This is a genomic window from Streptomyces sp. CNH189 (assembly GCF_000527195.1).
In genome coordinates, this window is the sequence record NZ_AZUS01000018.1 from 114893 (window position 1) to 171316 (window position 56424).

Sequence of the window (56424 nt, forward strand, 5' to 3'; positions counted from 1 at the left end):
GGACCTGCTCCACTACGCGCGCGGACATCTCGACGACGACATCGCCGCCCTCGCCGTGCGCCGCCTGTACGCCCCGCTTCCTGACCGGTGACAGCCACGCCCTCGTCGGACCCCGGCGCACCGCCGGGCGGCTCGCGCACCTGCGTCGGCGCGAGCCGCCCGGCGAGAGCGAGGCCGGTGCGAGGGAGGCCGGTGCGAGGGAGGCCGGTCAGGCGGGTGCGGGGCGGGTCCCGCCGGAGGCGGGTTCGAGCCGGACGACGATGCCCTTCGACGTCGGCTGGTTGCTGATGTCGGCGACGCTGTCCAGCGGGACCAGGACGTTCGTCTCCGGGTAGTAGGCCGCGGCCGAGCCCTTCGCGGCCGGGTAGGGCACCACCTGGAAGTTCTCGGCCCGGCGCTCGGTGCCGTCCGCCCAGATACTCACCAGGTCGACGCGGTCGCCCTGGGACAGCCCCAGTTCACTCAGGTCGGCCGGGTTGACCAGCACGACGTGACGGCTGCCGTGGATGCCGCGGTAGCGGTCGTTGTTCGTGTACGGGACGGTGTTCCACTGGTCGTGCGAACGCAGCGTCTGCAGCAGCAGGTGACCCTCGGGCGCCCGGGGGACGACGGGCTCGTTGCGGGTGAACAGGGCCTTGCCGACCGCGTTGTTGAAGACCCCCTCGTTGACCGGGTTGGGCAGCTGGAAGCCCCCGGGACGGGTCACCCGCGCGTTGAACTCGTGGAAGCCCGGCACGACGCGGGAGATGCGGTCACGGATGGTGTTGTAGTCGCCCTCGAAGTTCTCCCAGGGGATGTCCGGCTTGCCGTCCAGGGTGAGGCGGGCCAGCCGGCACAGGATCGCCACTTCGCTGAGCAGCAGCGGGGACGCCGGTTCGAGCCGCCCCTGCGAGGTGTGCACCTCGCTCATGGAGTTCTCGACGGTGACGAACTGCTCGCCGTCGGCCTGGACGTCCCGCTCGGTCCGCCCCAGGGTCGGAAGGATCAGCGCCGTGTCGCCGCACACGGTGTGCGAGCGGTTGAGCTTGGTGGAGATGTGGGCCGTCAGCCGGCACGAACGCATCGCGTCCTCGGTGACCTCGCTGTCCGGGGCGGCACGGACGAAGTTCCCGGCGAGCGCGAGGAAGACCTTGACCTGGCCCTCACGCATCGCCTTGATCGATTTCACCGAGTCCAGCCCGTGCGCGCGCGGCGGGTCGAAGCCGAACTCCTCCCGCAGGGCGTCGAGGAAGGAGTCGGGCATCTGCTCCCAGATGCCCATCGTCCGGTCGCCCTGCACGTTGCTGTGGCCGCGCACCGGGCACGCGCCGGTGCCGGCGCGCCCCAGGTTGCCGCGCAGCATCAGGAAGTTGACGATCTCCCGGATGGTGGGTACGCCGTGCTTGTGCTGGGTGATGCCCATCGCCCAGCACACGACGACCCGTTCGCTCCGCAGCACCTCGTCGCGGACGGCCTCGATCTCCTGGCGGGTCAGTCCGGTCGCCGCGTGCACGTCGTCCCAGTCGACGGTGCGGGCGTGCCGGGCGAACTCCTCGAAGCCGGTGGTGTGGGCGTCGATGAAGGCGTGGTCCAGCACGGTGCCGGGGCGGGCGTCCTCGGCCTCCAGGAGCAGACGGTTGAGGGCCTGGAACAGGGCGAGGTCGCCGCCGGGCTTGATGTGCAGGAAACGGTCGGCGATCTGCGTGCCGCGGCCTACGACACCGCTCGGCTTCTGCGGGTTCTTGAAGCGCCGCAGTCCGGCTTCCGGCAGCGGGTTGACCGCCACGATCCGGCCGCCGCGCCGCTTGGCCTCCTCCAGCGCGGACAGCTGGCGCGGATGGTTCGTGCCCGGGTTCTGCCCGACCAGGAAGATCAGATCGGCGTGGTGGAGGTCGTCGAGACTGACGGTGCCCTTGCCGGTGCCGAGGGTCTCGCTCAGGGCGAAGCCGCTCGACTCGTGGCACATGTTGCTGCAGTCCGGCAGGTTGTTGGTGCCGAAGGCGCGGGCGAAGAGCTGCAGGACGAACGCGGCCTCGTTGCCGGCGCGGCCGGAGGTGTAGAAGACGGCCTCGTCGGGGGAGGCCAGCTCCCGCAGCTCCCGCGCGAGGACGCCGAGGGCCTCGTTCCAGTCGACGGGCTCGTAGTGGTCGGAGCCGGGCCGCTTGATCATCGGCTCGGTGAGCCGTCCCTGCTGGTTGAGCCACAGGTCGGAACGGGCGGCGAGGTCGGAGACACTGTGCTCACGGAAGAAGTCGGCGGTGATCCGGCGCGTGGTGGCCTCGTCGTTGATGTGCTTGGCGCCGTTCTCGCAGTACTCGTTGCGATGACGCCGGCCCGGGGCCGGATCCGCCCACGCGCAGCCGGGACAGTCGACGCCCCCCACCTGGTTCATCGTCAGCAGGTCCACCCCCGTCTTGCGCGGGGACGTCTGCTCCAGCGAGTACTCCAGGGCGTGCACGACCGCCGGGACACCGGCCGCCCACTTCTTCGGCGGTGTCACGGAGAGGGTGGTCTCCGGCTCCTCGCCGGGCGCGTTCTGCATCGGTTCGCCTTTCTCTTGCCGTGTCCGGTACGCGGTCAGCCGACGGGCCACTGGGCGACGCGGCTCCTGGGCGGTTCCGGGCGGTCGTGCTGCACACGGCCGTTGCGGATCGTGCCGCGCCAGGCCCCGCCCTCCTGACCCAGTCCCTCGATGAACCGCTTGAAGTTGACCAGCTCTCCGCGCACCAGCCGGGCGGCCATGTCGGTGGCCCGGGACGAGCGGGTCAGGATCCCCGCCACTCCCCTCGGTTCCAGGAGCATCCGGACGGTGATCGTGGTGCCCCCTGAGCCGTTCGGCCTGAACTCGACCTCGCCCTCGTGGGAGGGGTGCTGTTCGAGTCCGCGCCAGGCCAGGTAGGCGTCGGGGTCCTGCTCCACGATCTCGACCGCGAAACGGTGGCGCAGCGGCCCGCGGCCGAGGGTCCAGGCCGTCACGGTCGGCCTGACCTGCTCGACGCCGCGCACCAGGCCCGAGAAGCGCGGGAAGGTCTTGAACTGCGTCCACTGGTTGTACGCCGTCCGGACCGGCACCGCGACGTCGACGGTCTCCTCGACGTGCCGCCTGCGCAGCGGCCGGCGGCGCGTGACGCCGTCCCCGTCCGTACGCATCCCCGGCGTGTTCGGCACGGCCCGCTGGGTGTCGTCTTCGTGCGCCATCGTGGAATCTCCTCCGGTGAGGGTGCCGGCCGGGCGGGTACTCGGCGTCACCCCCTGTGTCGTGACTCCTGTTCCGGTTCCCGCATCGCGCGTTTCGAGTCACCCGGAACCATCCGTGTCCCGCGCGGTTTCCGACACGCCCTGGCCATGTGCCTCACCGGGCCGCCAGGCTCATGGCCGAAAGCGGTCGGGTGGGGCGACGGGCGGTGGGCCACGGCCGTCGCTGATTGAAACCGTTCAATCGGCTCGGGCCTGCGCCGTGACGGAATCACCGGCTGCGCCTCTTGGCTCGCGCTCAGAGGACTCACCCATGAACGCCCTTATCCATCCACGCGGGTACTTCGTGGCCTCACTCTTCACGCCTTTTTACGCGCACTCCTCATTGACCCCTCGCGCCCACGCCTCTACGGTGGCCAAGCTCACCCCATGTGAAACGATTCAGTCCTACCGTGCGAGGTGGCGTAGTGATCAGTCGCAGAAATGTCCTGGCGAGCACGGCGGCCGCGGTGGCCGCCGCGGCCGCCGGAGCCGTGCCGGCCCAGGCCGCGCCCACGCCCTCCACCACCGCCCGAGCGGGCGGCCGATCCGCACCCGTGAAGATCACCGCCCCCACCGTCGAGTACGCCCGGCATCCGCTGGGCCTCGACCATCCCCGCCCGCGGTTCAGCTGGCCCATGGACTCGGACGAGCCGGGGTTCCGGCAGAGCGCCTACCAGCTGCGGGTGGCCACCAGCGCCGCCGCCCTGACCCACCCGGACGTCTGGGACAGCGGACCGGTGACGTCGGACGAGTCGGCCCTCGTCCCGTACGGGGGCCCCGAACTACGGCCGAGGACACGGTACTTCTGGACCGTGCGGGTCTGGGACGGCCGGGGCAGGGTCTCCGGGTGGAGCGAACCGGACTGGTGGGAGACCGGCCTGCTCGGTGCCGATCAGTGGTCCGCGCGGTGGATCTCCGCCCCCGCGGAGCTGACCGACGCGCCGTCCTTCGAGGGCGGCCACTGGATCTGGTTCCCCGAGGGCGACCCGGCGAGCAGCGCCCCGGCCGAGACCCGCTGGTTCCGCCGCACCGCGGACCTCCCCGAGGCCATCACCTCGGCCACACTGGTGATCACCGCGGACAACGCCTACTCGGCGTCCGTCAACGGCCACGAGGTGGCCCGCACCGACCTGGCCACGGACGACCAGGACTGGCGCAAGCCCGCCGTCGTGGACGTCCTCGACCAGGCGAGGCCCGGCGCCAACGTGATCGCGGTCGAGGCGGTCAACGCCACCGAGGGGCCCGCCGGCCTGCTCGCCGTCCTCGTCGTACGCACGGCCCCCGGCGAGCAGCGGATCGTGACGGACGCCGCCTGGAAGGTCACCGACGAGGAGCCCGCCGGGGACTGGCGCGGCGCCGGTTTCGACGACGCCGCATGGGCGGCCGCCCGCGAGGCGGCACCATGGGGAGGCGGCCCGTGGGGGGCGGTCACGCCCGTCACGCACGCCGTCACCCGGCTGCGCCGTGAGTTCTCCCTGCGGCGCGGGAAGGTGCGGCGGGCGCGGCTGTACGTCACCGCGCTCGGCCTGTACGAGGCGCACCTCAACGGCGCCCGGGTCGGCCGCGACCAGCTCGCCCCCGGATGGACGGACTACCGCACGCGCGTGCAGTACCAGACCTACGACGTCACGGAGGTGGTCCGTAGCGGCGGCAACGCCCTCGGGGTCCATCTCGCGCCGGGCTGGTACGCGGGCGACGTCGGCATGTTCGGTCCGCACCAGTACGGTGAACACCCCGCGCTGCTCGCCCAGTTGGAGGTCGACTACGCCGACGGGACCACCCAGCGCGTCACCTCCGACACGGACTGGTCCGCGTCGACGGGGCCGATCGTCGCCGCCGACCTGCTGGACGGCGAGACGTACGACGCCCGCAAGGAGACTCCCGGCTGGACCTCACCGGGCTTCGACGACGGGGGATGGCCGCGCGCCGGTGAGGCGGACGGCGAACTTCCCGAGCGTGTCGTGGCCCAGGCCGACGCCCCGGTACGGGTCACCCAGGAGCTGACACCGGTCGGTGTCACCGAGCCCCGGCCCGGGGTGTTCGTCTTCGACCTGGGCCGCAACATGGTCGGTTCGGTACGGCTGCGGGTCAAGGGCGAGGCGGGCACCGTGGTGCGCCTGCGGCACGCCGAGGTCCTCAACGCGGACGGCACCGTCTACACGGCGAACCTCCGCACCGCGAAGGCGACCGACACGTACGTCCTCAAGGGCGGCGGCACCGAGACGTACGAACCCCGCTTCACCTTCCACGGCTTCCGCTACGTCGAGGTCACCGGCTTCCCCGGCACCCCGACCGCGCGAGCGGTCACCGGACGCGTCATGCACACCGACGCGCCGGCCACGCTCACCTTCGAAACCGACTCGCCGATGCTCGACCAGCTGCACAGCAACATCACCTGGGGACAGCGGGGGAACTTCCTCTCCGTCCCGACCGACACCCCGGCCCGGGACGAACGTCTCGGCTGGACCGGCGACATCAACGTGTTCGCACCCACCGCCGCCTACACCATGGAGTCGGCGCGCTTCCTGACGAAGTGGCTGACGGACCTGCGCGACGCGCAGACGGCGGAAGGCTCCTTCACGCACGTGGCACCCGACGTCGGGCGCCTCGGCGACGGAGCCGCGGGCTGGGGCGACGCCGGCGTCACCGTCCCGTGGGCCCTGTACCAGGCGTACGGGGACCTGCGCGTCGTCGAGGACGCCTGGCCGTCCGTGGTGGCCTGGCTGGGCTACCTGGAGAAGCACAGCGACGGCCTGCTGCGGCCGGCGGACGGGTTCGGCGACTGGCTGAACGTCGACGACGAGACACCGAAGGACGTCATCGCCACCGCCTACTTCGCACACGTCGCGGACCTCGCGGCGAGGATGGCACGCGAGCTCGGCCGGGACCCGGCGCCCTACGACGACCTGTTCGGGCGGGTGCGGGAAGCGTTCCAGCGGGCTTACGTCGACGCCGCGGGCAGGGTGAAGGGTGACACGCAGACCGCGTACGTCCTCGCCCTGTCCATGCGGCTGGTGCCGGACGCGTCGCGGGACGCGGCGGCCGACCGCCTCGTGGCCCTCATCGCGGCCCGCGACTGGCACCTGTCGACCGGGTTCCTCGGCACGCCCCGGCTGCTGCCCGTCCTCACCGACACCGGACACACCGACGTCGCCTACCGGCTGCTCACCCGGCGCACCTTCCCGAGCTGGGGCTACCAGATCGACCAGGGCGCGACCACGATGTGGGAGCGCTGGGACTCCCTCCGTCCCGACGGGACCTTCCAGGACCCGGGCATGAACTCCTTCAACCACTACGCCTACGGCTCGGTGGGGGAGTGGATGTACACCCACATCGCGGGCATCTCCCCGGGCCGGCCGGGCTACCGCGAGGTCGTCGTCCGTCCCCGTCCCGGCGGTGGCGTCGATGAGGCCCGGGCGACGCTGAGGTCGGTGCGCGGCCCGATCTCCACGTGGTGGCGGCGCCGGCGCGGCCGCTTCGAGCTGACGTGCTCCGTGCCCGCGAACACCACGGCGCAGGTGTGGGTCCCGGCGTCGGCCACGGACCGGGTCACGCACACGGGCGCGACACCGCTGCGCCACGAGGACGGCTGCCAGGTGTTCCGGGTCGGCTCGGGCACCCACCGGTTCACCGTCTGACCGCCGACGGGCCGCGCGGGCGGTACGGTCCGCCCGCGCGGCCCGTACGGCCGCCTGGGCGTCCGCCTGGTCGGCGCACCGGACGAGGACGCCGGGGCGGGCGGACACGGCGCCGTTCCGGATCCTCCGGCCGGCGTCGTAGTCCGGCCCGGTGGAGGCCCCGTGGCCCTCGCCGCCCGACGCGGGGCGCGCCGGCATCCGGTCCGTGGTCGACCATGCGAGCGCGGGGGGGCGCCCCCTCGTCCGTGCCGAGCCGCACCCTGCGGGCCCGGGAAGGCCGGCCTGGTCGTGAACGCGGCGTGCGGCGCGAGGCGCAGACCTCCGGCGCCGGTCATGTGCGGGACCAATGCCGTCTTCAGGCCTGCCTCGGCAGTCCGTTGATGCACGGCCAAGTCCGCCTGCCTGGCGCGCGGACAGCGACGTTCTCGAACGGTCCGCCGATCGCGGGCGGTTCGTCGACGGGGCCGGCCGACGCGCCCGTGCTACAGCCAACTGGTAGATCATTCAAGTGCTTACATTTCCGATCCCAGGGTGGTCGGATGCAGTCGATCACTGACTCTGGACCAAGCTGACGGTCGAAGCACACTCCACGCCGGAGTACTTGTACGACCTGGCCGACTATCACCAGGGCGGAGTCCCCGCCGACCCGTCCGCCGCGACGGACCCCGGCAGCCTGGCGCGCATCGAGAACACCTTCGCGCCGCCGCCCGGCAAGCAGATCATCGAGAGCCGTGAGGACAGCCCGACCTACGAGCGCATGCCCGCCGCCTACCCCGACGCGGTCTTCGGAGCGACGCGCGTTCCCCCGTTCCCGAAGGAGCCGGTCGCCCCGGGCCACCGTACCGACTGGGTATCCGCCGGCAACGATGTCAGATGGCAGCAGTACGGGTCGATCGACGGTTGGTCGACCTTCACCGGCATCACCGGCTACCGGCCGCGCAGCGTGCAGAGCGAACACTGGTTCGGCCCGATCACGCGGCCGCGCATGCTCACCTTCGAGGTCCCGCACCGGGTCGACAACGCGATGGGCGGGCAGATCGCGGCCTTCGGCGACGGAGGATCCGCGCACAGCGGTGACACGCGCCGGATGTCCCGGAGCTTCGCGCTCTACCAGGGCGACAGACTGCTGGTGCGGAACGGGCCGCACCCCGACTTCGGTGTGGGCGACCTCTCCCCGCAGCGGCTGCCGTACCGACTGGTCACCACCACGAAGAGCAACGCCGAACTCACCCCGTACTCCACCACCACGCACACCGAGTGGACCTTCATGTCCGGCCAGGCCGAGAACGAGGTCATCCCGCTGGCCCAGTTGGACTACGACACGGATCTGGACCTCGCCGGGCGCGCCACACGCTCGTCGGTCCTGTCGGTGAAGCCCGCTGTCGTCGGCGGCGACGCCGCCGAGGACGCCGTCACCTCGGTCGCACTGGAGGTCTCCTACGACGACGGCGCGACGTGGCGGCCGCAGGTCCTGAAGAAGGCGGACGGCGCCTGGCAGGCCCGGCTCCACGCGCCCGTCCGGGCCGACCACGTGTCCTTCCGGGTCACCGCCAAGCAGCGCAACGGCGGCGGTGTCACGCAGACCATCAGCCGGGCCTTCGGGCTGAAGGAGCCGCGCAGTGGCCGGAGCCCGCGCGAGGTGCCCGGCTCCGGCCACCGCAGCTCACGACCTGCGTCAAGAGGGCGAAGAAGCGACCGCGGGCGAGTCGAGCATCACTCGCCCTCGCCGGCGGCGTGCAGGGTGAAGGGCTTCGTTACAACACCCGAAATCGATCAAAATCAATCAGGGTCGACCAGGTAAAGATCTGCTCATGATCCAACAGGGCCCTTCGCGACGGCTGTTCCGCCTGTAACGATCACTCCGCTGCAACCCGCACCTGGAGGCATCACGGCCTCCAGCACCCGCATCGGCGGCCGTCACCATCCGTGGACAGCCGAACAGAAGGACCCGGAATTGAATCCCTTCATCAACAGGGCGGTGTCCCCACAGGGTTCACACCGCCTCAGACGCCGCCTGGCCGCGACCGTGGTGATCACCGCCGCGGCCCTGGCGGTCTCCTCGCTGCCCGCCTCGGCCGGCGCCGCGTCCCTTGACGACACACCGGGGACCCCCCGGTCGGTGGGAGCGCTCCCTCAGATCGACGCCACGGCCAAGCCGGGAGCCAGGGCTGTCCCCCTGCCGCCCGATCGACGCCAGGAGTTGCTCGACCGGGCGGCCGACGCGGCGCCGGACACGGCCCGTGCACTGGGCCTCGGCAGCCACGAGACACTGATCCCGAAGAACGTCGTCGAAGACGCCGACGGGACGGTGCACACCCGCTACGACCGCACGTACGCCGGACTGCCTGTGCTCGGCGGTGACCTGGTGGTCCATCAGCGGGGCGGGTCCCGGACCGTCACCTACGCCGCCCAGGGCAAGCTGACCCTGGGGACGACCACGGCCGAGGTGCCGGCGGCCACGGCGAGGAAGTCGGCCCTGAGCGAGGCCTCGGCGGAGGGCACCGGCAAGGCGGACGCGCACGACGCCCCCCGCCGGGTCGTCTGGATGATGGACGGCCGCCCGAAGCTGGCCTGGGAGACGGTCGTCACCGGCGTGCAGCAGGACGGCTCCCCCAGCGAGCGCCACGTCGTGACGGACGCCGCGAGGGGTACCGTCCTGGCGAACGCCGAACACGTGAAGTCCGCCCAGGGCAACAGCCTCCACAGCGGGCGCGTCACGATCGGCTCCACCCCTCAGGCCGACGGCACCTACGCCCTGATCGACCCCGAGCGCGGTGGCCACCGCACGCTCGACTCGAGCGTCGACTCACGCGGGATCCTGTTCACCGACGACGACGACGTGTGGGGCGACGGCACACCGTCGGACCCCCAGACCGCGGCGGTCGACGCGGCGTACGGCGCGCGGATGACGTGGGACTTCTTCAAGGACCGCTTCGGCCGCAACGGCATAGCCGACGACGGCCGCGGCAGCACCTCCAGGGTGCACTACGAGCAGTCACGAGGGGTCCCTCTCGCCAACGCCAACTGGCAGGACGGCTGCTTCTGTATGAGCTACGGCGACGGAGCGGACGGGCAGCACCCGGTGACGTCCCTGGACATCGCCGCCCACGAGATGACGCACGGAGTCACCTCCGCCACGGCCGGGCTGGGCGACTTCGGTGAATCACCGGGCCTCAACGAGGCGATCAGCGACATGATGGCCGCCGCCGTCGAGTTCTACGCCGACAACCCCCGGGACGTGCCCGACTACATGGTGGCCGAGCTGGACGACCTGCACGGCGACGGCAAGCCCATCCGCTACATGGACCGTCCCTCGAAGGCCGGCGTCAGCGCCGTCGGCTACGCGCCCCTGGATTACTGGACGCCGGAAGCCAGGCGGAAAGAAGCGCACATGGTGGCCGGGATAGGTGACCACTTCTTCTACCTGCTCGCCGAGGGCAGCGGGCAGAAGACCATCAACGGTGTGGACTACGACAGCCCGACCTACGACAAGCTGCCCGTCGCGGGCATCGGACGGAGCGACGCCGCCGATGTGGTGTACCGCGCCCTCACGGTCTACATGACCAGCACCACCGACTACGCGGGCGCCCGCACCGCGACGCTCCAGGCCGCGGCCGACCTGTACGGCTCGCAGAGCGATGCCTACGAGGCCGTCGCCAACGCCTGGGCGGGTGTCAACGTCGGCAACCGGTTCGTCAACCACATCGCCGCGGATCCGCTGCCGACCGGGCCGGTGGCCACCGGCCAGCCGGTCAGCCGCCAGATCAGGGCGTCCAGCACACGTCCCGGCCCGCTGACCTACTCCGCCCGAAAGCTGCCTTCGGGCCTGTCGATCGACCGCACCACCGGCTTGATCACCGGCACCCCCCGCAAGGCCGGCGACGTCCCCTCGTCCATCGTCGTCGCGGATGCGGCCGGGGACACCCGGACGTTCGCCTTCACCTGGACCGCTCTCGAGTCCGGAGGCCACTTCTTCGTCAACCCCACCACGTATGTGATCCCCCAGTGGGGGGTGGCCGAGTCTCCGCTGGTCTACAAGGGGAAGCCGGGCAAGGCGCCGAGCGACCTCAAGGTCACGGTCGACCTCGACCACGAGTTCAGCAACGCCATGGTGATCGACCTGATCGCCCCGGACGGCACCGTCATCCAGGTCAAACCCTGGGGACCCTATGTCTTCACGCCCGAACTGCACGAGACGTACACGGTCGACGCCTCCGCCGTCACGAAGTCCGGTACCTGGACACTTCGGGTCACCGACGCCACACCGGGGCTGTACGACCTGGACCCGGGTCATCTCCAGCGCTGGAGCCTGACCTTCTGAGCCCGTCCGGTGCCTCTGCCTCCCGGCCCGGCTGAGGAGGCGCATGGCCCGTACGACCATGTCCGGCGGGAGGCGCCCGACGTCACGTCGGCGTCTTCCCCGGTGACCACCTGCGCGAGGTCACGGATCCGATGCTCCGCGAGCCGGGGTCTGTGACCTCGCCGGTCACCGGCGCCCCGGAGCTCACCTGCGGCGCATGCGGCACATTCCGGAGACCTCTAGACTGAACGGGTGATTCAGACGCCTTGAAGGACCCGAGCGGAGGCGGCCCGATGGCAAAGGTCCTGTTCGTAGTGAGTGGTGCGGCGTACTGGGTGCTGAAGGACGGCACGCGATATGCCACGGGCTATTGGGCGGAAGAGTTCGCCAAACCGTACAAAGCGGTGACGGCCGCCGGGCATGACGTGGTCGTGGCGACACCGGGCGGCGCGATCCCGAGTGTCGACATGATGAGCCTCCGCCCGTCGATGGCGGGTGGTGAGCAGGGGGCCTTGGAACTTGAGGCCGTCATTCGTGACGCCGAGGTGCTGCGTCGCCCGCTGAAGCTCTCGGACGTGCGTCTGGAGGACTACGACGCGGTGTATCTGCCGGGTGGTCATGGCCCCATGTCCGATCTGGCCTTCGACGCGGACGCGGGCCGACTGCTGACCGATCAACTCGCTTCAGGTGCACCGTTGTTCATCGTGTGCCATGCCCCCGCCGCGATGCTGGCGACCCGGATCCACGGAGTGTCGCCGTTCAAGGGCTACAAGGTCACCGGCTTCTCCGACGAGGAGGAGGAAGGCGTGGGGCTGGCTTCCCGGGCCACCTGGCTGCTGGAGACGGACCTGAAGGAAAAGGTCGGTGTGGAGTACAGCCGCGGGCCCGTTTGGGAGCCGTACATGGTCGAGGACCGGAACCTGGTCACAGGGCAGAACCCGGCATCCGCCGAGGTCCTCGCCGAGCGGCTGTTGAAGATCCTCGCCTGAGTGCTCGGAGGGTGGGGGAGGGGCACGCGGCCCGCGTGTGGCCGTTCGCCTCGCGACATCGTCGAATCGACCGCGCGGGGTCGCGGCGCCCGCCGCTGTCGGGCGGTGGTCATGCCGCCGGCCTGGTCGACGTTGCCGCCCTGTCCGCGCCACCTGCGGAGCCGCACGTAACACTTCCTGTGCGATCCGAGACGTATCGTCTTGTCAGATCGCCCCGCGTCCCGTAGTGTCCTGCCCATGGGGTCCCTGTGAGTTGACCGGTGCCGACCGCGTAGAGCAGTGCTCCGCCGTCGCCGCGCCCCGCCGTGCAGACGTCCACCCCGATCCGGCCCGGGCCGCAGCCCGTTGCGCCAGGAGGGATCTCCATCTTGCACACCCCACAACTCACTCTTCGCCATGTCACCAAGGGCTACCCCGGCCGCACCGTTCTCGACGACGTCTCCTTCACCTTAAAGCCGGGTGAGAAGGCCGGACTGATCGGCGACAACGGCGCGGGCAAGTCCACGCTTCTCAGAATCGCCGCAGGTCAGGAGCGCCCGGACAGGGGAGAGGTGACCGTGGCCGCCGCCGGCGGTGTCGGTCACCTGCCCCAGACCCTCCCCCTGCCCCCGACCGCCACCGTCCAGGACGCCGTCGATCTGGCCCTCGCGGACCTGCGGGCCCTGGAGGCCGAGCTGCACCGGGCCGGGCAGGCGCTTCAGGACGTCGAGGACCCGGCGGCACTCGCCGCGTACGACGCGCTCCTCCGCCGTTACGAGGCCCGGGAGGGCTACGACGCCGACCACCGGGTGGACATCGCGCTGCACCACCTCGGCCTGCCGGCGCTCCGCCGCGATCGCCGGCTCGGCACCCTCTCCGGCGGTGAGCGCTCCCGTCTCGCCCTGGCCGGGGTCCTGGCCGGCCGTCCGGAGCTGCTGCTCCTGGACGAGCCGACCAACGACCTGGACGACCGGGCGGTCGAATGGCTGGAGGCCCAACTGCGGGCCCACCGCGGCACGGTGCTCGCCGTCACCCATGACCGCGTGTTCCTGGAGCGCCTGACCACCACGGTCCTGGAGGCCGAGGCGGGGAAGGTCACCCGCTACGGTGACGGCTGGGCCGGCTACCGGACGGCGAAGGCGGCGGAGCGCCGCCGACGGCTGCGGGAGTACGAGGAATGGCGCTCCGAGCTGGCCCGCAACGAGCGGCTGGTCACCGGCCACGCCGCCCGGCTCGGCGTCATCCCCCGCAAAGCACCGCTGGCCAACTTCGGCCACGGCGGTTTCCGGGCGCGCGGCCGGGCGCACGGCGCGATGGCCCGCATCCGCAACGCCCGTGAGCGGGTCGAGCGGCTGACCGCCCACCCCGTCACCCCACCGCCCGACCCGCTGGCCTTCACGCCACGCATGGCAGTGCCGGGGGAGGGGCCGGGAGGGGACACGGGAAGCGCGGTGGCGGAAGCGCCCGCCGTCCAGCTGTCGGACGTACGCGTGGGTGACCGCCTGCGTCTCGAGTCCCTCACCCTCGGCCGCAACGGCAGGCTCCTCGTCACCGGCCCCAACGGCGCGGGGAAAACGACCCTGTTGAAGCTGCTCGCCGGTGAGCTGCGACCGGACGAGGGCACGGTGCGGGTGCCCGGCAGGGTGGGCCACCTGCGCCAGGACGAGACGCCCTGGCCACCGGATCTGACGGTGACCGAGGCGTTCGGGACGGGACGCGCGGGCACCGCCGACGAACACGCCGACGCCCTGCTCGCCCTCGGCCTCTTCCGCCTCGCGGAACTCGGCTCGCGCATGGGCGAGTTGTCGTACGGCCAGCGCCGCCGCGTGGACCTGGCGCGCCTGGTCGCGGAACCCGCCGGTCTCCTGCTGCTCGACGAGCCGACGAACCACCTGTCACCGGCGCTGGTCGAGCAACTGGAGGAGGCACTGACCGGCTACCCGGGGGCGATCGTCCTGGTCACCCACGACCGCTCACTCCGGTCACGGTTCCAAGGCGAGCATCTGCAACTGCCGCAGGCAACGGAGGTGCGGGTGGGGTGACAACCGGTGCCGGGAGGCGCATCACCGGGCTGCCCCCACCCGAACTCCCGCGCCGCGATCGAGTCGTCGACGCGCGCCCTAGGCCGGGGCCACCCGGCCTACGAGGCGCCGTCGAGGACCTCCCGCAGCCGACGCGCGAACTCGTCCGGCTTCCCCGGATAGCCGAACTCCCCGTCGCAGAAGCCACCGTGATGGCTCGGGAACACGGCCACCTTCTGCCCGAGCAGTTCGGCCATCGCGACGGAGGTGCGTGCCGTCAGCAGGTTCGCGGACTCCTCACCCACCGCGATCACCACGCGGGTCGGCGCGGCGGTGATCGCTTGGGCATCCGGCCGGTAGCCGCTGACCGCCCACGACCGGTCGGACAGCAGCGGATCGTCACGGGAGCCGTCGTCCTCGGTGGGCATGCCGAATGCCGCGGGATCGGCCTCGGGCTGCGCGAAGTACGCGTCCGTGAACTCACCCTGCCACGAGGTCATGGCCACGAACGCGGCCATCCCGGCCCCCCATCCCCGCTTCTCGTACGCGTCCCGGACCGCCGCCCGCGCCCGCACGGCCGCGGGGCCGTCCGGGGTGAGGGTGAGGAGCGGCGGCTCGTGCGCGACCAGCGTGGTCACGTCGGAGGGATACCTCTCCACCAGTGCGAGCGCGGTGATCGCCCCGCCGCTGCTGGCGAACACCTCGACCGGCCCGGCCCCGAGCGCCTCGATGACGGCGTGCACGTCCTCGGCCTGTGTCTCCGGCGTGTGGTCGACCCGCCCGTCCTTGCGGACACTGCGGCCGAGGCCGCGCGGGTCGTAGGTGATCACGGTCCGCTCGGGGAAGCGCGCGGCGAGCGCGGCGAAGCCGGAGGCGTCCATGGGCTGCCCGACCATCAGCAAGGGCGGCCGTCCGTCACCGGCCGGCAGCGGCCCCCGCACGTCGTGGACGAGGTCGGCGCCGGCTGTCTCAAGCGTGTGAGTCTTCATGCCCGTGCAGACCGGTCCCGCCGAGAAAACTCATCGGTGCGGCAGCCGATCGATGCCAGCCGGCAGCGCGGTGCGACCTCTTGCATGCCCTCGCCGAGGCCGTCGCTGGGGTTCATCCACGCCCTCGCCGAGGCCGTCGCCGTCGCCGCAGCGCGCGGATCACCTTGGGCAGCGCGTTCGCGAGGACTACCGCCGACAGTGGCAGGGCGACATCGCGCCAGGGAGCGCGGACGGGCTTGTAGGCCGCGGCGCCGTCACGGATCTCGATGTAGCCGAGGGGTCTGGCGCCCACGGCTCCGCCCCCTCCGCCGCCGTCGGCGGTCCTGGCGGCGCCGACCTCCCGTCCCGCACCGCCCCCGAAGCCAAAACCGACCGCCGCGACCGGGATGACGGTCACGCCGCCGACGGTGACGGGCTGACCGTAGACGGCGGTCACGGCGGCACGTCCCCCGAGCCGGTCGGCCAGGCGCTCCAGCAGCCTCACGGAGACGTGCGCGGCCGACAGGTCGGAGTCCGGCGCGGCATCGGCTGCGCTGTCGTGCTCTCCGTCGGTCATGGCGTGACTCCGGGTGTGGGGGGGGTTCGGCGGTACCGAGCGTGTGGACGGCGAGGGTGGGGAGCGATGACACCCGCCGCCCTCGGGGGCGAAAGGACGCTCCTGACGACACTGCATGCGCCCCCTCGGCGGGGCACCACGGACGGTGCGGACGAGTGAGGACGGGGTCGGCGAGACGCGGAGCGGGTCGAAACCGACCTCGGCGCGGGCCCGTTCGCTCCGGTGTGCACGGCGCGTTGCGCCCCGCCCTGATCACTCAACGGGCACTCTGTGCGCCCTTTCGGCTGCGAAGGGTGACGGAAATGATGAGTGCGCCAGACAAGGACCAGGCGATCCGCGGCCCCCGTCCATGGACGGGCCGGACCCGCGGCGAAGGAGGCCAGGTGTTGCTTCTCATCTCCCCGGACGGTGTCGAGGAAGCGCTCGACTGCGCCAAGGCGGCGGAGCACCTCGACATCGTCGACGTCAAGAAGCCCGACGAGGGCTCTCTCGGCGCGAACTTCCCCTGGGTCATCAGGGAGATCCGCGAGGCGGTCCCGGAGGACAAGCCGGTGTCCGCGACCGTGGGAGATGTCCCGTACAAGCCCGGCACGGTGGCCCAGGCCGCACTCGGCGCGGTCGTCTCCGGAGCCACTTACATCAAGGTCGGTCTCTACGGATGCACGACCCCTGACCAGGGCATCGAGGTCATGCGCGCCGTCGTACGGGCGGTGAAGGAGCACAACCCGGACGCGCTCGTCGTCGCCTCGGGCTATGCCGACGCCCACCGCATCGGCTGCGTCAATCCGCTCGCGGTGCCCGACATCGCGACCCGCTCCGGCGCCGACGCGGCCATGCTGGACACCGCCGTGAAGGACGGGACGCGGCTGTTCGACCACGTTCCGCCGGACGTCTGCGCCGAGTTCGTCCAGCTGAGCCACGCGTCGGGCCGGCTCGCGGCCCTCGCCGGCAGTGTCCGCCAGGACGACCTCGCGGAACTGACCCGCATCGGCACGGACATCGTGGGGGTCAGGGGAGCCGTCTGCGAGGGCGGTGACCGCAACGCCGGCAGGATCCAGCCGCACCTGGTGGCCGCCTTCCGGGCGGAGATGGACCGGCACGAGCGGGAGCAGACCGTCAGCCTCCCCGCCGCGCGCTGACCGCCGACATGCCGATCCCCGAGACCGAGCCCGCGCGCGCCCCCGGACCCGGGGCCGGCTGTTTCGCGGTCGTCGACCCGGCCACCGGGGAAGCGTTCGACGAGGCTGCCGACACGCGCCCGGACGACCTGGACGCCGTGATCGGCCGGGCCCACCGGGCCTGGAGCGGCTGGCGGGCCGACCCCGTCGCGCGCAGCACCGCGTTGCGCGCGGCGGCCGACGCGGTGGAGGCGGCCGGCGACGACCTCGCCCGCCTGCTCACCAGGGAACAGGGCAAGCCCTTGTCCGAGTCGTCAGCGGAGGTGGCCCGCACGGCGGCCCGCCTCCGCTACTTCGCGGACCTCACTCCCAGAACCCGGCCGATCGACGACGGCCGGCCGGTCCGCAGCGAGGTCCGGTGGCGGTCGCTCGGGCCCGTCGCCGCGATCGTGCCGTGGAACTTCCCCCTCCAACTGGCGGCGGCGAAGTTCGCGCCCGCTCTGGCGGCCGGGAACACGGTGGTCGTCAAACCCTCCCCGCACACCCCGCTGGCCACCAGGATGCTCGGTTCCCTCCTCGCCGCCGTCCTGCCCGAGGACGTCCTGACCGTCGTCACCGGCCGCGAACCCCTCGGCGGACATCTCGCGTCCCATCCGGGCATCCGCCATGTCACCTTCACCGGTTCGGTGTCCACCGGGCGGGAGGTCGCCCGGGCGGCGGCGGCCTCCCTCGCCCGGGTCACGCTGGAGCTGGGCGGCAACGACGCCGCGGTTCTCCTGGACGACGTCGACGTGGAGGGGATCGCCGACCGGCTGTTCTGGGCGGCGTTCCGCAACTGCGGACAGGTCTGTATGGCAGTCAAACGCCTCTACGTCCCCGCCCGGCTGCACACCGACGTCGTCGAAGCCCTCGCCCAGCGGGCGAAGACTGTCGCCGTCGGTCCCGGCCTCGACCCGGCGACCCAGCTGGGCCCGGTCAACAACGCGGCCCAACTGGCCCGCGTCGAACAACTCACCCGGCAGGCCCTGGCGGACGGCGCCCGGGCCGCGGCCGGCGGCCACCGGCAGGACGGCCCGGGCTACTTCTTCGCTCCCACCGTCCTCGTAGACGTGCCACCCGACAGCCCGGTCGTCACCGGCGAGCAGTTCGGACCGGTCCTTCCGGTGCTGCCGTACCGGAACCTCGACGAAGCCGTCGACGCGGCCAACGGCACCGGCTTCGGACTGGGCGGCTCCGTGTGGGGCACCGACCTCGACCGGGCCGAGGCGGTGGCCGAGCGGCTCGAATGCGGCACCGCCTGGGTCAACCACCACGCCGAGCTGTCCCTGGCCCAGCCCTTCGCAGGCGTCAAGGACAGCGGCGTCGGCGTCGCGGGCGGGCCGTGGGGGCTGTACGGCAACCTCCAGCCGTTCGTCGTCCACCGTCCGCGGGAGGCGTGACGCATGAGGTTCCAGGCAGCCGTACTGCGGTCCTACGACGCCCCGTTCACGATGGAGGAGGTGGTGCTGCGCACGGAGCCCGCCGTCGGCGAGCTCCTGGTCGAGATCGCGGGCACCGGGATGTGCCGGACCGATCTCGCCGTCCGGCGGTCCGCCGGCCGGAGCCCGGTGCCCGCCGTCCTCGGCCACGAGGGCGCCGGGGTCGTGGTCCGTACGGGGGACGGCCCGGACACGGGGATCGGCGTCGGAGACCACGTCGTGCTGAGCTTCGACTCCTGCGGACACTGCCCGACCTGCCGCAGCGCGGCCCCCGCCTACTGCGACTCCTTCGCGTCCCTCAACCTCTTCGGGGGACGCGAGGAGAAGCCGGCGCGGATCACCGACGCGTCAGGCAACGCACTGGCGCCCCGCTGGTTCGGGCAGTCCTCGTTCGCCGAGTACGCCCTCGTTCCGGCCCGTAACGCCGTACGGGTCGACCCCGCACTGCCGCTCGAACTGCTCGGCCCCCTCGGCTGCGGCTCCCTCACCGGTGCCGGAGCCGTGCTGAACACCTTCGAGGCGGGGCCTGGCGACACCCTCGTCGTCCTCGGCGCGGGAGCCGTGGGCCTGACCGCGGTGATGGCGGCCACCGCCGCGGGCGCACTGACTGTGGCCGTCGACCGGCACCCCGAACGGCTCACGGCGGCCGAGCGGTTCGGCGCGATCGCACTGCCCGCCGCCTCACCCGGCCTGCCGGAGCGGATCCGGCGACTGACCGACGGCGGCGCCCGGTACGCGCTGGACACCACGGCCTCACCCCCACTCATCAACCAGGCGCTGCACGCACTGCGTCCCACCGGCAGCCTCGGCCTGGTGGCACGCCTTCACACCCCCCTCACCCTCGAACCCGGCGCCCTCGACCGCGGCCGCAGCGTGCGCCACATCTGCGAAGGCGACGCCGTACCCGCCCTGTTGATCCCACGGCTGATCGGACTGTGGCGGGCCGGGCGCTTCCCCTTCGACCAGCTGATCCGCACCTACCCCTTGTCCGGCATCAACGAGGCCGAACGCGACTGCGACGCCGGCCGGGTGGTCAAACCCGTCCTGCTCCCGGACCAGGCGAGCGGGTGACCGCGGCACACTCACCCGGCCCTCGATCTCTCCCCCCATCCCCCCGCCGACGGAGGCAGCATGGAAGGCACGGCACCCCAGCACACGGACGTGGAAGGTGTGGACGGAGGAGTGGGTCTGACCGCACTCCTGGTCGCCGCGTCACGGGCCATCGAAACCCACCGTGACGACACTCTGGCCCAGGACGCCTTCGCCGAACACTTCGTGCGCGCGGCCCCTGCCTGCACGCACTGGCCGGTGCGCATCGAGGAGGTCGCGGACGGGGACGACAACCCGCTGTGGGGAAGGTTCGCCCGCTACTTCGGCCTGCGGACGAGGGTGCTGGACGACTTCGTCCTCGGGTCGGTCGGTGCGGGCCCACGCCAGGTGGTGCTGCTGGGTGCGGGGTTGGACACCCGCGCCTTCCGCCTGGACCTGCCGTCCGACTCCGTCGTGTTCGAGATCGACAGGGCGGGGGTGCTGGCGTTCAAGGAAAGGGTGCTCACGGACCTGTCGGCGGCCCCGAAGGTGAAGCGCGTCCCCGTGCCGGTCGACCTGCGGGAGGACTGGGCCGGTGCGCTCACCACGGCCGGGTTCGACCCGGCCGCGCCGAGCGTCTGGCTGGCCGAAGGGCTTCTCTTCTACCTGCCCGGCCCGGCCGAGACGTACCTCGTCGACACGGTGGACCGGCTGGCCGCCGGAGGCAGTGCGCTGGCCTTCGAGGCCAAGCTGGAGAAGGACCTCCTGGCGTACCGGGACAGCCCGACGTACACGGCGACGCGGGACCTCATCGGCATCGACCTGCTCCACCTCTTCGACAAGGGGCCACGGCCCGACTCCGCGGGCGCCCTGACGGCGAAGGGCTGGTCCACCTCGACGCACACGCCTTTCGAGTTCACCCGCCGGCACGGACGCGGTCCCCTCCCCGAGCCCAACGACGCGCTGGAGGGGAACCGTTGGGTGTTCACCCACAAACTCGCGCCATGACGCCCGGTTTCCGGCCGTCGTGCGGACGGCTGCGGCAACACGCCGGGAATCGCCTTGAACGGTGGCCCCGTGCGGGCGACGCTGACCGCACCAGGGGCCCGCCCAAAGGCTCCCGGGACTCGACAGGGGGAATCAGAAGATGCGCAGGACGAGTGCACGCCCGCTGACCATGACGGTGATCGCGGCGGCGGTGGGCGTGATGGCCGCCGCGGGTATGACGGCCCCGGCCGCCGCGGCGGAAGCGTCGCAGACCGACCGGACGAACGTGAGTGCCGCGTTCGAGACGGTCACCACCTGGGTCCAGGGCAACGTGCGGATCGGGCCGTCGACGGGGTACCGCGTCGCCTACACCGTCGCGGCGAACCAGAACCTCACCGCCGTGTGCTGGCTCGAGGGCGGCACGGTCTCCGCCAACGGCTACACCCACAACAAGTGGGTGTACCTCTCGGACGACAGGTACATCTGGGGCGGGCTGCTCAAGGGCAACGAGGTGGGCAACGTCAGCTCGCACTGCTGGTGACCCGCCGGCCGTTCCCACACCCGGGGCGGGAGCGGCCGTCCGCGGCGCGGGGCTGCTGCCGGCAGCACCACCTGTGCCCCCCGTGACATCGGGGGTCAGCGTCCGGGTGCGTCCTCGCGCGGCAGAGGGCCGACGTCCGCGTGGCGGCCGGGGCGAAGGGCGGCGTGCCGCTGTCCGGGGCCGGGGCCGCCACGCGCGGCCAGGGCGTCGGCGACGGCACCGGTGACGAACGCGTAGACGGCCTTGTGCAGGACGTCCACCGCGAGTTCCCGGCGGGGCCAGGTCTGCGGCGGCGCGCCCACACCGGTCGCGTTCTCCAGGATCTGGTCGTTGGTCAGGCGAACGACGGTGAACTTGGCGGAGGCGACCGGTCCGCGCAGTCCGGCCTGGGCCATGACCGACCGCAGCACGCCGAGGAGGGCGGCCTGACCGAAGTGCATGGCCCAGTTGACCTTGAGCGGCTGGGTGCCGGGCCGCTCCGGCAGGCCGGTCAGGCGCTGCAGGACACGGGCCGGCACATGGGAGTCCGGCCGGCCCGTGACGGCCTGCTCCAGCTTCTCGCCGAGCGTCATCACGACGGCACCGGCGACCAGCCCCTGCCACAGTGCGTGCTTCATCATGCCGGGGCGGGTACCCGTTCCGCCGACCAGGTCACGCGCCGGCCGCCGGCTACCAGGGCGGCTTGCGGCCGTGAACGCTTGGACGCCCGTGATGCGGTCCGGTCAGACGGTCCGGGCCGTCACCAGCCGGTCACCCGGAATCCCCGCCATGTCCGGCGCGTAGTACTCCTCGATGCCGGCGGCCCACGCTGACACGGTGACGCGGTCGTCGGCGTCCGGGCCGAAGGCGTCGAAGAGGGCGTGGATGTTCGCCTCCTCGAAGCCGATCGCCCTCATCAGCGACACGAACAGGGGGCGCTCGATCAGACCGTCCCCGTCGGGATCGCCGAGCGCGGAGAGAGCCTCGGCGAACTCGGTGATCGTGGGGCCGAAACGCTCGGGGTCGAGCACGAAGGGACGGAACTCGTCCACGGAGATGACGCCGTCGCCGTTGGCGTCCAGTTCCGTGGACAGCGTCGTCCAGTAGCGGCGGAACGCGGCTCGGATGGCGTCCTTGGCGCCGTCGTCCGAAGCGGTCGCCGCTTCCAGGACACGGCCCGTCATCAGGTCGAAGTCGTCGGAGTCGAGGACTCCGTTGCCGTTGGCGTCGAAGAGGGAGAAGACCAGCTCGACCCGCTTGGCGGCCTCATCTCGCATGTGCGTCACCTGTCTTCCACGACCCGACGATTTCGGGCCTGATCCGTGATCCATGGAACCGTCAGGGACGAGCCGCAGGCCCTCGATCTTCGTTATTGGTGTCCGCGGAACCGCTGGATGACCATGTGTGACACGTCCGGCTCCGCACCTGTGACGACCAGGGTGTTCCGACCGATCCCGTTGATCAGCTCATCGGACCTGGTGCCCCTTCCCGCGCCCGTACGCCGACGCATCAGATGCTCCCCGACCGGTAGACGAGCAGCGCGATCTGCACCCGGTTGTTCAGCCCGAGCTTGGTCAGGATGTGGGAGACGTGCGACTTGACCGTGGGGACGCTCATGTAGAGGTCTGCCGCGATCTGCGCGTTGGTCCGGCCGTCGGCGACGGCGAGGGCGACCTCCCGCTCCCGGTCGCCGAGCAGCCCGAGCTGCCGCCGGGCGTCGTCGGCGCCGCCTGGGTGGTGAGCCGGGGGAGGGGTGGGTGAGTCCTGCGCGGGCGGCTGGTGGGCGACGGCGTCGACGAGGTGCCGCAGGGCCTCCGGGGACATCACCGGCTCCCCGGCCGAGGTGCGGCGTACCGCGTCGATGATCGTCTCCGGCCGGGTGTGCTTCAGCAGGAAACCGGCCGCGCCCGCCCGCAGGGCGCGCAGCACGTAGTCGTCCGTGGTGAACGTCGTCAGCATGAGGATCTCCGGCCGCCCCCCGGGCCTGGCCCGCAGCAGGCGGGTGGCCTCCAGACCGTCCACGGTCGGCATGCGGATGTCCATCAGCACGAGGTCGGGGTCGTACCGCTCGGTCAGTTCGACGACCTCACCGCCGTCCTGCGCCTCGCCCACCACCTCGATGTCGCCGGCGGAGGCCAGCATCATCCGCAGCCCGGCCCGCACCAGGGCGTCGTCGTCGACGAGCAGCACCCGGATCATGCGGCCGGCCAGGGGAGACGGGCCAGCAGGTGATGCGTCACGCGGTCGGCGCCGTCGGCGCGCAGTCCGTGACGGAGTTCCCCGCCGGCCAGGGCGGCGCGTTCCGTGAGGCCGACCAGGCCGAGCCCGCTGCCGGGGACGGGGGACGTGGATCCGGGGGTCACGGGGTTGCTCACCTCGATGGTCAGGCCGGCCCCCGGGGCGCCGCGCACGACGAGGCGTACGGGCTGCCCGGGGGCGTGCTTGCGGGCGTTGGTGAGGGCTTCCTGGACTATCCGATAGGCGGTGCGTCCCATGGCGGGCGGGGCGGCGGCCGTGTCGGCGGGCGCGCAGCCGAAGACGAGGTCGATCGCGGTCCCGGCGGTACGCGACTCCTCCACGAGGCGCGTCAGGTCGGCGAGGACCGGCTGCGGCGCCGACGAGCGGGAGGCGTCGGTCGGGGGAGCGCGCAGCACGCCGAGCAGTTGCTGCAGTTCCTCCAGCGCCTGGTGGGCGCTGTCACGGATCACGCCCGCGGCCTGCTGGACCTGTTCCGTGGGTGCCCCCGGGTTCACCTGCAAGGCCCCCGCGTGCACGCTGAGCAGGGACAGCCGGTGGGCCAGCGTGTCGTGCATCTCGTGGGCGATCGCCTCGCGTTCACGCTGCCGGGCGTGCTCGGCGCGCAGGGCGGCCTCGGTCCTGGCCTGCTCGGTGCGCTCGCGCAGTCCGCGCAGGAACAGTCCCCAGCCGACGGCCCCGCCCACCAGCACCGCACCGGTCACCACCGTCGACAGGGTGCGCGAGCCGGGCGCGTACACGGCGAGGTAGAGGACGCAGGGCAGCAGGGCGAGCGCGGTGACGGCCAGGACCGTCCGGACCGGGCGCGTCGCCGCCACGGTGCACAGGGCGACGAGAGCGGCCGGGATCAGCGGCCACACCACCGACAGGAGCACCAGCACCACGGCGACCGGTACCGGCCAACGGCGCCGCCACCACAGCAGCGCGCCGGCTGCCGTCGCGACCAGCAGAGCCGGCCCCGCACCGGAATAAAAGGAAACAGGAAGTGAAACAAGACGTCCGAATTCCTCGACAAAGGCAGTTCCCGACGGAAATCGCGGAAAAACCGCCAAGTCGTTCGCCTGCGCATAGGACACGGTGACCGAAAGCGCCGCGGCACCGATCACCGTCAACAGATCGACGATCCGGTCACGGCTGCTCCTGCTCATGCTCCTCCATCTCACCCGGCACAGCGTACGACATCGGTGCGCAGGTCAGATCCCCCGGAGGGTGTGGGAGCGGGCCACTGCGCCAGATCCCTACTTTGGTATGAGTGCGGCTGAGGATTTCTTGCCGTACTCCTACTTTCGTCACAAGGCGTCGTCGACCAAATGCCGAAGCCGGCGACCGGGGCGCATTTCTAGCGTGGTGGTCACGTAATCACCGGAACGATCAATCCGCGTTGGAAGAGAGAATCCCCATGCTTTCGCGTCTGCGTCCCGTGCCGACCGTCGCCGCCCTCATCGGCGGACTGCTGGTCCTGACCGGCGCCTGGCGGCTCGCCACCCGCGCCTGGGCCCACCTGGACGGATGGCTGTTCGGCCGCCTGCCCTACGGACCCGGGCTGGGCCACGTCGCGCTGCTGGTCCTCGGAGGGGTCGTCCTGGCCCTGGCCGTCCGCTCCGCCCGCCACGCCGGCGACCCGGCCGGCCAGGGACGGTGACGGACACACCGTGAAGTCGACCAAGACCCGCATCCTGACGGCCGCCGCCGCCCTGCTGATCGCCGCCGCCGTGACGATCTCCCTGACCGGCTGGTCCACCCTGAGCAACGTGATCAGCCCGGCCGAAGCCCGCGCACAGGCGCCGAAGGACGCCGCGGTCACCGGAGCTGTCGACTGCCGCAAGATCAAGTGCATCGCGCTGACCTTCGACGGCGGTCCCAGCAAGCCCACCCCGGAACTCCTGGACGTCCTCAAGGCCGAGAAGGTGCACGCGACCTTCTTCCTCCAGGGGAAGAAGCACACCGACACCTTCCCGGAGACGGTCCGCCGCATGGCTCGCGAGGGGCACGAGATCGCCAACCACACCTGGACCCACAAGAACCTCAAGGAACTCACCGACGAGGAGGTGCGTGCCCAGATGCTCCCCGTTCAGCGGGACATCGAGAAGATCACCGGGCACGCCCCCACCCTGATGCGGCCACCGGGCGGCGCCACCGACGACGACCTCAAGAAGATCATGAAGGACCTGGGGCTCGCCCAGATCCTCTGGAGCGTCACCGCCAAGGACTACGAGACCACGGACACCGCACTGATAGAGAAGCGCGTCCTCGACGGGGCCGAGCGCGACGGCATCATCCTGCTGCACGAACGCTACGCGGGCACCATCCCGGCCGTGCCGGACATCATCCACCGGCTCCGGAAGCGGGGCTACACGTTCGTGACGGTCCCCGAGCTCATGGCACCGGCGAAGCCCCAGCCGGGCGAGGTGTACCGCCCCTGACCCCTTTCTCACCCACCGGTGTCCGAGACGTCCTCGCCCGCCGCCCGGCCGCAGTCGCGCTGTCGGCCGCAGCGGGCGGGCCGGACGTCCCGGCCGGTGTGTCGTAGCGGGCGGCCACCGCCCTGGCGCGGTCGCGCAGTGTGGGGCGGGCCGGTGCGGGTCGGGGATCTCGGCGTGGGGTGCGTGTTGCTACTGGGCCCACTGGGCGTGGCGTGGGTCCTGGAAGGTGAGGGTGAGGTGGTGGCCGCGGACAGGGCGTCCATGTCGCGCGGCACGGTGCGGGTGGACACCTCGAGTTCGCGGGCGAGTGCCGCGGCGGTCATCCGGCCCCGTTGGCGCAGCAGGAGCACGAGGGACACCAGGCGGTCGGCGCGCAGGGGAAAACCCTGACGAAATACATGACGGCGGATGTCACGTTTTGTTGGCAGGGTTCCTCACACGACGTCAGGGCGCGGCGCAGGCCGGGCTTTCGGCGTGAGTACTTCCTTTCGTCCGGATGGAGCAGATGCGGTAATGGAACGTAACGCGGTCAACCCGGTGTCGTGGTCGGTGGACATGGGCTTCAACCAGGGAGAGGTCGTCTCGGGGCACTCCCGCACCCTGTACATCTCGGGGCAGACGGCGATGAGCGAGGACGGCAAGCCCGAGCACGACGGTGACATGGCGGCGCAGCTGGCCCTGAGCGTCGACAACATCGAGGCGGTGCTCGCCGAGGCGGGCATGTCCCTGGCGAACCTGGTCCGGCTGAACGTCTACACGACCGACGTCGACCTTTTCTTCCAGCACTACGGCGTGCTGGCCGGGCGTCTGGGAGCGGCCGGCGTCGCCCCGACCACCACCATGCTCGGCGTGACCCGCCTGGCCATCCCCGGCCAGATGGTCGAACTCGAAGGCACCGCCGTCGCGTAAGGAGGAGTGACCGCACAGGAATGCCGACCGGCGGGGGCGCCGCAACGGCCCGGGGCGCCCGGCAGCACCCGGCGTCACGGTGATTCCTCCCCGTCGGCGGCCCTCCGCAGCAGCCCCTTCTCCATCGCGACCACCACCGCCCTCGTGCGGTCGTTCACGTCGAGCTTGGCGAACAGGCGGAGCAGATGGGTCTTCACCGTCGCCTCCGCGATGACCAGGCGGCGCCCGATCTCGGCGTTGGTCAGACCGTCCGCCACCGCGCGCAGCACGTCCGCCTCACGGGCGGTGAGCGGGACCTGGGCGGGCCGGCGCATCCGGGCGACCAGCCTCTCGGCCACCCGGGGCGCCAGCACCGTCTCACCCCGTGACGCGGCGTGGATCGCGTCGACCAGCTGCTCACGGGTGGTGTCCTTGAGCAGGTAGCCGATGGCCCCGGCCTCCACACCGCGCTCGATGTCCGCGTCCGTGTCGTACGTCGTCAGGATCAGCACGCGGGTACGGGGGAAGCGCGCCACGATCTCGGCCGTCGTCGCCACCCCGTCGAGCACCGGCATGCGCAGGTCGACCAGCGCGACGTCCGGCGCGTGCAGTTCGACGAGTTCGAGGGCAGCGCGGCCGTCGCCCGCCTCGCCGGCGATGTCGATGCTCTCCTCGGACGCCAGGAGAGCCACCACTCCCGCCCGCATGACCGTGTGGTCGTCCACCACGACGATCCGGACCGCTCCGCCGGTCATGCGCCGACCCCGTTCGCTCCCGGGGCCGGGGAGGTCAGGGGGACCGACGCGAGAACCCGCGTGCCGTCCCCCAGCGAACTCGTCACCGTCAGCCTCCCGCCCAGTTCCGCCAGCCGTTTGCGCATCCCGTCCAGGCCGAAGCCCGCCGACTCCTCCACCACGAAGCCGGTCCCGTCGTCGGTGACCTCCAGTTCCACCCCGTCGGCGTGCCGGGCGAGGACCACGCCGACCGTGGAGGCACGCGCGTGCTTGCGCACGTTGGCCAGGGACTCCTGGGTGCAGCGCAGCAGCGCGATCCGCGTCTGCTGGTCGCACTCCAGGGCCTCCAGCTCGGCGTCCACGGTGAGCCCGGTGTCCTCCGCGAAGCGCTCCACGGTCCGGCGCAGCGTCCGGGCCACCGATCCCGGCTCCGCCCGGCCGGCGCCCGGCCCCTGCGGGGAGCCGACCAGAGCTCTCGCCTCCGCGAGGTTGTCCCGCGCGGTCGACTCGATCGACCGCAACTGCTGGGCACTGCGCGCCGTGTCGGCGTGCAGCCCGGCACGGGCCGCCTCCGCGAGCACCACGATCGAGGCGAAACCCTGGGCGAGCGTGTCGTGGATGTCCCGCGCCATGCGCTCCCGTTCGTCCGCCGCGCCCTGGCGCTGGTGCGCCTCGGACAGCTGCGCCTGCGTCCGCTCCAACTCGTCGATCAGCCGCGCCCGTTCCTCGCTCTGCGCCACCACGGAATGCGCCCACAGCCCGATCAGCACCCCCACCGCGACGACGATCAGCGTCGACACGAGCGTCTCGCTGAAGAATTGCGCCGACCAGCCGCCCTCCCGCAGAACGCTTCCGGCCAGGGTGCCGGCCGTGGCCAGTCCCAGGAAGGCCATCGACGCACGCGGTGTCCGCCCGAACATCCAGTAGTGCGGCAGGGTGACCATGAACAACGCCGCGTAATTGCCGCGTAGATACGCCAGCCCGCCCAGCGCGACCACCAGCACCGACAGGTAGACGTGCGGCCGTACGACGCGGTGGCCGGGGAACCGGTGCAGAATCGCGTAGCACAGCACCACCGCGCCGAGCAGCGCGAGCGCGGCGTACTTGCTCCCTCCGGGCCGGTCCATGGCGACGAGTCCGACGGCCATCAGGGCGAACAGCACCCAGCACACCGAGTTCCAGCGGCGAAGCGTGGTGGCCCAGAAGGTGTCGGCGGCAGGCCCGGAGAGAGTGGTCATACCGATCAACCTATGTCGACCGCCGCTCGCGCCGGCTCCGTTTTCCCCGCCCCGTCCGCCGCTTTCCGCGCGCCCCGCGAGGGCCACCAACTGGCCTCACCGAGCAGCAGCATGGCCGACGGCAGCACCAGGACCCGCACGACGACCGCGTCGATCAGCACGGCCGCCGCCAGCACGAAACCGATCTGCTTCATCTCGATGATGTGGAGGAACACGAAGCTGGCGAAGACGGTCGTCATCACGACCGCGGCGCTGGTCACGACGCTCGCCGAGGAGCGGATCCCGTCGAGCACCGCCTGCCGGGTCGGGACGCCCGCCAGCACGGCCTCCCTGATCCGGCTGACCACGAACACCTGGTAGTCCATGGAGAGCCCGAAGAGGATCACGAAGAGGAAGAGCGGCACACGCGAGCCGATCGAGCCGGTGGAGTCGAAGCCCAGCAGCCTCTCGGCCCAGGTCCCCTGGAAGACCAGGACGAGCACTCCGAGCGCCGCCGCCGCGGACAGCAGGTTCAGCGCGACACCGATCAGGCCGAGGACGACCGACCGGAAGGCGTACACGGTCATCCCGAACGTCACCAGCAGCAACGCCCCCAGCACCAAGGGCAGTTTGCCGTTCTGGTGGGCGGGATAGTCGGCGTACCGGGCGACGTCACCGCTCACCCCGAACTCGGCGCCGTCGACCCGGCCCACCGTGGCGGGCAGGTAGTCGTCCCGCAGCCGGTCGAGAGAGTCGTATGCCTCGTCGGAGTTCCCCAGGTACGGCACCTTCAGCTCGAGGACGCTGGTCCGGTGGTCGGCGGACGTCCGTATCCGCGAGCCACCGGTGAACAGCGGGTCGTCACCGGCACGCCGGCCCACCTCACGCAGCGCCGAGGCGACCTCCGCGGAGCGCGAGGCGTCGGCGCGCACCACGACCTGGTGCGTCACCCGCCGCTCGGGGAACGTCTCGTTGAGCCGGTCGTACACCCGCATCGCCGGGATGTCACGGGAGTGCGTGTCCCGGCTCATCTCCGTGATCTTCAGCCCGGCCAGGGGAGCGACGAGCGCGAGGAGACCGAGGACCGAACAGCACAGCGTGGCCAGCGGATGCCGGGCCGCGGGCCGCAGCAGCGCCGCCCACACCCGGCCGTCGCGCCCCCGCCGCAACGCCCGCCGGGCGGAACCGCCGCGCCGTGCCCGCCGCAGCTCCCGGCGCTCGGCCCGCAGCCCGAGCTTGACGAGGAGCGCGGGCAGAGCCGTGAGCGAACTGGCCACCGCGACGAGGACGACGACGATGGTGCCGGTCGCGAGCGAGGAGAAGATCACGTCGTTGGCCAGGTACAGCGTCGCCGTGGAGGCGACGACGGCCAGCCCGGAGACCACCACCGCCCGCCCCGAGGTCGCGGCAGCCAGCTCCACCAGCGCCGCCGGGCTCAGCCCGCCGCCGGCACGGTCCCGCTCCTCGCGTTCACGCTTGAGGTAGAAGAGCGTGTAGTCCACGCCGACCGCCAGGCCGATCATGAGGATGACGTTCGTGCCGACCCCGGCGTCCGGGGAGAGGTGCGAGGCGACCATGGAGAGCCCGATCGCCGCCGCGATGGACGACAGCGCCAGCAGCAGGGGCACGCCCGCCATGGTGACCGACCCGAACACGACCAGCAGCGTGACCAGGGTGACGGGGAGCGTGATCGCCTCCGACAGCGCCAGGTCGTCGCTGCGCTGCTGGTCGACGCCCTTGCTGATGGAGGGACTTCCGGTCTCCTCGAGAAGGAGTCCCGGATGGTCCTGCTGCACCGCCTCGGTCTGTTCGAGGAGCGCGTCGACCTTGTCCTTGGCGTCCCGCTCCTCGCCCTTCAGCGCCACCTCGACCATGAGGACCGTACGGTCAGCGGAGAGCAACGGGGCGGCGACGTCCGCGACGTCGGGCAGCCGCCGCATCCGCGCGGTGAGGTCCGCGGCGGCGGCCTCGGCCGCACGCCGGTCGAGAGTCCCCGATCTGGCGGAGATCAGCACCTGTTCGGTGGGCTTCCACTCCAGCCGCCCGTCGGCGGCGAGGGCTTCGGCGCGGCCCGCCTCACCGACCCGGTAGTCCGCCGTCTTCGCGCTGTTCGTACCGACAGTGCTGCCGGCGCCCAGACAGAGCGCCACGAACACCAGCCAGCCGGCGATCGCCCGCCAGGGGTGCCGGGCGCTCCACCGGGCCATGCGTACAGAGAATGACTTCATGCCCAAAACCCTCTCGGACCTGGGCAGTTGACGGACAGAGGCACTCGGTTGAACCTGCCGTCCACCGGTCGGTGGACACGGGCACGGGGGACAACCCCACCGGCGTCATCTGCGCGGAGCCGGGAGCCGGGGGCAAGGGCTGTGTGTCCGTTGCGTCGCGATCGCCGCCGGGACGGCCGGCGTGAGGCACACGCCCGCCGGGACGGCCGGCGTGAGGCACACGGTCAGCACGGCCGCGATGGGCGACCGCGACCCCCCTTGCGGGTCGGCGCGGCCCGGACGAGTCTCACTTCACATTTTGACCTCAGCGCTGGCTTCAATTTCCGGAGTCTGCTTTCATGGAGTCATGGATGCCATGTCGTTGCCGGCCAACCAGCACTGCTCGATCGCCCGGACCCTCGGCGTGCTGGGCCAGAAATGGAATCTCCTGCTGCTCCGTGAGGCATTCCTCGGCCGCACCCGTTTCGCGGAGTTCCAGCGCATCGGCATCCCCAACGCGACCCTCGGCCAGCGCCTGAACGACCTCGTGTGCGCCGGGCTCCTGGAGCGCGTGACGTATCAGCAGGAGGGCGAGCGCAGCCGCGAGGAGTACGTCCTCACGGATGCCGGCCGCGACGTCCTGCCGGTCCTGGCCGCGCTCAGCGCGTGGGGCGACCGGCACCGCCCGCAGGAGACGGGTCAGGGCGTCGTCTACACGGCCGACGGGGAGCGTCCCGTGCGCCTCGAGTTCCGCGGCCCGGACGGCGAGCCGGTCGACCAGGACGCAGTCTCGATCATCAGGGGCCCGGCCTACTACGCCGCCCTCGCCGCCGGCCGGTCGCCCGACCATGACGGCGGCACCCACTCAGCCAGTTAGGAAGCACCATGCCCACCAGTGGCTCCCTCGCCTACGAGGTGTTCATCGCCGACCCGATCCCGCAGAACGTCACGGAGCCCGTCCCCAACGGCGACCGCCGTATGTTCTCCCCCCTGTCCGTCACCCTGATTTACGGGGAACGGGACGCCGTCCTGGTCGACCCGCCGCTGACCTCCGCCCAGGCGGAAGCGGTGGGGGACCGGGTGGAATCCACCGGCAAGAACCTGACCCACATCTTCGCGACCCACGGCCACGGCGACCACTGGTTCACCGCCGGCCTCCTGGCGGAACGCTTCGGTGCGACGGTCGTCGCCTCCGAGGGCACGATCGCGGAGATGCACCGCAACGTCTCCCTGCGCCCGCAGCTGTGGGACCGGCTCTTCCCCGGTCAGATCCCGGACGCCCCCGTCACCGCCGTCACCGTCCCCGGGAACCGGCTCACCCTCGAAGGGCACGAGCTGCGCATCGTCGAGGTCGGCCACAGCGACACGGACGGGACCAGCGTCCTGCACGTGCCCGACCTCGGCCTCGTCGTGGCCGGCGACGTCATCTACAACGGCGTCCACCAGTACCTCGTCGAATCCGCGAACGGCGGCCGCGACGCCTGGCGCAAGGCCATCACCCTCGTCGAGGACCTCCGGCCCCGCCTGATCGTCACCGGCCACAAGAACAAGGAACTGGACGACGACGCCGACCGTGCGATCACCGAGACGCGCCGCTACCTCGACGCCGCCGACGAGCTCCTCGCCCGGCACGACGACCCGCTCGGTTTCTTCCACGCCATGCTGGAACGCTTCCCCGACCGCCTGAACCCGGGCGCCCTCTGGGGCGGCGCGGTCGCCCTGTACCGGTAACCGTTCACCCGCCGCCGATGACTTCGGGCGCCGATGCGGGTCAGTACAGACATGACCCGCATCGTCGCCGACATCTCGATCTCCCTCGACGGCTTCGTGACCGGTCCCGACCCCGGCCCCGACAACGGTCTGGGCACCGGCGGCGAGGGCCTGCACTCGTGGGCCTTCTCCGACGATCCCGACGACCGCCGGGTCCTGCGTGAGGCGACCGAACGCTCAGGCGTCGTCGTCCTCGGCCGTCACCTCTTCGACATCGTCGACGGGCCGCAGGGCTGGGACGACACCACCGGCTACGGCGCCGGCGAGGTCGGCAGGCCCGCCTTCGTCGTCGTGACGAGCACACCGCCCGAATCGGTGCGGACGTCCCACCTCGACTGGACGTTCGTGACCACCGGCCTGCACGACGCCGTCTCCGCCGCACGCGACCGCGCGCAGGCGGCGCCGTCCCGCACCGGCAAGGACCTCGACGTCGTCCTGATGGGCGGCGGCGCCACGATCGGCTCGGCACTCGCCGCGGGCCTCGTCGACGCGCTGACGCTGCACCTCGCCCCCATCGTGCTCGGCGCCGGCACACCGCTGTTCACCGGCGGGGCGCCGCGCACCCTGGTACGACGGAGCGTGATCCCGACGACGACCTCGACCCACCTCTTCTACGACGTACCGCGCTGATCCGTGACGGTGCAGGGCCGACCTCCCGCTCGGCCCTCCCGCTCGGCACAACTCGTTCCGGTCATCGCTTCACGAACCGCCGTACGCGGTCACCGCCCGCCCGTACCGTCGATCGCATGAGGACGGGCACGGAGCGAACCAGGCTGGTCATCCTGCGCGGCAACAGCGCATCAGGGAAGTCGTCCGTCGCGGCAGGGCTGCGCGACCGCTTCGGCCGGGGTCTCGCCCTGGTCGCCCAGGACAACCTCCGCCGGGTCGTGCTGCGCGAGCACGACCGCCCGGGCGCGGCCAGCATCGGTCTGATCGACCTCACCGCCCGCTACGCGCTGGACGCCGGCTTCCACGTCGTCGTCGAAGGCATCCTCCACGCCGACCGCTACGGCACCATGCTCACCCGGCTGTGCGCCGACCATCGCGGCCCGACCCACGCGTACTACCTGGACGTTCCCTTCCACGAGACGCTCGCCCGCCACGCCACCAAGCCGATCGCCGACGAGGTCCACGAGGCCCAGTTGCGCGAGTGGTACCGCCCGCGCGATCTGCTGCCCGGCGGCGTCGAGACCGTCATCGACGCCGACAGCACCCTTCGGGAGACCGTCGACCGGATCATGTGCGACACCGGCCTGAACGTCCCGCCCGCCGCGGACCGCTGACGGGGTGTCACCGGGCTCGACGACTGCTCCAAAGGTGCTGCCACAGGAGTTCACATTTTCCTCACACAACCACTACAGTTCGTCCTTCAACAAGCATCCCGGGGGCGTCATGACCAATCCGTACACACCGGCGGGCCGCACAGCGCCGAGGTGGGCACGCAAGCGCTACGTGCTGCCCGCGCTCGGCTTCGCCTTCGCCCTCGGCGCCATGGGGGCCGGCGCCGACGACAGCAGCGCGGCCGGCGACGCCAAGCCCGCGGTGGCAAAAGCCCGGCCGACGGCGACCGTCACCGCGACAGTGACCGCCGAACCCTCCGTCGATCCGGAACCCGCCCCGACGGTCACCGAGACCGTCACCGAGTCGGTCAAGGTCAAGGTGAAGGTCACCAAGACCGTCACCGCGGAACCCGTCGAGGACGACTACAGCGGCGGAGGAGGCGGGGGCAGCGCCTACTACAAGAACTGCGACGCCGCACGCGCCGCCGGTGCGGCTCCCGTGCACCGCGGCGACCCCGGATACGGCAGCCATCTGGACCGCGACGGCGACGGCACCGGCTGCGAGTAACGGGGGACCGGCCCTGCGCGATCCGCCCCTCCCCGTGGGCCACGGGGCGCGGCCCGCCGGGTATGGGACCGCGGCTCCGTGGCACTCGTCGTACGCGGCAGGCGCCCGCTTCTCCGCGGCGCCGCGACCGCGTGCAGGGACCCGCCGAGTGTGAGGACGGTGCCGAAGTGACCGGGAACAACACCACCGAACCCGGGCGCACGCCGTGAAGCGCGGCAAGCGGTACGCCGTCGCCGCCTCCGGGCAGTGGACCGACGAGGAGGAGGGCCGCCGCAGGCTGCCCGCGGGAGAGGTCCACGCCTGGGAGCCGGGGCGCAACGAGACCGTCTGCGGGCTGTCGCTCAGCCGCTCGCGCCTCGCCCGCTTCTCGCACGTGAGCTGGCCCGACATCATCCCGGAAACGGGCGGCGCGGCCGACCGCGTGCAGAGGGTGTGCCCGCGCTGCGCCTCGGTGGCCGGACGCCGCGGCAGCGACGCACGCCCACGCTGGGTACGCGTCCGTCCACGGCCATGAGGACGGTGCGGGAGCGGCAGGCAGCCTGACACGGGACCCGCACCAGGCTGCCTGCCGCCGACCCCGTACCGTCGCGGTCGCCGCCTGGTCCCTCAGGCCTCGGTCAGCAGGTCGCCCTCCTCCACGGCTGTCAGCGACAGCGTCTTGTAGCCGACCTGCTCGAAGAGCACGACGACGCGGTCCTCCTCCCTGCGCATCACCGTGCCCGCACCCCACTCCGCGTGCGCCACACGGTCGTTGGGCTCATACGGCCCGTCATGTCCGGCCGGGCGAGCGGCGTCCGCCCGCCCGGTGGCCGTGAGGGTGGGAGCCTGGGCCTCGCGGTCGCAGACGTCGCAGCGTGCGCACGGTGCGTCCAGCTGATCGCCGAAGTAGCCGAGAAGGTACTGGCGACGGCAGGTAGGCGTCTCCGCGTAGCCGCGCATCATCTCGATGCGCGACCGGTCGATGCGGCGCCGCCGCTCGAACACCTCCTCCGCCGCCCCGGCGGCCTCGTCCGCCGAGCGGCCGGGCAGCGCCCGCACCGCGCGGCGCTTCCCCTCGACGGTCACGGCTTCCGCCTCGTCCAGCAGGTTCAGCAGATCGCTGGTCTTCCGCCGGGACAGCCCGCACAGCTGAGCCAAGCGGCTACGGCTCTGCGGCGACTCCTGGTCGGACAGCGTGGTCATGATCCGGCGCAGTGCGTCGGTGTCCAGGGCCCGGGCCGTGAGGAACTTCTGCAGTCCCAGATCCTCGGGACGGTAGAACAGCACCGCGTGGGCCGGTTCCCCGTCCCGGCCGGCACGCCCGACCTCCTGGTAGTAGGAGTCGAGCGACTCGGGGACGGACGCGTGCGCGACGAAACGTACGTCGGGCTTGTCGATGCCCATGCCGAACGCCGAGGTGGCGACGACCACGGCGGGCGCACCCGTCATGAACCCGTCCTGGATCCGGCGGCGCTCGGCGGCCTTCAGCCCCGCGTGGTATGCCTCGGCGTCCACACCGTCCTGCCGCAGGCGCTCCGCGTACGCCTCGGCGTCCTTGCGGGTGGCGGTGTAGAGGATGCCCGGGGCGGACGCCTCGGCCGCCCAGCGGGAGACGGCCTCACGCTTGGAGGGGTCGTCGGTGAAGGTGTGCACCGTCAGGTGGATCTCCGGCCGGTCCGTGCCCGTCGTCACGACATGCGGCTCGCGCATGTGCAGATGCTCGACGATGTCCTCCCGCACCGGGGTGGCGGCTGTCGCCGTCAGGGCGAGGATCGGCGGGCGGCCCAGCCGGTCGGCGGCCTCGCCCAGGTTGAGGTAGTCGGGACGGAAGTCGTGGCCCCAGGCGGACACGCAGTGGGCCTCGTCGGCGACGAACAGCGAGGGGCGCAGCTCCCGCAGCCGCTCCATGACGTCTTTCCTGGCCAGCTGCTCGGGGGAGAGGAACAGGTACTGGGCATCGCCGTCCTCGACCGCCTGCCAGCCTTCGTCGGTCGCCGAGCGCGGCTGGGCGGAGTTCACGGCCACCGCGTCCGGGGCGTCGCTGTCCCGCAGGCCGGTGACCTGGTCGCGCTGCAGGGCGATCAGCGGGGACACGACGACGGTCGGGCCGCCCAGGACGACGGTCGGCACCTGATAGATCGCCGACTTGCCGGAGCCGGTGGGCATGACGACCAGCACGTCACGGCCGTCCAGCAGCGCCCGCATCGCCTCCGCCTGTTCCGCGCCCAGATCGTCCCACCCGAACCGCTCGCGGGCGACGCGGTGCAGCTCCGCGATCCCCTCGTCCCTGTCCATCGCGTCCGCCCTTCCACCCTCTGACCTGTACGTTCCCGCCCGGGTGCCCGCTGTACGGACGAGGATGCGAGGCGCGGTGCAATCGAGACGGCGAGGGCCGCCGCGGACGGCTCGCCGGCCCCGGCCGCGGTCACCGCACGGCGGCGGCCGTCCCCGGAGCGCCGTGCGCCCGACGGTAGGCAGCCGGAGAGAGCCCCACATACGTGTGGAACTGCCTGCGCAGGGCGACCGGGTCACTGAATCCGCAGGCGCCGGCGATCCGGGCGACGGGCAGATCCGTGGACTCCAGCAGCTGGCGCGCGTGGGCCAGCCGCCGCTGGGACAGCCACTTGAGCGGACTGACGCCCGTCTCCTGCCGGAAACGCCGGGTAAAGGTACGCACGCTCATGTGGGCGTGCCGTGCCATGTCCTCGAGGGTGATCGGTTCGGCCAGCCGCCGCACCGCCCACTCCCGGGTCGCCGAGGTGGAGCGGTCCGTGTCCGGCGGCACCACGTGCTCGATGAACTGCGCCTGCCCGCCCTCGCGCCAGGGTGCCGCGACGACCCGTCGGGCGGCGGCCGCGGCGACGCTCGCCCCATGGTCCTGACGGACCAGATGAAGGCACAGGTCGATGCCCGCGGCGCCACCGGCGGACGTGAGGATGTGGCCGTTGTCGACGAACAGCACGTTCGGATCGACCTCTACGCCGGGGAACAGCTCCGCGAACGCGTCGCACAGCGTCCAGTGCGTAGTGGCCCGCAGACCGTCGAGAAGCCCGGCCGCCGCGAGCAGGAAGGCCGAGGTGCACAGGCTCACGATGCGCGTCTGCGGCCCGATCGACTTCAGAAGCGTGGAGACGTCCCCGGGAAGCGTCCCGGTCGCGAGCAGCTCGGCAGTGGGCTCCAGGGTGGCGATCACGACCGTGTCCGCGGTCCGCAGCAGCGACTCGTCGTGCTCGACGACGATCTGGAAGTCCTCATGCGTACGAACCGGCCGCCCCCCGATCGAGCAGGTCCCGACCGTGTAGAGCCGCCTGCCGTCCGGCGCACGCGCTTCGTTGAACACCCGAGCCGGGATACCCAGATCCAGAGGCAGGACTCCGTCGAGGGCGAGTACGGCGACACGATGCGTCATGGCCCGAATGGTACGACAGGTGTCCCTCGGGCCACTCACCCGCAGCCGAGGCGGTGGGGCAGAGTGGATCTCGTCGGGTCAGCCCGGCGAACGGAACCAGGAACGAACAGGAGCGAGCCACCATGAGCGGCCACACCATGCGTGCCGTCACGATCAAGGAATTCGGCGGCCCGGAGGTTCTGACCCCCGAGGAGGTGTCCCGCCCCGCACCGCTGCCGACCGAGGTGCTGGTGCGCGTCCACGCCGCCGGCATCAACCCCGTGGACTGGAAGACGCGCGAGGGGCAGGGCATGGCGGGCCTGCAGACGTTCCCGCTCATCCTGGGCTGGGACGTCTCCGGCGTCGTCGAGGAGGTCGGCTTCGGCGTCACCACGCTCAAGCCGGGCGACGAGGTGTACGGCATGCCGTGGTTCCCCCGCGCCGCCGGAGCCTACGCCGAGTACGTCACGGCCCCGGCCCGCCAGTGGGCCCGCAAGCCCGCCACCGTGGACCACGCGCACGCGGCCGCCGTACCGCTGGCGGCACTGACCGCCTGGCAGATCCTGGTCGACACCGCTGACGTGCGGGCGGGCCGGCGCGTGCTCATCACGGCCGCCGCCGGAGGGGTGGGCCACTTCGCGGTCCAGTTCGCCCGGCACCTGGGCGCACACGTGATCGCGACGGCCGGCGCCGCCCGCCACGCCTGGCTGAAGGACCTCGGCGCCGACGAGACGATCGACTACACCACCACCCGCTTCGAAGAAGCCGCGGCCGACGTGGACGTGGTCATCGACCTGGTCGGGGACGGGCAGGACCGGACGAGCACGCGCTCCCTGAAGACACTGTCCACGGGCGGCCTGCTGGTCGCCGTCCCCGGCGGCGTCTCCCCGGACCTGGCGGCGGCAGCCGAGGCGGCGGGCGTACGGACCAGCGGCTTCCTGGTCGAGCCGGACGGCCACGCACTGACGACGATCGCGGGCCTGATCGACGCGGGCGAGGTCACCGTGGAGGTGGAGAAGACGTTCCCCCTCGACCAGGCCGCCGCGGCCCACACCCACGGCGAGTCCGGCCACACCCGAGGCAAGCTGGTCCTGACCGTGACCGACTGACCTCCGCGCGCCCATCGGCATGACGACGGTCACGAGCCGTGTTGCGGCCGGGCGGTACGGGGCAGGCCGACGGTGTGGACGCACACCAGTCACCGGAGCGGACTCCCGACGGGCACCACATCGTCGTCCGGGGGAGGAAATGGAGGGCGACGGATCCCTCCATCCCCGAGGAGATCGCGGCTCGCCTGCGAGGTCACCTCATGGCGGCACGCCGTGCGGTGCGCGCCGCGACGACCGCGGGCGACGAACAGGGCGAGCGGGCGGCGCGTGCCCGAGTGAACCGGGCGAAGATCGCGCTGGGCGAGCGCGGCACCCCTTGGTGGGAGCAGTTCGAGGACGAGCGCCGGCAACGCTGGCACGAGGGCCTTGAGTCGCTCGACGGGGAGGAGCAGGGCTGAACGGCGCGGGCGCTCCCGTGCCGGGCTGCCCCCGCCCTTGGGCCGGCGCCGATGTGACGTCGGCCGTGTCGTGCTCCGCCGTGCTCGTCAGGGGGCCAGGGGACGCGGGCTCAGCCCAGTCCGCCGGTCGCCCGCAGGTTCTGGCCCGTGATCCAGCGGCCGTCCGGTCCCGCGAGGAACGCGACCACGTCGGCCACGTCGGACGGCTGCCCCAGACGGCCGAGGGGAGTCATGCCGACGACAGCCTCGAGTGCTTGCGGTGGGTTGGTTCCGCGCAGCAGTTCGGTGTCGGTCGCACCGGGGGAAACGGTATTGACGGTGATGCCGCGGGCCCCGAGTTCCCGTGCGGCGACGGCGGTCAGCTGCTCGATCGCGCCTTTGCTGGCGGCGTACGGAGCGATGCCGGGGGCCGGCCGCACGGTGTTGAGGGTGGAGATGTTCACAATCCGACCGCCGTCGCGCATCTTCCTGGCCGCGTAACGCATGGTCAGGAACACCGACCTCGTGTTCACCGCCATCACCCTGTCGAAGACCTCGATGTCGGTCGAGGCGAGCGGAGTCGGGGTGGACGACACGGCGGCGTTGTTCACCAGCACGCCGAGACCGCCGAGATGCGCCTCGGCGGCTTCCATCAGCCTCTGGGCCCCGTCCGGTTCACCGAGGTCGACACGGATCGCCTTGACCCTGCCGCCTTCCGTTTGCACGGTACGGACGACAGCCTCCGCGGCGTCCTCGTTCGTGGCGTAGCTGAAGACCACGGACGCCCCGTCGCGGCACAGGCGTTCAACGACCGCCCGGCCGATGCCCCGGGACCCGCCGGTGACCACGGCAGTCGCATCCATCCGCAAGTCTCCTCCACCCGCACCCCGTTGATGATGGCTGGTGCTTCGTCGACGCGATCGGGACCTGTCCCGTTCCCACAGCCATGCTGCCCAGAGACGGGCAGCATGGCCAAGGGGCTGTGCCGATGTACGAGGGTGCGCGAGGCTCGAGAAATGCTGTCGCGGTGGCCTTGATGTCCCTGATGCGACAGGGCAACGACCACCGAACCCGCGGTGCAGGCAACGGATGAGGCGTCAGGTGCCGACCGGGAGCTGTCCGGGCGATCAGGACGCAGATTCCCGCTGTCTCCAAGCCGGGCAGGCGCGCTCGTGCCCGGTGCCGCTGCGGCCCTGCCCGTTGATTCCCGCCGCGTCCGCTACGACATCAGGTGGGTCATGGAACGGGCCCGCTCCCACATGCCGGGGATCTGCTCCGTCGGGCGCTGCTGTTCACCGTGCAGGGCGTTGAGCACGACCAGGCACCCGGTCAGGGCCGGCACCGCCCACTGGACGGCAGCCAGCTGCCGTCGTGCTTTGTCGAGGTCGATCGGGTGCTTCTCGGCCTCTTGGGCGTCAGACAAGTCGGTGGAGGAGGCCAGCTCGACCTTCTTGCCCAGAACACGGGCATAGGCGGTGGCGGCCAGGGCCGCGGCGGTGACGACCGTCTTGGCCGCGGTGGAGGCGCCCACGCCCTGCTGGGTGGCTACTCGGTGCGCGTTCACGGCGAGCAGCCCACCACCGCCGAACAGGTGCGCTCCGATCGCGGCGGCGTTGACCGGCGTCCACTTGGCCCAGCCCGAGGAGGAGATCCGGTCGCGGCCCGTCTCCGTGCTTCCCTCGTCCTGAGCCGCGCCGTTGAGGCCCACCGCCCCCATCAGCGAGCCCCCGAACCAGGCGGCCAGACCGACGTCATGCAGGCTGCGGATGACGGTGTTGCGTTCAGACATGGCGAAGCTCCCTAAGGGTCGGCCGGAAGGGCTCCGCCTACGTGAACGGCGAAGCCCACACCACCGTCGCCGGAGGGTGCCACCACCGCCATCACGGCAGGCCATCCGGGTGAACGCCGCACAGGAGCTGTTTCAGACCCGACCTGGCACCGGCCCGGCACCAGGAGCCTCGTCTCCACGGCAGGCAGACAGGGGGGCTTCGTTTCGGGGTGTATCCCAACGGGTTGATCGGTGATCCGGGCAGCAGTGCCGCCGCCACGTCTTGACGTGGATCTTGGCTTGGTTGAAGGTACTGGTCTGAACAACCGGGGTGGGACGTGGACGTAGCGCAGCAGTATGCGCAGCAGTGCTCGGAGCTGTACGCGGCTGGTGGTTTCGCCGCCGTGCGCCGGACGGCACAGGCAGGGCTCGACCAGGTGGGGCCGACGGCGGTGCTGTACCGATGGCTGGGCCAGGCGCACGCGGCGGAGGACGAGGACGATCACGATGCCGAGGCGGAGCGCGCCTACCGGAGTGGTCTGGCACTGGCCCCCGACGACCTGGGGCTGCTCGTGTGCTATCTGGAGCTGTGTCTGCGTGCGGACGCCTTCGAGTATCCGGCCAGGGCGGGGCGGGTGGCTACGCTGCGGGCGCGCATCGACGAACTGGCGCCTGCCGGGTCGCCGGAGCGTCAACGTGTTGACGACGCCTTGGGCTGGGCCGGCCGCGGGTACTGGGACGACCTGGTGGCAGCCGCGGGCCGCGTCGAACTGCAACAGGCGGAATCGGCCGAACTGAGCGAGAGGGTGGCCGGTGCGCTCCGCGCCGGCCACCCTGACGCAGCCTCTCCGGCGACCGCGGGAGAGGACGTGCGGGAAGCGGAACTGTCCGCAGCGCTCGAGCTGTTGCAGGGCCGGGCGAACGCGCCCATGCGGTACTTGCTGACTCACCGCACCGCGGCCTATGTGATCACGTGTGTCGCGGCCCTCGGCGTGAACCGCCTGCTCGTGACCACCGGAGTGGTCACCTTCAGCGCCTGGGGCTGGCTGCTGTGGATCCCGTTGTTCGCGGCAGAGGGCAAACTGCGCGCCGCCCGCAAACTGGCTCGTGAGCGTGTCGTCGCACGTATCGAGCAACGGCATGTTCTGGAGAAGGCGGTTGCGGCGACCGCGGAAGACCACTCGGAGGCGAAGCCGCGTAAAGGTGACACGCCGGACGGCGACGGGCACCACTGACACACGGCTACACACCACAACACCACACCGGTCGAGCGGTCCCTCAGACGAGTGCTTGTCACAACCTGCGGATCGGCGACGCCGCGGGGCGGGAGGCCTTTCGACCGTCTCAGAATGGAGCGCTTGGCCGGCCGGATGAACCTTGCGAGGTTTCGATCGCAAGGGCGTCGTCCGGAACCGGCGCAACCTCCAGTGAGGCAGTGGCGACTTTGACGAGGCGCAGTCCTGGTCGGTGAACTCCATGAGTACGGGATCGACCAGCCGTCCTTCTGCTCGCTGCGCATCGACAGGCTGGAGGCCCGCCTCCGCTACTGATCCACCGCTGCCTGTGTTCGCTGAAATGGGGATCGGCTCCGATGGAAGAGAACACCTTGAGAACACCCATCGGAATACGGTTCGACCGAGGGCCGGCTCGCAGGAGAAGCCCAGCGGGCGATCAGGACCGCGGAGCCATGGTCGTCGGCGGTATGTGGCTGATCAGACCCGGTCGTGGAGGGTGACGTGGTAGCCGTCGGGGTCGGCGAAGGTGAATGTCCGGCCGAAGGGGCCGTCGATCGGTGCGGAGACGATGGTATGGCCGTCGGCGACGAGGGCATCGTGGATGGCCTGGACATCGGTGGCGTGGAACCAGAGCGCGGCACCGATGCCGGGCCGGGCAGCGGATGAGAGATCGGTGCCGGGAACGACGTCGCGTAGCGCGAACGCGATCGGCTTCGTCTCGAAGACGACGGCGTGCGGGGGTCCGGCCTGCGAGCGGACGAGGCCGAGGTAGCGCTCGTAGAACGCCTGAGAAGCGTCGAGGTCGCGTGCCTGGAGCGAGATGAAGTCGGGACCGGTGGCGGGCATGAGCACACTCCTTCATTCGTGTCAGTTATCTGACACGAACCAATGTATGTCAGAATACTGACATGAGTCAAAGTGATGGCGGCGTCGACCTGGACAAGTCACTGGGCTACCTGCTGAAGGAGGCTTCGAGCGCCCTACGCCAAGCCATGGAGGAGGTACTGCGGCCACTCGGGATGAGCATCACGCACTACTCCTGCCTCGAACTGCTGGCTCAACGGCCAGGCTTGTCGAACTCCGAGCTCGCGCGTGGCGCGTTCGTGACACGGCAGTCGATGAACGTGCTGCTCCAGAACCTGGAACGGGACGGCTACGTGACCAGACCTGCGGAGCCGACCGTCGGGAAGGTTCTTCCCGCGCGGCTCACGCCTCGCGGCCGACAAAGCCTGCAGAAGGCGACCGTCGCGGTCCGGTCCGTCGAGGTCAGGATGCTGGCCGGCATGACCGAGACCGAGCAGTCGGACGCGCTCCGGATCCTGCGGAGCATGATTCATTCCCTGCGCGAGAACACCGACAACGCATAGCTCGCTCCTCAGCGCATGTCCTGCCGCGCCCGGACAGGACTGCAGCCGAGCGTCGGAATCCGCGCGGACGACCTCGAAAACCGACAGCCCCGACGGAACCCTGCAAGCCCGGACCACCGCTTCGGACGGAAGGGAAGGCCGCGCCCTTACCGGCTTCACACGCCGCCCGGGACAACAGGGGGCGACCCAGGTCACGCCCGCACCTGACAGGTGGCGGCCCGATGCGCCCGGCCGTTGCCGGCGGTCAATCCGCGCAGGCGGTCGCCCGGCTCCGGGGTGGCGCCGGCCGCGGGCAGCGAGCCGTACGATGTGCTGGTAGGCCCGGCAGTTGCTGGGCCGGCTCGGAGGTCTGACCGGGCCGAGGGCCAGGCGGGAGGCAGTGATCCAGCCCGAGGCGCCGGCCGAGAGCGGCGACGCGGGTGGAAGACCTCGTGCGCCCCCCAGAACGTTCCTCCTCGCCACAGCAGGTGAGGGCTGTGCGGCGGTCAGCGGAGGGTGGTGGGGTCAAGTTTGATCGGCGGGTGGTGGGGTGGTGTCGACGGGCTTGTTGTGGTCGGTGAAGGTGAGGTGATAGGGGATCTCGTGGAGGAGAACGAAGCACGGAGACGTGCGGAGGAGTTCGGCCGGACCCTGACTGACCGCTGGGAGGAGTGGGCCTTCGAAATCGGCCTGTGGGTGACTCCGGCTGTCACGGGCATCTATGGCTTCACCTGGTATCCCACGGCGAAGGACGAGGAGGGGCGCCACATCCGAGTCGGGGGAAACTGGCCCATCCTCGTCGACCAGGACACTGGAGCATGCCGACTCGTGCGCGGGCCGAAGGAGATGGCCGCACTCAAAAGGCTCGACAACCGTCCGCACCGCGCGTTGGCCTAACGCCACTGCTCGTCGGCTGCCCCGCCCCGAGCGCTAGCTCGTCCGGGGCAGCCACAGAGGGAAGCCGTCCGTGGCCAGGCGGCGTCTGTGTCGCGCTGACCTCGAACTTTGTGGCCCGGATCTCGACCGGTTGGCGGGGGCGCTCGATCTGGTGAACGACGCCAGCTCTTGCGCTCATATCACGGTGGAATGCCGCAGGTCCTGTACTCGATCATCTCGGTCGGCAAGGTGTCCAGGCGCCGGGAGGGTCGACCGGCACACGGCGGGCTCGGGCGAGCTCAGCCGCCGCTCGTCAGCCAGGCGCTCGGTTCCATGTACTGGCCGTCGAGGAGGACCTCGAAGTGCAGATGCGGACCGGTGGACAGCCCCGTCGAGCCGGCGAGCCCCACGGGCTGTCCCGTGGTCACACTCTGGCCGGTGGTCACCTGGAGGGCGGACAGGTGACTGTACGTGGTCTCCAGGCGTTTGCCTTCGATCGTGCCGTGATTGACGACCACGCGGTAGCCGTAGGCCGGGGTCACGCCGGCGAACTCCACCCGCCCTTCGCGGGCCGCATGAACCTGGGCTCCCTGCGGCGCGTCGAAGTCGATGCCCGTGTGCAGTTTGGTGACCCCGGTCAGCGGGTGCCGGCGCGTACCGAACGGTGAGGTGACGGTGAGCGTGGCGACGGGCGGTTGCAGCAGGGGGCCGGCCGCCTGGCCGCTCTCCCGCTCAGGGTTTTGCTGGACCAGGGCGTCGTACTGCGGCAGTCGCTTCCGTACCTCGGTGACGAAGTCGCGGGCCGACGCGGGGACTTTGCCGGCTTCCGTGACCTCGTCCGCTCCGGCCGCGTAGGCGGCGAGGGTGAGGTCGGCGACATCCCCGTTGATGGCGCCCTTGGTGCGCAGTGCGGTCATCTTCTCCGCCAAGGAGCAGTCCCGCCGCCCCAGCGCCATGATCGCGTCGACCGCGTCGCGTGGCGAGGACGTGCCGTTGCCGTCGTCGTCCCGGCCCCAGGTCTTCCAGTCGGCTTCCGTGAAACGGGCGAGGCCCTGCTCGGACAGACTCGCGCCGTCCGTCTGCCACCCGGACAACTGGTCGATGTGCGCGGCCAGGAGTGCCGGGGTGATGCCGGGGCAGTCCGCGGTGGCCCGACGGAGCCAGGGGACGTAGGAACCGTCCACCTTGCTGACGGACGTCTCCGACCCCTGCGGCGCCTGATCCTGCGGCACGGCCGTGTCGAAGACGCCGGCCAAGGAGAGGAAGACGAAGACCCCGGAGAGCGTCACCACTCCCGGCAGCACGATCAGCGTGAGGGGGCCGGGTCCGCGACGACGACGACTGTTCGTCCCGGTGCTGCTCGTCCCCGTGCTGGACGTCTGCGTGGCCGGCGTTGTGGGGCCGGGCTGTGCCGTGCCGTCGTCCGTGGGCTCGTTGTGCATGGTCTGTTCCCGGTCGTCCCCCCGGCACGCGGGAGTACGCCGCTCTTCCCCGTTCCTTGGTCACCGGCCGACGGGGTTCCCCGACGGCACCACGGCGGGGCGTGACGCCAGGGACGTATCGGCTCGGGCTCAGACACTAACCGGGCCCGTCCCGGCGGGTCACCGGGCGCGAGGCCAGTGTGGGCTGCCCGATGGGGCACTGCTGGTGCCCAGAGCGACAGTGCGGGGTGTGGCCGCCGGTGTGCCGCCGCGGTCGGCGTGGCAAGCCCCGCCTCGTGACGGGGCGAGCGGGCGAAAAGGTGATGCGCCGCGGTTGGCCGATCCGGGAGACTCACGCGTATGACGGCCGAGATCACGCGCATCAATCCCGACCAGCTGCACACGACTGCGGGGTACCACCACATCACCGTCGTGGAGGCGGGCCGCACGGCGTACCTGGCGGGACAGTGTCCCCTCGACCGCTCTGGGGAGCTGGTGGGACCGGGTGATCTGGACGTCCAGATCGACCAGGTGGTGGCGAACGCCGTCGCAGCGTTGAGGGCGGTGGGCGCCGGGCCGGAGCGCGTCGTCCGCTCGGTGATCTACGTGGTCAGCGACGACGCCGCAGTGCTCGGTGGGGCGTGGCGGCGTCTGACCGGCTCGGCCCTGGGACCGGCCTTCACCACGGCGAGCACACTACTGGGAGTCGCCCGGCTCGGCTTCGTCGGACAACTGGTCGAGGTCGACCTGACGGCAGCCCTGTCCGAGCGGCCCGCATCGCGCTAGAAGCGGGACTCCACGGCCGGCCGTACTGAAGAGGCGTGCCTTGACGATACGCAGCGTCCGGCGGTCGTCCTGCGATGGCTGTGCCAGCACAGGACGACCAGTGGACGACCAGTGTCAGAGGTCCGCCCCACAGCGATGAGGGTCGCCCGAGTGGGACGAGGTGGGTCAGTGGGTGGTGGCGAGGGTGCGGGCGTCCTCGGCGATGAGCGCCGCCCGCTCCTTGCTCAGGGACTTGCCCGACTGCACCTTCGCCCACGTCGCCAGCAGCGAGTACTGCTTGAGCCCGAGCATGGCCGTCATCGAGCTGACGGCGGAGTCCTTGGCGCCCGAGGTGAGGATGAGGTGGGCCAGGCCGGTCGGTGTGGCCTTGAGGGTGAAGGTCATCGTGTCCTCGGCGCTGCCGCCCTCGCCTGACGCCACGGCGCGCAGGGTGTGCGTTCCGGCCGCGAGGGTGGCCAGCTCAAGGGGCTTGCCGGCGGGGACGGAACGGCCGTCGAGAGTGAGCGTCACGGACGTGCTGTGGTCGCTCTGCACCGTTGGCACCGGCGACTGCGCACGGTCCAGGACGGCGTCGGCGGCGGGGGAGGTGATGCGGACCGAGGGCTTGGCCGGGGGCACCGCCTGACTTTGCCGGAACGCGCTGTTCCAACCATTCAGTTCGGTCGGCCGGTTGGTGATGACGCCGTCAACACCCGCGCTCTCCAACGCCTTCCAACGGTCGGCGGAGTCCACGGTCCACACCATCACGGCCACGCCGGCCTTGTGCAGGTCGGCGATGACGGACGGCTTCTTGCTGAGCGCGCCGTCCTGCGGGTTGTACGCGGCCAGGTGCAGTTCCTTCGCGAGGGCGACCGGGTCGGCGTCCAGGGTGCTGCGCAGCAGGCCGAGCGGCAGATCGGGAGCGAGTTCGTGGGTGTAGCGCAGGGCGTCCACCTCGAAGCTCTGCACGAACACGCGTCCGGTCATGCCGTGGTCGCGGATGGTGTCCACGATCGTGGCCACCTCGTCCTTCGTGTGCGCGCCCTTGATCTCCAGCAGAAGGTCGCCGCCACGCGTGCGCAGGTCGTCCAGCTGAGCCGCCAGGGTCGGGAGGCGCGCTCCCTTGTAGTGCGGTGCGAACCAGGAGCCCGCGTCGAGCGCGTCGATCTGCGCGGACGTCAGCGACCGGACGGCACCGCTGCCGTCGGTGGTGCGGTCCACGGTGCCGTCGTGGATGACGTACGGCACGCCGTCCTTGCTGGGCTGGACGTCGTTCTCGATGAAATCGGCACCGCCCCGGCGGGCGATCTCCTGCGACGCGAGGGTGTTCTCGGGGGCGGCCGAGGAGGCGCCGCGATGGGCGACGACGGTCAGCGGTGCCCCGGCCGCGCGGATGTAGCTCTGCGGCGGAAGCTCGGTCACCTTGAGGTCGTCGTAGGAGACCGAGGCCCCGTTGACGAGCAGACCCTGGACGCCGTCGGCGGAGCGGGTGACCTTGGAGGTCCGCATGACCTCCTTGCCGTCGAAGTACCAGACGGCCTTGGCGCCGTGCACCTCGGCGGCTATCTTCACGTCCTTGCCCGTGCCCGCGGCGAACGGCGCCGCGTGGGTGTCGGTGACGTTCCAGGCGTTCGCCGGGGTGCGCTGGGCGAACTCCAGGCCGTTGGTGGCGGTGGTCCCGGACCGCATGGTGGCGACGGACCACGGTACGGCTCCGCTCGCCGGCAGGTCGAGCCCCATGGCGGTCCAGCGCGCGGCGTCGACGACCGACTCGAAACGGGCGGTGACCTCGATCCGGAAGTCGTTGAGGTGTTCGCCGAAGGTGATCCGGCTCAACTGCGAGGCGTTCGCGGAACTGCCGTACATGCGACCGTCCTTGACCTGCCAGACACCCTCCACGGCCTTGAAGCCTTGAGGCAGCGAGGTCCCGGAGAAGTCGGTGGAGAGGACCACCCGGCCTGCCGGTGTGTCGGCGTCGGCGGATGAGGTCGAGTCCTCGGCGCTGGCGATCGTGGGAAGGGACACGGCGAGCAGTACGGAGGCGAGGAGCGCGACGCGCGAGCGCCGAGCACGGCGTGGTCGCGCGGTGCGGGCCGACGGGGAGAGGAATGAAGTACGTGGCATGGCGGGGACGTTAGGGACCGCCGGCGATCATGCTGGGCCGGGCGGATGAACACCAGGAGACGGCTCGTGGTCCGAACGGTCGTGTCGCGGACGATCCCCGCACTGCTTCGCTTCGGGCTCGTGGGAAGATCCCCCGTTCATGGGAGAACAGCGGACACGGGGGATGCGTCCGGGACGGTGCGCACCGAATGCTGCGTCAGGCGATTCCCGCCCAGGGTAAACCGAACTCGGACTTCCGGAGCCGGCCGCAGGCGCTCCTCGACACGATGGAGGAGGGCATCGCGGTGGGGGAGGACCAGGGCGGCGGCCCGAACGACACCACGAGCAACCGGTGGTACGAATTCGACTCCGCTCACCGGTTGTCGCTTTGGCTGTACGCACATGCTGTCGAGCAGGCCGTAACAACAGCCGAAACAGTGGGTGCCGCGCTCCCGCCGAGGAGCCACCTGGCTGGAGTTGCCGGAACTCGGCAGCAACGCCCACTTCTAACCTGCCGTTCGACCTTCTGGTCTGCCTGCTCGCCGCTGATGAAAGCTGAGGTCGAGGAGGCACATGATGACAAAACGGGCGACCGCCACCACGTTCAGAAACACTAGACCGCCGATCGGAGTACTCCCTGACCCACGGCCGGGCCTGAGGCGCCTCACCGGCGCGCTGCTGATCGTGGCCTCCCTCATATCGGCCGCACTCTGCTACTGGGTCTTCAGCTCGTGGCTGCCCTCCGACGGCGAGCGTTACCGGGACTACGTCGCGGCCGAGTCGTGCACGCCCCGCGAGACGGAGCAGGGACGGACGGACTGCCTGAGCACCTGGCGCCTCACCGTGGACGAGACGGAAAACCGGTCCGGGAAGCAGGCCTCGTACAAAGCCGTCTTGACTGCCCAGGACTCCTGGCGAGGCACCGTCCACTTCGGTGACCCAGGGCCGCTTCTGGAGCAGCTCGAGCCTGGCGACGAAGTCGAGGCCACGATCTGGCGCCGCGACATCGTGGTGCTCAGCATGGACGGTGTACGACAGAACACTTCGGAGGCGCCCCGCGACGAGCTGCAGATGAATGCCGCCCTCGGTGTACTCGCCGCGTTCCTCGCGGCTCAGGCCTCGGTGTTCGGCGCGGTGCGGCTGGCCAAACCCCGTGACGTGGAACCCTTCACCTGGGAGCCGTACGGCAGGCGGCTGCTGTTCACGGCCATCGTGGTGTGTTTCGGCACGGGTCTGCCGGCCGTGTGGAGCGGTATCCCGTGGTGGACCGTGCCCGTCGTCGCCGTACCCGTGATGGTGTGCGCGGCGTGGTCGATGCGTCCCCGTCCGCCCCGCACCGCCTTCGGCGCCCTCTTGCGCTGATGCCCCGCCGTAACCGCGGCATCCGCCTCGAAAGATCTCGTCCTGGACCTGATGGCTTCAGCGTTCGGGGGTACACGGGGGCGCATGGCACCGAAGACCGAACGCATTCAGTTCCTGCGGGCAGTACGGCAGCTGCGTCGTATCCGTTCCTTCTACGCTGCGGCGATGCTCTTGTGGGCGGGTTCCGCCGCCTGGAGCGGCTGGCAGGCTCCCGGCGGTCGGCAGATGTGGGTCTCCGTCCTTCTCCTGGCTGTTTTCACCGCTCTGTTCGTCACGGCGAGTGTCTCGCTGCGACGCGTCGCGGTCCCGGCCACCGGCCGTCCTGTCCACCACGCCGCCCCGCACGCCGGGTCGAGCACCCGCCGCCACGCCCCCGCCTGAGACAGCGGTTCATTTTTGCGTGTGCCGGTTTGGCGCCGCACTGCCGTCGCGTTGGCGTATACGGGCCGCGGTTCCTTCCTCCCCGGCTCGCGCCCTGTGTGACGCATCCCTTGACGTGATCGTCATCAAATCGGGGGAAGTTCAACCTGCCCAACCGAATGGGATGAGCTTCTAGTCGAGTGACCAATTCGTCAGCTTCGTTGGATTCAGCATCAGCCACACATGCGTGACGCGCTCATCACTGACGTCGAAGGTAGCCAGCCCGTATCGACGTTCCTCGTCTCGAATGATGTATCCGAGGCCGTCAGCTGTATCGCGTCGCTCAAGGCGGAGGGCGGGCTGCTTGCGCAACACTCCCATGAACCACCGGACCACATGGTCCGACCCACGGATGACCTGAGGCGCGGCATTGACGAAGCCGCCGCCGTCCACCCGTAGTTCGACATTTGGAGCCAACACGCGGAGTAGTTTCTCGATGTGCCCTCCGACAGCTGCATCACGGAACGCCCGAACGACCTCATCATGCTGGTGCGGAGAAACCTGCCCGCGTCTTCCTCGTCGAACGTGGCGGCGTGCGGACGTGGCCAATTGCCTTGTCGCTGCGGCCGAACGACCTACGATTCCAGCGATTTCGCCGAACGGGACGCCGAACACGTCATGCAGTACGAACGTCACACGCTCTGCAGGGGTCATGGCCTCGAGGACTGTCAGCAATGCCATGCTGACGGCATCATCGAGGGTGACACGGTCGAGCGGATCAGCAGCGAGATGCCTGGAGTTCAGTAGCGGCTTCGCTGTGTCGGAAAAGAGGTCAGCCGGTACTGGCTCCGGCAGCCACTGCCCGACGTACGTCTCACGCCGCGCCCGCGCGGAACCCAGCAGGTCGAGTGAGATGCGGCTTGCGACGCGCATGAGCCATGCCGCAGGCACGGCGATTTCGTCGCGTTCCTCGGGCTCAAGGCGATACCACCTCACATACGTCTCTTGCACGACGTCCTCGGCGTCGGCCAGGGTGCCCATCATGCGAAACGCTAGCGACAGCAGGCGATGTCGCTCCGCCATGACCGAATCGAGATCCTGTGATTCATCATGTCCGGATCCTCCGAACTCCGCTGATGCGGCAGGGACATCTTCCGGCATGGGGCACCCCTTCCCAGTGGAGCGCGGCACGCCTGGCCTATCGCTGACAGGCAGACGTCCGTCTCCCTTCATTCTCGCACTCAGACGGTGGGAATCCCTGAAATCGGGTACCTGACGCCGCCTGTCCGGTGCGCGCCGCGCGGAACCATGGCATCAAGCGGCCCCTGGCCGTCCACGGTCACAATTTCACGATCGTCCCCGCGATGGGCCAGGGTGGCACGGAAAAGGTCGTCGTGGTAAAAACGATCGGGTCCAGCGATCTCGACCACACTTCCCGGCTCCAGCGTCGTGACAGCCTCGACGAGCAGGTCGATGACTTCGTCCAGCTCGACGGGCTGGATGAACGACCTCGGCGCGAGAACCTTCCCGTCCACGGTGTGCTGGTCAATGAGGACGGGAATGTAGCTCTGGAACTGAGTGGCCCGAATGATGGTGGCGGGGATCGAAGCGGATCGCACGGCCTTCTCCTGCGCCACCTTGCCGAGGTAGTACCCGATCTCCGATGCGTCCCCTTCCCCGACGCCGACAATGGAGAGCACGATGTGATGACGCACACCTGCCCGCTCGCCCTCCGCGGTCAGGTTGTTGATCGCTCCCTCGAAGAACGAGATCGCCCCCTCCGCGTCGAAACGGGGGGTGTTGAGGACGTTCACGATGGTGTCGACTCCGACGAGAGCCTCGGGGAGCCCCTTACCCGAGATCACGTCGATCCCGTCCTCCAGTCCTCCTGAGACCACCTCGATGTTCTTGGTCTCCAGGTTGCCCGCGAGGCGGGACCCCACACGGCCGCGCCCACCAGCGATGAAAACCTTCATTTCCTCACTCCGTTCTGGGGCACCAGTCGCTGCCCTCACCGACATGACGACGCAGGCCGGAAGAATGTGAGGCGGCGAAGCGGGCTGGTTGTCGCACCGTCTCCTGTGCGGTGAGGCGGGGCACCGCCGCTCAGCGGGCGGTGAGATATCGGGAGGCCAGGGCGGTCTCCAGGACGTCGGTGCCGGCGTCGTCCGCTGCCCAGGCGACGTAACCGTCGGGGCGGACGAGCACGGCGGTACGACGGTCGCCGGCCCAGTGCTCTACGACCGGCAGGAAATCGCCGTCACCGTCCGGGGCCGCGCCGGGCGGAAGGTGCAGGGGGCGCGGGGTGATGAGGACGAAACGGCCACCGCGCAGCGCCTCGTACAGGCGCTGACCGCTGCCGAGGCTGACATCCGGGGCCCTGGTTCCGACGAGGCGGTGGGCGCCACGCGGGGCGGGATAGCGGTAGCCGGTGCCGGTGAGCTGGGCCAGCGCCTTGGCCCGGGCGGGCGCGGCGGCGTTGACGAACGCCGAGATGACCGCGCGAACCGCGCGCAGGGCCGGGTTCTGCGCCCGGGCCAGCCGGACGAGGCCCCCGCTGCTGCGCAGAACCGCCTTGCCGACCGGGTGGCGTTCGGCCTGGTAGGTGGCGAGGAGGCGGTCGGACGCCTGCCCCCTGACGACGGCCGCGAGCTTCCAGCCGAGGTTGGCCGCGTCCTGCAGGCCGGTGTTCATGCCCTGCCCGCCGGCCGGTGAGTGGATGTGCGCGGCGTCGCCGGCGAGGAAGACCCGTCCGACCCGGTACTCGGGTGCCTGGCGTTCGTCGCTGTGGAAGCGGGAGAGCCAGCGGGCGTCGTGCATGCCGTAGTCGGTGCCCAGGGCGCGACGGGTGACGTCCTTCACCTCGTCGAGATCGAGCGGCGCGTCGTCGGGGACCTCGTGGCGGCGGTTCCAGCCCATCACCCGGTACCAGCCGTCGCCGAACGAGGCGATCATCGCGAACACGTCGCCCGCGCCGTCGACCGTGAGCACGGTCTCGGGCCTCTCTGCGAGCCGGACGTCGGCGAGGAACAGGGACGTGATGACGGAGACGCCGGGGAAGGGCTGGCCGATCGCCCGGCGCACGGCGCTGTGGTGGCCGTCCGTGCCGACGACGTAGGCGGCACGGTGGATGACCGTCGATCCGTCTCCGTTGCGGACGTCGATGTCGACGCCGTCGGTGTCCTGTCGCAGCGCGAGGAGCTCACTGCCGTACTGGAACCGGACGCCGAGCCGCTGCGCCCTGCGCTCCAGCAGGCGCTCGACCTCGTACTGGGGAGTGATCAGGAGGAAGGGGAAGCGGGAGGGGAGCGTGCTCAGGTCGAGGGAGAGGCGGCGGAAGAGGCGGAGCCGGGTGATCGTGCTGCCGGTGGCGAGCAGGTCGTCGGCGAGACCACGGGCGTCGAGCTGCTCAAGGGTGCGGGCGTGCACGCCGAAGGCGCGGGAGAGGTTGCTGATCTTGTGCGGGCGCTTCTCCAGCAGGGTGACGGGAACGCCGGCCTCAGCGAGGTCACCCGCCAGGAGGAGACCGGTGGGGCCGGCGCCGACGACGATCACCGGATGCATGGAGCCTGCGGCGCGGCCGGTGCCTTCGCCGGTGTCGGTGCCGTTCATGGAGACCTCCCAGTCGCCAACGGGTGTAGGCCAACGTGTGTTGGTCAACGCTTGTTGGCGACGATAGGCGTGTACGTATCCGGGTGTCAACGCTTGTTGGCCTACGTATGTTGGCCTACGATTGTTGGCATGAGTCACAGCACGCCCGCCACCCCCGCCCGCCGCTCCGACGCCACCCGACGAGCCATCCTCGACGCGGCCCGCGAGCGGTTCGCCGCCGACGGCTACGAGCGCGCCACCATCCGCGCCATCGCCCAGCAGGCGAGCATTGACCCCTCGATGGTCATGCGTTACTACGGCAACAAGGAGGGTCTGTTCGCGGCGGCCGTCGCCATCGACCTCAGGCTGCCCGACCCTGCCTCGTTCCCCCGGGAGGAGGCCGGCCGGGTGCTGGTGACACACTTCCTGGACACGTGGGAGGAGAACGAGGTCCTCACCGCGCTGCTACGGGTCGGCGTGACCAACGAGGCCGGCGCCGGGCGCATGCGAGGCATCTTCAGCGACCAACTCCTCCCGCTGGCCCTGCGGGTGTGCCCCGACCCCGAACAAGCCCCCGTGCGCGCCGCGCTGGTGTCCTCACAACTCCTGGGCTTGGCGCTCACCCGCTACGTGCTGCGCTTCCCGCCCGCCGCAGAACTGCACCCCGAGGAAATCACGGCCTGGCTAGCACCCACCGTGCAGCACTACCTCACCGCGCCGCACCCGGGGACGTGACAGACCTCGCCGGTGACGGTCGACGGGGTGCCGTCGCAGTGACGGAGAAGCTGCCGGGCACCTCCCAGAGTGGATGCGCCGTCGCATGACCTCAGCCGATCATGGGGGTGTGGCCGAGCACCGATGATCGGCACGTTGACCTTGCAGCACAGGATTCCGGACGACTGGGCGGCGGACCCCTGGGCCGAAGTGCGTCCTCTGATCGACGGCGTGGACGTCCTGGAGAAGGTCCACCCGGAGGGTTTCGCGGACAGCTGCCGATATTGGCGAGGTCCGAGTGAGGGCTGGCCGCTGGCGGTCACGGAGAAACCTTGGCGGATCATGATCACCGAGCCGACCTGCACGGCGGGCTGTTGCGGCGCCCTCTACGTCACCATCCGCCGTGACGGCGATCAGGTGCTCTGGGAGTCCTGGGAGAACACCAGCAACGTCACAGCTGTGCCGGCGGATTTCCGCTTCGACATCGCTCAGTACGAGGCCGAGCTCGCGCGGGCCGCCGCTGACCGCAGCTGGGAGGAGCCGGTGGACACGGTGGCCCGGCTCCTCGAGCAAACGCTCGCGGACAGCGGCTGGTTCGAGCGCCGGGGCTGCTTCCTCACGAGTGTTTCGCCACGACGCGAGGAGCCCGATCTCCCCGATGAGTTCACCAGCCCACGGAGTGTCGATGTCCACTTCCACCAGGCTCGCAGAGACGGCGAACGTGGAGAGTTTTACCAGTGCGAGTTGATCGTCACCCAGGACGTTCCCGTGGAGGAGCAGGTGCGGCGACTGACTGCCCGCATCTTGGCGGACGATCCACGGAAGACCGCTGAAGCGGACTGCTAAGGACCGTAACTCTTCGCCGGCTCGCCTGCCTGGCCGACGCCTTCGTCCGCCGCCCAAGGGGGAAGGGAGCCGTCTCCGTCGCGCGCCGTGCGGTACCCCTCCCGCCCCCCGACGAACACCCCGCCCGCCGCGGCCAGTGCCACGCCCCGGGCCGCCTGTCGCGCGAGGAGGGGATCGTTGCCACCCCGCATGAGCAGGATCTGCTGATAGACCGGAGCCGTGGACGCGACGAGCACCCTCCGCGAACACGTCCCCACAGGGCACTCGCCCCGCGCCACACTCCGTTCCACCACGACCGCGCACCGCGCGTACCGGTCCTCCCAGAACCGCTGAAGAGCCGAAGCCGCCTCGGGGGAGCGGAAGGAAGCGGCGATCAGTGCGGCGGTGACAGGTTCATCGGTGAGTCCGGCTTCCACCTCGGCGTTGAGGGCGGCCAGGTCGTCCTCGAGGGAGCCGGTGTCGGGTGGCTGCCACCGGTCGCTGCCGGCGGCGTCGAGTACGTCGGCGAGGAGTCCGCCCACGTCGCGCCAGCGCCGGTAGACGGTCGTGCGGTGCACGGCGGCCCGCTCGGCGACCGCGTCCACACTCAACGCGTCGAACCCCTGCTCGACCAGCAACTCCCGTACAGCATCCAGCACGTGCTCCCGGATCCGCGCACTGCGCCCGCCCGGCCGCCGCACCACGGCCCCGCCGGCCCGGCCCAACATCCCGGCCCCATCAGCGGCCTCGTCGGCCGTTCCGAGTTTTGCGCTTGCCGCGCCCCCTGCCGTCATGACAGCATCTTAATGCAACTGTTGTCGCAGTAAGGATGTGGAGATGCTCTTCGCGGACGCTCACCCGACCCACCGGCCCGCCACGGCGGCCGTCCGTCACCCGAACGTCCAGGAGACCTCCCGTGCCTACGCAGATCACCGCCCGCTCCGTCTCGAAGTCGTACAACGGCCGCCTCGTCCTTGACGCGGTCACCTGCACCCTCACCACGGGTGAACGCTCCGGCATCGTCGGGGAGAACGGCTCCGGA

54 protein-coding genes and 2 pseudogenes (2 of these 56 only partly in view) are annotated in these 56424 nt (G+C 70.9%); 33 read left to right on the forward strand and 23 right to left on the reverse strand.

Annotated elements, in window-relative coordinates:
* Positions 1-91, forward strand: partial view of a PP2C family protein-serine/threonine phosphatase gene (locus B100_RS0123620; RefSeq protein ID WP_051490040.1) — the 3' portion only. 965 nt of this gene lie to the left of the window's left edge; the window shows 91 of its 1056 coding nt (coding positions 966-1056); its start codon lies off the left edge, out of view; the stop codon is at positions 89-91.
* 117 nt (positions 92-208) lie between these two features.
* Here the strand turns inward: B100_RS0123620 and B100_RS0123625 are convergent, their stop codons facing one another.
* Both B100_RS0123625 and B100_RS0123630 read right to left on the reverse strand, forming a co-directional pair.
* Positions 209-2521 carry an FdhF/YdeP family oxidoreductase gene (locus B100_RS0123625; protein ID WP_024886883.1) on the reverse strand — a complete coding sequence of 771 codons (2313 nt, stop codon included), beginning with the start codon at positions 2519-2521 and terminating at the stop codon, positions 209-211.
* 35 nt (positions 2522-2556) lie between these two features.
* Entirely contained in the window at positions 2557-3177 is a 621-nt protein-coding gene (locus tag B100_RS0123630) for an SRPBCC family protein (protein WP_024886884.1), read from the reverse strand.
* 464 nt (positions 3178-3641) lie between these two features.
* On the opposite strand from B100_RS0123630, the gene B100_RS0123635 reads away from it, so the two are divergent.
* The 5 genes from B100_RS0123635 to B100_RS0123655 all read left to right on the forward strand — a co-directional run bounded on the left by B100_RS0123635 (position 3642) and on the right by B100_RS0123655 (position 14164).
* Entirely contained in the window at positions 3642-6854 is a 3213-nt protein-coding gene (locus B100_RS0123635; RefSeq protein ID WP_024886885.1) for an alpha-L-rhamnosidase, read from the forward strand.
* Positions 6855-7455: 601 nt separating this feature from the next.
* Positions 7456-8655: a hypothetical protein gene (locus B100_RS0123640; RefSeq protein WP_024886886.1), complete on the forward strand. Its 1200-nt coding sequence runs from the start codon at positions 7456-7458 to the stop codon at positions 8653-8655.
* Between the two features lie 177 nt (positions 8656-8832).
* Positions 8833-11175, forward strand: coding sequence for a M4 family metallopeptidase (locus tag B100_RS0123645; RefSeq protein ID WP_486585691.1), 2343 nt, complete (start codon positions 8833-8835; stop codon positions 11173-11175).
* A gap of 272 nt (positions 11176-11447) precedes the next feature.
* Entirely contained in the window at positions 11448-12143 is a 696-nt protein-coding gene (locus B100_RS0123650; protein ID WP_024886888.1) for a type 1 glutamine amidotransferase domain-containing protein, read from the forward strand.
* Between the two features lie 368 nt (positions 12144-12511).
* A complete protein-coding gene (locus B100_RS0123655) occupies positions 12512-14164 on the forward strand; it encodes a TlrC/CarA/OleB/SrmB family ABC-F type ribosomal protection protein (RefSeq protein ID WP_024886889.1) in 1653 nt (550 codons plus the stop codon).
* A 98-nt stretch (positions 14165-14262) separates the two neighbouring features.
* Here B100_RS0123655 and B100_RS0123660 read toward each other — a convergent pair whose 3' ends face one another.
* Together B100_RS0123660 and B100_RS0123665 are read right to left on the reverse strand one after the other, a co-directional pair.
* Positions 14263-15132, reverse strand: coding sequence for an alpha/beta fold hydrolase (locus tag B100_RS0123660; RefSeq protein WP_024886890.1), 870 nt, complete (start codon positions 15130-15132; stop codon positions 14263-14265).
* Between the two features lie 112 nt (positions 15133-15244).
* On the reverse strand, positions 15245-15688 hold the full coding sequence (locus tag B100_RS0123665) for a spore germination protein GerW family protein (RefSeq protein ID WP_024886891.1): 444 nt from the start codon (positions 15686-15688) through the stop codon (positions 15245-15247).
* Positions 15689-16071: 383 nt separating this feature from the next.
* Between B100_RS0123665 and B100_RS0123670 the strand changes: the two genes are divergently transcribed.
* From B100_RS0123670 to B100_RS34910, 5 genes are all read left to right on the forward strand, one after another.
* Positions 16072-16827, forward strand: a complete 756-nt coding sequence (locus B100_RS0123670) for a (5-formylfuran-3-yl)methyl phosphate synthase (protein ID WP_024886892.1) — start codon at positions 16072-16074, stop codon at positions 16825-16827.
* Between the two features lie 8 nt (positions 16828-16835).
* Complete coding sequence (locus tag B100_RS0123675) at positions 16836-18245, forward strand: aldehyde dehydrogenase family protein (RefSeq protein ID WP_024886893.1); 1410 nt, start codon at positions 16836-16838, stop codon at positions 18243-18245.
* A gap of 3 nt (positions 18246-18248) precedes the next feature.
* Complete coding sequence (locus tag B100_RS0123680; RefSeq protein WP_024886894.1) at positions 18249-19355, forward strand: NAD(P)-dependent alcohol dehydrogenase; 1107 nt, start codon at positions 18249-18251, stop codon at positions 19353-19355.
* Between the two features lie 60 nt (positions 19356-19415).
* The gene (locus tag B100_RS0123685) at positions 19416-20321 is read left to right on the forward strand and encodes a class I SAM-dependent methyltransferase (RefSeq protein ID WP_024886895.1); all 906 of its coding nucleotides are present in this window, start codon (positions 19416-19418) and stop codon (positions 20319-20321) included.
* Between the two features lie 139 nt (positions 20322-20460).
* Entirely contained in the window at positions 20461-20841 is a 381-nt protein-coding gene (locus B100_RS34910) for a hypothetical protein (protein ID WP_158686746.1), read from the forward strand.
* Positions 20842-20936: 95 nt separating this feature from the next.
* Here B100_RS34910 and B100_RS0123695 read toward each other — a convergent pair whose 3' ends face one another.
* The 4 genes from B100_RS0123695 to B100_RS0123710 all read right to left on the reverse strand — a co-directional run bounded on the left by B100_RS0123695 (position 20937) and on the right by B100_RS0123710 (position 23960).
* The gene (locus tag B100_RS0123695) at positions 20937-21461 is read right to left on the reverse strand and encodes a hypothetical protein (RefSeq protein WP_024886897.1); all 525 of its coding nucleotides are present in this window, start codon (positions 21459-21461) and stop codon (positions 20937-20939) included.
* Positions 21462-21563: 102 nt separating this feature from the next.
* Positions 21564-22097, reverse strand: a complete 534-nt coding sequence (locus tag B100_RS0123700) for an EF-hand domain-containing protein (protein WP_024886898.1) — start codon at positions 22095-22097, stop codon at positions 21564-21566.
* Positions 22098-22329: 232 nt separating this feature from the next.
* Complete coding sequence (locus tag B100_RS0123705) at positions 22330-23019, reverse strand: response regulator transcription factor (protein WP_037723339.1); 690 nt, start codon at positions 23017-23019, stop codon at positions 22330-22332.
* Positions 23016-23960: a histidine kinase gene (locus B100_RS0123710; RefSeq protein WP_051490041.1), complete on the reverse strand. Its 945-nt coding sequence runs from the start codon at positions 23958-23960 to the stop codon at positions 23016-23018. The genes B100_RS0123705 and B100_RS0123710 overlap by 4 nt, the downstream gene beginning before the upstream one ends.
* A gap of 515 nt (positions 23961-24475) precedes the next feature.
* Here B100_RS0123710 and B100_RS0123715 point away from each other — a divergent pair.
* Both B100_RS0123715 and B100_RS0123720 read left to right on the forward strand, forming a co-directional pair.
* Positions 24476-24718 (forward strand): hypothetical protein, encoded by a 243-nt coding sequence (locus B100_RS0123715; RefSeq protein ID WP_024886901.1) that lies wholly within the window; start codon positions 24476-24478, stop codon positions 24716-24718.
* Between the two features lie 10 nt (positions 24719-24728).
* The gene (locus tag B100_RS0123720; RefSeq protein WP_037723342.1) at positions 24729-25499 is read left to right on the forward strand and encodes a polysaccharide deacetylase family protein; all 771 of its coding nucleotides are present in this window, start codon (positions 24729-24731) and stop codon (positions 25497-25499) included.
* 242 nt (positions 25500-25741) lie between these two features.
* Here B100_RS0123720 and B100_RS35825 read toward each other — a convergent pair.
* Positions 25742-25876: pseudogene (locus B100_RS35825) on the reverse strand (HTH domain-containing protein); the annotation flags it as partial.
* Between the two features lie 136 nt (positions 25877-26012).
* On the opposite strand from B100_RS35825, the gene B100_RS0123725 reads away from it, so the two are divergent.
* Positions 26013-26408, forward strand: a complete 396-nt coding sequence (locus B100_RS0123725; RefSeq protein ID WP_024886903.1) for a RidA family protein — start codon at positions 26013-26015, stop codon at positions 26406-26408.
* A gap of 74 nt (positions 26409-26482) precedes the next feature.
* Here B100_RS0123725 and B100_RS0123730 read toward each other — a convergent pair whose 3' ends face one another.
* From B100_RS0123730 to B100_RS0123740, 3 genes are read right to left on the reverse strand one after another with little or no spacing between them, the layout of a single operon-like run.
* The gene (locus tag B100_RS0123730) at positions 26483-27142 is read right to left on the reverse strand and encodes a response regulator transcription factor (protein ID WP_024886904.1); all 660 of its coding nucleotides are present in this window, start codon (positions 27140-27142) and stop codon (positions 26483-26485) included.
* The gene (locus B100_RS0123735) at positions 27139-28359 is read right to left on the reverse strand and encodes a sensor histidine kinase (protein ID WP_199785279.1); all 1221 of its coding nucleotides are present in this window, start codon (positions 28357-28359) and stop codon (positions 27139-27141) included. The genes B100_RS0123730 and B100_RS0123735 overlap by 4 nt, the downstream gene beginning before the upstream one ends.
* Positions 28360-28364: 5 nt before the next feature.
* Complete coding sequence (locus B100_RS0123740) at positions 28365-30566, reverse strand: MMPL family transporter (protein ID WP_024886906.1); 2202 nt, start codon at positions 30564-30566, stop codon at positions 28365-28367.
* Between the two features lie 346 nt (positions 30567-30912).
* Between B100_RS0123740 and B100_RS0123745 the strand changes: the two genes are divergently transcribed.
* From B100_RS0123745 to B100_RS0123770, 6 genes are all read left to right on the forward strand, one after another.
* Complete coding sequence (locus tag B100_RS0123745; RefSeq protein ID WP_199785280.1) at positions 30913-31422, forward strand: winged helix-turn-helix transcriptional regulator; 510 nt, start codon at positions 30913-30915, stop codon at positions 31420-31422.
* A gap of 8 nt (positions 31423-31430) precedes the next feature.
* Positions 31431-32276, forward strand: a complete 846-nt coding sequence (locus tag B100_RS0123750) for an MBL fold metallo-hydrolase (RefSeq protein ID WP_024886908.1) — start codon at positions 31431-31433, stop codon at positions 32274-32276.
* A 51-nt stretch (positions 32277-32327) separates the two neighbouring features.
* The gene (locus B100_RS0123755; protein WP_024886909.1) at positions 32328-32945 is read left to right on the forward strand and encodes a dihydrofolate reductase family protein; all 618 of its coding nucleotides are present in this window, start codon (positions 32328-32330) and stop codon (positions 32943-32945) included.
* A gap of 116 nt (positions 32946-33061) precedes the next feature.
* On the forward strand, positions 33062-33598 hold the full coding sequence (locus B100_RS0123760; RefSeq protein ID WP_024886910.1) for an AAA family ATPase: 537 nt from the start codon (positions 33062-33064) through the stop codon (positions 33596-33598).
* A gap of 109 nt (positions 33599-33707) precedes the next feature.
* Positions 33708-34163 carry an excalibur calcium-binding domain-containing protein gene (locus B100_RS0123765; protein ID WP_024886911.1) on the forward strand — a complete coding sequence of 152 codons (456 nt, stop codon included), beginning with the start codon at positions 33708-33710 and terminating at the stop codon, positions 34161-34163.
* Between the two features lie 205 nt (positions 34164-34368).
* Positions 34369-34677, forward strand: coding sequence for a hypothetical protein (locus B100_RS0123770; RefSeq protein WP_024886912.1), 309 nt, complete (start codon positions 34369-34371; stop codon positions 34675-34677).
* 92 nt (positions 34678-34769) lie between these two features.
* On the opposite strand, the gene B100_RS0123775 is transcribed toward B100_RS0123770, so the two are convergent.
* Positions 34770-36437 (reverse strand): RecQ family ATP-dependent DNA helicase, encoded by a 1668-nt coding sequence (locus B100_RS0123775; protein WP_024886913.1) that lies wholly within the window; start codon positions 36435-36437, stop codon positions 34770-34772.
* A 130-nt stretch (positions 36438-36567) separates the two neighbouring features.
* The gene (locus tag B100_RS0123780) at positions 36568-37551 is read right to left on the reverse strand and encodes a helix-turn-helix domain-containing protein (protein ID WP_024886914.1); all 984 of its coding nucleotides are present in this window, start codon (positions 37549-37551) and stop codon (positions 36568-36570) included.
* A 122-nt stretch (positions 37552-37673) separates the two neighbouring features.
* On the opposite strand from B100_RS0123780, the gene B100_RS0123785 reads away from it, so the two are divergent.
* Both B100_RS0123785 and B100_RS0123790 read left to right on the forward strand, forming a co-directional pair.
* Positions 37674-38639, forward strand: a complete 966-nt coding sequence (locus tag B100_RS0123785; RefSeq protein ID WP_024886915.1) for an NADP-dependent oxidoreductase — start codon at positions 37674-37676, stop codon at positions 38637-38639.
* A 74-nt stretch (positions 38640-38713) separates the two neighbouring features.
* A complete protein-coding gene (locus tag B100_RS0123790) occupies positions 38714-39037 on the forward strand; it encodes a hypothetical protein (protein ID WP_024886916.1) in 324 nt (107 codons plus the stop codon).
* Positions 39038-39147: 110 nt separating this feature from the next.
* Here B100_RS0123790 and B100_RS0123795 read toward each other — a convergent pair whose 3' ends face one another.
* Positions 39148-39879, reverse strand: a complete 732-nt coding sequence (locus B100_RS0123795) for an SDR family oxidoreductase (protein ID WP_037723345.1) — start codon at positions 39877-39879, stop codon at positions 39148-39150.
* Between the two features lie 356 nt (positions 39880-40235).
* A complete protein-coding gene (locus B100_RS0123800; protein WP_024886918.1) occupies positions 40236-40805 on the reverse strand; it encodes a hypothetical protein in 570 nt (189 codons plus the stop codon).
* A gap of 317 nt (positions 40806-41122) precedes the next feature.
* Here B100_RS0123800 and B100_RS0123805 point away from each other — a divergent pair, with 317 nt between their 5' ends.
* Positions 41123-42019 (forward strand): hypothetical protein, encoded by an 897-nt coding sequence (locus B100_RS0123805; RefSeq protein WP_024886919.1) that lies wholly within the window; start codon positions 41123-41125, stop codon positions 42017-42019.
* A gap of 477 nt (positions 42020-42496) precedes the next feature.
* On the opposite strand, the gene B100_RS0123810 is transcribed toward B100_RS0123805, so the two are convergent.
* Positions 42497-42865, reverse strand: coding sequence for a VOC family protein (locus B100_RS0123810; protein ID WP_024886920.1), 369 nt, complete (start codon positions 42863-42865; stop codon positions 42497-42499).
* Between the two features lie 62 nt (positions 42866-42927).
* On the opposite strand from B100_RS0123810, the gene B100_RS0123815 reads away from it, so the two are divergent.
* The 3 genes and pseudogenes from B100_RS0123815 (at position 42928) to B100_RS37280 (ending at position 44262) form a co-directional block, all read left to right on the forward strand.
* Positions 42928-43386: a MarR family transcriptional regulator gene (locus B100_RS0123815; protein ID WP_024886921.1), complete on the forward strand. Its 459-nt coding sequence runs from the start codon at positions 42928-42930 to the stop codon at positions 43384-43386.
* Positions 43387-43662: 276 nt separating this feature from the next.
* Positions 43663-43804, forward strand: a pseudogene (locus B100_RS37690) (3-dehydroquinate synthase); the annotation flags it as partial.
* Positions 43805-43968: 164 nt separating this feature from the next.
* On the forward strand, positions 43969-44262 hold the full coding sequence (locus B100_RS37280) for a hypothetical protein (RefSeq protein ID WP_199785281.1): 294 nt from the start codon (positions 43969-43971) through the stop codon (positions 44260-44262).
* Positions 44263-44540: 278 nt separating this feature from the next.
* Here B100_RS37280 and B100_RS0123825 read toward each other — a convergent pair whose 3' ends face one another.
* Positions 44541-45683 (reverse strand): M23 family metallopeptidase, encoded by a 1143-nt coding sequence (locus tag B100_RS0123825; protein WP_078541136.1) that lies wholly within the window; start codon positions 45681-45683, stop codon positions 44541-44543.
* Between the two features lie 339 nt (positions 45684-46022).
* Between B100_RS0123825 and B100_RS0123830 the strand changes: the two genes are divergently transcribed.
* A complete protein-coding gene (locus B100_RS0123830) occupies positions 46023-46448 on the forward strand; it encodes a RidA family protein (RefSeq protein ID WP_024886924.1) in 426 nt (141 codons plus the stop codon).
* A 165-nt stretch (positions 46449-46613) separates the two neighbouring features.
* Here B100_RS0123830 and B100_RS0123835 read toward each other — a convergent pair whose 3' ends face one another.
* Positions 46614-48551: a glycerophosphodiester phosphodiesterase family protein gene (locus B100_RS0123835; protein WP_051490042.1), complete on the reverse strand. Its 1938-nt coding sequence runs from the start codon at positions 48549-48551 to the stop codon at positions 46614-46616.
* A gap of 188 nt (positions 48552-48739) precedes the next feature.
* Here B100_RS0123835 and B100_RS37285 point away from each other — a divergent pair, with 188 nt between their 5' ends.
* From B100_RS37285 to B100_RS0123845, 3 genes are all read left to right on the forward strand, one after another.
* Positions 48740-49147, forward strand: coding sequence for a hypothetical protein (locus B100_RS37285; RefSeq protein ID WP_199785282.1), 408 nt, complete (start codon positions 48740-48742; stop codon positions 49145-49147).
* A gap of 67 nt (positions 49148-49214) precedes the next feature.
* The gene (locus B100_RS0123840; RefSeq protein WP_486585692.1) at positions 49215-49892 is read left to right on the forward strand and encodes a hypothetical protein; all 678 of its coding nucleotides are present in this window, start codon (positions 49215-49217) and stop codon (positions 49890-49892) included.
* A gap of 84 nt (positions 49893-49976) precedes the next feature.
* A complete protein-coding gene (locus B100_RS0123845; RefSeq protein WP_024886927.1) occupies positions 49977-50273 on the forward strand; it encodes a hypothetical protein in 297 nt (98 codons plus the stop codon).
* 171 nt (positions 50274-50444) lie between these two features.
* On the opposite strand, the gene sigJ is transcribed toward B100_RS0123845, so the two are convergent.
* The 3 genes from sigJ to B100_RS0123860 form a co-directional block, all read right to left on the reverse strand.
* Positions 50445-51413 (reverse strand): RNA polymerase sigma factor SigJ, encoded by a 969-nt coding sequence (sigJ, locus tag B100_RS0123850; RefSeq protein WP_024886928.1) that lies wholly within the window; start codon positions 51411-51413, stop codon positions 50445-50447.
* An 80-nt stretch (positions 51414-51493) separates the two neighbouring features.
* A complete protein-coding gene (locus B100_RS0123855; RefSeq protein WP_024886929.1) occupies positions 51494-52228 on the reverse strand; it encodes an NmrA family protein in 735 nt (244 codons plus the stop codon).
* A 130-nt stretch (positions 52229-52358) separates the two neighbouring features.
* Positions 52359-53864: an FAD-dependent monooxygenase gene (locus B100_RS0123860; protein ID WP_024886930.1), complete on the reverse strand. Its 1506-nt coding sequence runs from the start codon at positions 53862-53864 to the stop codon at positions 52359-52361.
* 129 nt (positions 53865-53993) lie between these two features.
* Between B100_RS0123860 and B100_RS0123865 the strand changes: the two genes are divergently transcribed.
* Positions 53994-54578 carry a TetR/AcrR family transcriptional regulator gene (locus tag B100_RS0123865; protein ID WP_024886931.1) on the forward strand — a complete coding sequence of 195 codons (585 nt, stop codon included), beginning with the start codon at positions 53994-53996 and terminating at the stop codon, positions 54576-54578.
* 123 nt (positions 54579-54701) lie between these two features.
* Complete coding sequence (locus B100_RS0123870; RefSeq protein WP_024886932.1) at positions 54702-55403, forward strand: hypothetical protein; 702 nt, start codon at positions 54702-54704, stop codon at positions 55401-55403.
* On the opposite strand, the gene B100_RS34200 is transcribed toward B100_RS0123870, so the two are convergent.
* Positions 55400-56110, reverse strand: a complete 711-nt coding sequence (locus B100_RS34200; protein WP_078541138.1) for a TetR/AcrR family transcriptional regulator — start codon at positions 56108-56110, stop codon at positions 55400-55402. The genes B100_RS0123870 and B100_RS34200 overlap by 4 nt on opposite strands.
* 188 nt (positions 56111-56298) lie before the next feature.
* Between B100_RS34200 and abc-f the strand changes: the two genes are divergently transcribed.
* A protein-coding gene (gene abc-f, locus B100_RS0123880) for a ribosomal protection-like ABC-F family protein (protein WP_024886934.1) crosses the window boundary here: on the forward strand, positions 56299-56424 show its 5' end (the start). It continues 1533 nt past the right edge of the window; the window shows 126 of its 1659 coding nt (coding positions 1-126); its start codon is at positions 56299-56301; the stop codon falls past the right edge of the window.

What these genes read in the sequence shown, in the direction of transcription:
- B100_RS0123745 (WP_199785280.1), top strand. Translation starts at nt 30,913, where the DNA reads ATGGATGCCATGTCGTTGCCGGCCAACCAGCACTGCTCGATCGCCCGG.
- sigJ (WP_024886928.1), bottom strand. Translation starts at nt 51,413, where the DNA reads ATGCCGGAAGATGTCCCTGCCGCATCAGCGGAGTTCGGAGGATCCGGA.
- B100_RS0123750 (WP_024886908.1), top strand. Translation starts at nt 31,431, where the DNA reads ATGCCCACCAGTGGCTCCCTCGCCTACGAGGTGTTCATCGCCGACCCG.
- B100_RS34910 (WP_158686746.1), top strand. Translation starts at nt 20,461, where the DNA reads ATGCGCAGGACGAGTGCACGCCCGCTGACCATGACGGTGATCGCGGCG.
- B100_RS0123685 (WP_024886895.1), top strand. Translation starts at nt 19,416, where the DNA reads ATGGAAGGCACGGCACCCCAGCACACGGACGTGGAAGGTGTGGACGGA.
- B100_RS0123715 (WP_024886901.1), top strand. Translation starts at nt 24,476, where the DNA reads ATGCTTTCGCGTCTGCGTCCCGTGCCGACCGTCGCCGCCCTCATCGGC.
- B100_RS0123810 (WP_024886920.1), bottom strand. Translation starts at nt 42,865, where the DNA reads ATGCCCGCCACCGGTCCCGACTTCATCTCGCTCCAGGCACGCGACCTC.
- B100_RS0123780 (WP_024886914.1), bottom strand. Translation starts at nt 37,551, where the DNA reads ATGACGCATCGTGTCGCCGTACTCGCCCTCGACGGAGTCCTGCCTCTG.
- B100_RS0123725 (WP_024886903.1), top strand. Translation starts at nt 26,013, where the DNA reads ATGGAACGTAACGCGGTCAACCCGGTGTCGTGGTCGGTGGACATGGGC.
- B100_RS0123825 (WP_078541136.1), bottom strand. Translation starts at nt 45,683, where the DNA reads ATGCACAACGAGCCCACGGACGACGGCACGGCACAGCCCGGCCCCACA.
- B100_RS0123665 (WP_024886891.1), bottom strand. Translation starts at nt 15,688, where the DNA reads ATGACCGACGGAGAGCACGACAGCGCAGCCGATGCCGCGCCGGACTCC.
- B100_RS0123795 (WP_037723345.1), bottom strand. Translation starts at nt 39,879, where the DNA reads ATGGATGCGACTGCCGTGGTCACCGGCGGGTCCCGGGGCATCGGCCGG.
- B100_RS0123835 (WP_051490042.1), bottom strand. Translation starts at nt 48,551, where the DNA reads ATGCCACGTACTTCATTCCTCTCCCCGTCGGCCCGCACCGCGCGACCA.
- B100_RS0123860 (WP_024886930.1), bottom strand. Translation starts at nt 53,864, where the DNA reads ATGAACGGCACCGACACCGGCGAAGGCACCGGCCGCGCCGCAGGCTCC.
- B100_RS0123855 (WP_024886929.1), bottom strand. Translation starts at nt 52,228, where the DNA reads ATGAAGGTTTTCATCGCTGGTGGGCGCGGCCGTGTGGGGTCCCGCCTC.
- B100_RS0123870 (WP_024886932.1), top strand. Translation starts at nt 54,702, where the DNA reads ATGATCGGCACGTTGACCTTGCAGCACAGGATTCCGGACGACTGGGCG.
- B100_RS0123660 (WP_024886890.1), bottom strand. Translation starts at nt 15,132, where the DNA reads ATGAAGACTCACACGCTTGAGACAGCCGGCGCCGACCTCGTCCACGAC.
- B100_RS0123765 (WP_024886911.1), top strand. Translation starts at nt 33,708, where the DNA reads ATGACCAATCCGTACACACCGGCGGGCCGCACAGCGCCGAGGTGGGCA.
- B100_RS0123775 (WP_024886913.1), bottom strand. Translation starts at nt 36,437, where the DNA reads ATGGACAGGGACGAGGGGATCGCGGAGCTGCACCGCGTCGCCCGCGAG.
- B100_RS0123755 (WP_024886909.1), top strand. Translation starts at nt 32,328, where the DNA reads ATGACCCGCATCGTCGCCGACATCTCGATCTCCCTCGACGGCTTCGTG.
- B100_RS0123845 (WP_024886927.1), top strand. Translation starts at nt 49,977, where the DNA reads ATGGCACCGAAGACCGAACGCATTCAGTTCCTGCGGGCAGTACGGCAG.
- B100_RS0123700 (WP_024886898.1), bottom strand. Translation starts at nt 22,097, where the DNA reads ATGCGAGATGAGGCCGCCAAGCGGGTCGAGCTGGTCTTCTCCCTCTTC.
- B100_RS0123630 (WP_024886884.1), bottom strand. Translation starts at nt 3,177, where the DNA reads ATGGCGCACGAAGACGACACCCAGCGGGCCGTGCCGAACACGCCGGGG.
- B100_RS0123760 (WP_024886910.1), top strand. Translation starts at nt 33,062, where the DNA reads ATGAGGACGGGCACGGAGCGAACCAGGCTGGTCATCCTGCGCGGCAAC.
- B100_RS0123830 (WP_024886924.1), top strand. Translation starts at nt 46,023, where the DNA reads ATGACGGCCGAGATCACGCGCATCAATCCCGACCAGCTGCACACGACT.
- B100_RS0123705 (WP_037723339.1), bottom strand. Translation starts at nt 23,019, where the DNA reads ATGATCCGGGTGCTGCTCGTCGACGACGACGCCCTGGTGCGGGCCGGG.
- B100_RS0123680 (WP_024886894.1), top strand. Translation starts at nt 18,249, where the DNA reads ATGAGGTTCCAGGCAGCCGTACTGCGGTCCTACGACGCCCCGTTCACG.
- B100_RS0123740 (WP_024886906.1), bottom strand. Translation starts at nt 30,566, where the DNA reads ATGAAGTCATTCTCTGTACGCATGGCCCGGTGGAGCGCCCGGCACCCC.
- B100_RS0123815 (WP_024886921.1), top strand. Translation starts at nt 42,928, where the DNA reads ATGAGTCAAAGTGATGGCGGCGTCGACCTGGACAAGTCACTGGGCTAC.
- B100_RS0123730 (WP_024886904.1), bottom strand. Translation starts at nt 27,142, where the DNA reads ATGACCGGCGGAGCGGTCCGGATCGTCGTGGTGGACGACCACACGGTC.
- B100_RS0123735 (WP_199785279.1), bottom strand. Translation starts at nt 28,359, where the DNA reads ATGACCACTCTCTCCGGGCCTGCCGCCGACACCTTCTGGGCCACCACG.
- B100_RS0123785 (WP_024886915.1), top strand. Translation starts at nt 37,674, where the DNA reads ATGAGCGGCCACACCATGCGTGCCGTCACGATCAAGGAATTCGGCGGC.
- B100_RS0123695 (WP_024886897.1), bottom strand. Translation starts at nt 21,461, where the DNA reads ATGATGAAGCACGCACTGTGGCAGGGGCTGGTCGCCGGTGCCGTCGTG.
- B100_RS0123800 (WP_024886918.1), bottom strand. Translation starts at nt 40,805, where the DNA reads ATGTCTGAACGCAACACCGTCATCCGCAGCCTGCATGACGTCGGTCTG.
- B100_RS0123675 (WP_024886893.1), top strand. Translation starts at nt 16,836, where the DNA reads ATGCCGATCCCCGAGACCGAGCCCGCGCGCGCCCCCGGACCCGGGGCC.
- B100_RS0123625 (WP_024886883.1), bottom strand. Translation starts at nt 2,521, where the DNA reads ATGCAGAACGCGCCCGGCGAGGAGCCGGAGACCACCCTCTCCGTGACA.
- B100_RS37285 (WP_199785282.1), top strand. Translation starts at nt 48,740, where the DNA reads ATGCTGCGTCAGGCGATTCCCGCCCAGGGTAAACCGAACTCGGACTTC.
- B100_RS0123650 (WP_024886888.1), top strand. Translation starts at nt 11,448, where the DNA reads ATGGCAAAGGTCCTGTTCGTAGTGAGTGGTGCGGCGTACTGGGTGCTG.
- B100_RS0123865 (WP_024886931.1), top strand. Translation starts at nt 53,994, where the DNA reads ATGAGTCACAGCACGCCCGCCACCCCCGCCCGCCGCTCCGACGCCACC.
- B100_RS34200 (WP_078541138.1), bottom strand. Translation starts at nt 56,110, where the DNA reads ATGTTGGGCCGGGCCGGCGGGGCCGTGGTGCGGCGGCCGGGCGGGCGC.